At 69.8% G+C, this 47,277-nt stretch carries 46 protein-coding genes, 1 tRNA gene and 1 pseudogene (1 of these 48 cut by a window edge); 21 read left to right on the forward strand and 27 right to left on the reverse strand.

The window, feature by feature from the left end:
- The 3 genes from DFR74_RS18450 to sigJ form a co-directional block, all read left to right on the forward strand.
- Window positions 1-182, forward strand: the 3' portion of a protein-coding gene (locus DFR74_RS18450; protein ID WP_067511357.1) for an SURF1 family cytochrome oxidase biogenesis protein. Its footprint begins 691 nt before the window's first position; only the last 182 of its 873 coding nucleotides appear in the window; its start codon lies beyond the left edge, outside the window; its stop codon occupies window positions 180-182.
- A 221-nt stretch (window positions 183-403) separates the two neighbouring features.
- A complete protein-coding gene (locus tag DFR74_RS18460; protein ID WP_113975172.1) occupies window positions 404-1,360 on the forward strand; it encodes a cobalamin biosynthesis protein in 957 nt (318 codons plus the stop codon).
- 151 nt (window positions 1,361-1,511) lie between these two features.
- A complete protein-coding gene (gene sigJ / locus DFR74_RS18465; protein WP_067514659.1) occupies window positions 1,512-2,462 on the forward strand; it encodes an RNA polymerase sigma factor SigJ in 951 nt (316 codons plus the stop codon).
- Here sigJ and ald read toward each other — a convergent pair.
- On the reverse strand, window positions 2,441-3,556 hold the full coding sequence (gene ald / locus DFR74_RS18470; protein WP_067514663.1) for an alanine dehydrogenase: 1,116 nt from the start codon (window positions 3,554-3,556) through the stop codon (window positions 2,441-2,443). The two genes, sigJ and ald, sit on opposite strands and share 22 nt — an antisense overlap.
- A 196-nt stretch (window positions 3,557-3,752) precedes the next feature.
- Between ald and DFR74_RS18475 the strand changes: the two genes are divergently transcribed.
- From DFR74_RS18475 to DFR74_RS18495, 5 genes are all read left to right on the forward strand, one after another.
- The gene (locus tag DFR74_RS18475) at window positions 3,753-4,268 is read left to right on the forward strand and encodes a gamma carbonic anhydrase family protein (RefSeq protein ID WP_067514657.1); all 516 of its coding nucleotides are present in this window, start codon (window positions 3,753-3,755) and stop codon (window positions 4,266-4,268) included.
- Window positions 4,269-4,399: 131 nt separating this feature from the next.
- Window positions 4,400-4,588 carry a hypothetical protein gene (locus DFR74_RS18480; protein ID WP_067514655.1) on the forward strand — a complete coding sequence of 63 codons (189 nt, stop codon included), beginning with the start codon at window positions 4,400-4,402 and terminating at the stop codon, window positions 4,586-4,588.
- Between the two features lie 40 nt (window positions 4,589-4,628).
- Window positions 4,629-5,513 (forward strand): helix-turn-helix transcriptional regulator, encoded by an 885-nt coding sequence (locus DFR74_RS18485; RefSeq protein ID WP_067514653.1) that lies wholly within the window; start codon window positions 4,629-4,631, stop codon window positions 5,511-5,513.
- A gap of 156 nt (window positions 5,514-5,669) precedes the next feature.
- Window positions 5,670-6,425: a nuclear transport factor 2 family protein gene (locus DFR74_RS18490; RefSeq protein ID WP_067514651.1), complete on the forward strand. Its 756-nt coding sequence runs from the start codon at window positions 5,670-5,672 to the stop codon at window positions 6,423-6,425.
- Between the two features lie 97 nt (window positions 6,426-6,522).
- Window positions 6,523-7,146: a TetR/AcrR family transcriptional regulator gene (locus DFR74_RS18495; RefSeq protein WP_067514649.1), complete on the forward strand. Its 624-nt coding sequence runs from the start codon at window positions 6,523-6,525 to the stop codon at window positions 7,144-7,146.
- Between the two features lie 204 nt (window positions 7,147-7,350).
- Here DFR74_RS18495 and DFR74_RS37205 read toward each other — a convergent pair whose 3' ends face one another.
- From DFR74_RS37205 to DFR74_RS36035, 4 genes are all read right to left on the reverse strand, one after another.
- Window positions 7,351-9,321, reverse strand: coding sequence for an Eco57I restriction-modification methylase domain-containing protein (locus DFR74_RS37205; RefSeq protein WP_232331952.1), 1,971 nt, complete (start codon window positions 9,319-9,321; stop codon window positions 7,351-7,353).
- 17 nt (window positions 9,322-9,338) lie between these two features.
- Complete coding sequence (locus DFR74_RS18510) at window positions 9,339-10,727, reverse strand: acyltransferase family protein (RefSeq protein WP_232331951.1); 1,389 nt, start codon at window positions 10,725-10,727, stop codon at window positions 9,339-9,341.
- A gap of 302 nt (window positions 10,728-11,029) precedes the next feature.
- Window positions 11,030-11,944 (reverse strand): SGNH/GDSL hydrolase family protein, encoded by a 915-nt coding sequence (locus DFR74_RS18515; RefSeq protein ID WP_067514647.1) that lies wholly within the window; start codon window positions 11,942-11,944, stop codon window positions 11,030-11,032.
- Window positions 11,945-11,949: 5 nt separating this feature from the next.
- Window positions 11,950-12,318: a hypothetical protein gene (locus DFR74_RS36035; protein ID WP_170160771.1), complete on the reverse strand. Its 369-nt coding sequence runs from the start codon at window positions 12,316-12,318 to the stop codon at window positions 11,950-11,952.
- 260 nt (window positions 12,319-12,578) lie between these two features.
- On the opposite strand from DFR74_RS36035, the gene DFR74_RS18520 reads away from it, so the two are divergent.
- Entirely contained in the window at window positions 12,579-13,274 is a 696-nt protein-coding gene (locus DFR74_RS18520) for a nitroreductase (RefSeq protein ID WP_067513963.1), read from the forward strand.
- Between the two features lie 418 nt (window positions 13,275-13,692).
- Here the strand turns inward: DFR74_RS18520 and DFR74_RS18525 are convergent, their stop codons facing one another.
- The 8 genes from DFR74_RS18525 to aceE all read right to left on the reverse strand — a co-directional run bounded on the left by DFR74_RS18525 (window position 13,693) and on the right by aceE (window position 23,215).
- Window positions 13,693-14,169, reverse strand: a complete 477-nt coding sequence (locus DFR74_RS18525; RefSeq protein ID WP_067513962.1) for a winged helix-turn-helix transcriptional regulator — start codon at window positions 14,167-14,169, stop codon at window positions 13,693-13,695.
- Between the two features lie 61 nt (window positions 14,170-14,230).
- A complete protein-coding gene (locus DFR74_RS35450) occupies window positions 14,231-14,647 on the reverse strand; it encodes a hypothetical protein (RefSeq protein WP_147265852.1) in 417 nt (138 codons plus the stop codon).
- Between the two features lie 37 nt (window positions 14,648-14,684).
- Window positions 14,685-16,118 carry an acyl-CoA carboxylase subunit beta gene (locus DFR74_RS18535; protein WP_067513968.1) on the reverse strand — a complete coding sequence of 478 codons (1,434 nt, stop codon included), beginning with the start codon at window positions 16,116-16,118 and terminating at the stop codon, window positions 14,685-14,687.
- A gap of 116 nt (window positions 16,119-16,234) precedes the next feature.
- Window positions 16,235-17,485, reverse strand: a complete 1,251-nt coding sequence (locus DFR74_RS18540) for a KasA/KasB family beta-ketoacyl-ACP synthase (RefSeq protein WP_067513961.1) — start codon at window positions 17,483-17,485, stop codon at window positions 16,235-16,237.
- 9 nt (window positions 17,486-17,494) lie between these two features.
- Complete coding sequence (gene acpM, locus DFR74_RS18545) at window positions 17,495-17,794, reverse strand: meromycolate extension acyl carrier protein AcpM (RefSeq protein WP_014982996.1); 300 nt, start codon at window positions 17,792-17,794, stop codon at window positions 17,495-17,497.
- A 125-nt stretch (window positions 17,795-17,919) separates the two neighbouring features.
- Window positions 17,920-18,834 (reverse strand): ACP S-malonyltransferase, encoded by a 915-nt coding sequence (locus DFR74_RS18550; RefSeq protein WP_067513960.1) that lies wholly within the window; start codon window positions 18,832-18,834, stop codon window positions 17,920-17,922.
- A gap of 128 nt (window positions 18,835-18,962) precedes the next feature.
- Window positions 18,963-20,264, reverse strand: a complete 1,302-nt coding sequence (locus tag DFR74_RS18555) for a PucR family transcriptional regulator (RefSeq protein WP_407675257.1) — start codon at window positions 20,262-20,264, stop codon at window positions 18,963-18,965.
- 44 nt (window positions 20,265-20,308) lie between these two features.
- Window positions 20,309-23,215 (reverse strand): pyruvate dehydrogenase (acetyl-transferring), homodimeric type, encoded by a 2,907-nt coding sequence (aceE, locus tag DFR74_RS18560; protein ID WP_067513958.1) that lies wholly within the window; start codon window positions 23,213-23,215, stop codon window positions 20,309-20,311.
- A 251-nt stretch (window positions 23,216-23,466) separates the two neighbouring features.
- Between aceE and DFR74_RS18565 the strand changes: the two genes are divergently transcribed.
- The 9 genes from DFR74_RS18565 to DFR74_RS18605 all read left to right on the forward strand — a co-directional run bounded on the left by DFR74_RS18565 (window position 23,467) and on the right by DFR74_RS18605 (window position 30,229).
- Window positions 23,467-24,051: a hypothetical protein gene (locus DFR74_RS18565; protein ID WP_232331915.1), complete on the forward strand. Its 585-nt coding sequence runs from the start codon at window positions 23,467-23,469 to the stop codon at window positions 24,049-24,051.
- 117 nt (window positions 24,052-24,168) lie between these two features.
- A complete protein-coding gene (locus tag DFR74_RS18570; RefSeq protein ID WP_067513956.1) occupies window positions 24,169-24,591 on the forward strand; it encodes a DUF3052 domain-containing protein in 423 nt (140 codons plus the stop codon).
- A 73-nt stretch (window positions 24,592-24,664) separates the two neighbouring features.
- Window positions 24,665-25,129 (forward strand): peroxiredoxin, encoded by a 465-nt coding sequence (locus tag DFR74_RS18575; protein WP_067513955.1) that lies wholly within the window; start codon window positions 24,665-24,667, stop codon window positions 25,127-25,129.
- A 147-nt stretch (window positions 25,130-25,276) separates the two neighbouring features.
- Complete coding sequence (locus DFR74_RS18580; protein WP_067513954.1) at window positions 25,277-25,594, forward strand: hypothetical protein; 318 nt, start codon at window positions 25,277-25,279, stop codon at window positions 25,592-25,594.
- Window positions 25,595-25,886: 292 nt separating this feature from the next.
- Window positions 25,887-26,771: a phosphate/phosphite/phosphonate ABC transporter substrate-binding protein gene (locus tag DFR74_RS18585; protein ID WP_067513953.1), complete on the forward strand. Its 885-nt coding sequence runs from the start codon at window positions 25,887-25,889 to the stop codon at window positions 26,769-26,771.
- 3 nt (window positions 26,772-26,774) lie between these two features.
- On the forward strand, window positions 26,775-27,572 hold the full coding sequence (locus tag DFR74_RS18590; RefSeq protein WP_232331914.1) for a phosphonate ABC transporter ATP-binding protein: 798 nt from the start codon (window positions 26,775-26,777) through the stop codon (window positions 27,570-27,572).
- On the forward strand, window positions 27,569-28,378 hold the full coding sequence (gene phnE, locus DFR74_RS18595; protein ID WP_067513952.1) for a phosphonate ABC transporter, permease protein PhnE: 810 nt from the start codon (window positions 27,569-27,571) through the stop codon (window positions 28,376-28,378). The genes DFR74_RS18590 and phnE (DFR74_RS18595) overlap by 4 nt, the downstream gene beginning before the upstream one ends.
- On the forward strand, window positions 28,371-29,069 hold the full coding sequence (locus DFR74_RS18600) for a GntR family transcriptional regulator (protein ID WP_067513966.1): 699 nt from the start codon (window positions 28,371-28,373) through the stop codon (window positions 29,067-29,069). Before phnE (DFR74_RS18595) ends, DFR74_RS18600 begins: the two co-directional genes overlap by 8 nt.
- Window positions 29,066-30,229 (forward strand): alpha-D-ribose 1-methylphosphonate 5-triphosphate diphosphatase, encoded by a 1,164-nt coding sequence (locus tag DFR74_RS18605; RefSeq protein ID WP_067513951.1) that lies wholly within the window; start codon window positions 29,066-29,068, stop codon window positions 30,227-30,229. The genes DFR74_RS18600 and DFR74_RS18605 overlap by 4 nt, the downstream gene beginning before the upstream one ends.
- Before the next feature lie 72 nt (window positions 30,230-30,301).
- On the opposite strand, the gene DFR74_RS37210 is transcribed toward DFR74_RS18605, so the two are convergent.
- The 11 genes from DFR74_RS37210 to DFR74_RS18660 all read right to left on the reverse strand — a co-directional run bounded on the left by DFR74_RS37210 (window position 30,302) and on the right by DFR74_RS18660 (window position 41,848).
- The gene (locus DFR74_RS37210) at window positions 30,302-31,681 is read right to left on the reverse strand and encodes an inositol monophosphatase family protein (protein ID WP_113975176.1); all 1,380 of its coding nucleotides are present in this window, start codon (window positions 31,679-31,681) and stop codon (window positions 30,302-30,304) included.
- Window positions 31,678-32,883: an alpha-D-ribose 1-methylphosphonate 5-triphosphate diphosphatase gene (locus DFR74_RS18615; RefSeq protein WP_067513950.1), complete on the reverse strand. Its 1,206-nt coding sequence runs from the start codon at window positions 32,881-32,883 to the stop codon at window positions 31,678-31,680. Before DFR74_RS18615 ends, DFR74_RS37210 begins: the two co-directional genes overlap by 4 nt.
- A complete protein-coding gene (locus DFR74_RS18620) occupies window positions 32,880-33,614 on the reverse strand; it encodes an ATP-binding cassette domain-containing protein (RefSeq protein WP_067513949.1) in 735 nt (244 codons plus the stop codon). Before DFR74_RS18620 ends, DFR74_RS18615 begins: the two co-directional genes overlap by 4 nt.
- Window positions 33,615-33,618: 4 nt before the next feature.
- Complete coding sequence (locus DFR74_RS18625; protein WP_067513965.1) at window positions 33,619-35,430, reverse strand: alpha-D-ribose 1-methylphosphonate 5-phosphate C-P-lyase PhnJ; 1,812 nt, start codon at window positions 35,428-35,430, stop codon at window positions 33,619-33,621.
- On the reverse strand, window positions 35,427-36,533 hold the full coding sequence (locus DFR74_RS18630; RefSeq protein ID WP_067513948.1) for a carbon-phosphorus lyase complex subunit PhnI: 1,107 nt from the start codon (window positions 36,531-36,533) through the stop codon (window positions 35,427-35,429). Before DFR74_RS18630 ends, DFR74_RS18625 begins: the two co-directional genes overlap by 4 nt.
- Window positions 36,533-37,168 (reverse strand): phosphonate C-P lyase system protein PhnH, encoded by a 636-nt coding sequence (phnH, locus tag DFR74_RS18635; RefSeq protein ID WP_067513947.1) that lies wholly within the window; start codon window positions 37,166-37,168, stop codon window positions 36,533-36,535. The genes DFR74_RS18630 and phnH overlap by 1 nt, the downstream gene beginning before the upstream one ends.
- Window positions 37,165-37,590 carry a phosphonate C-P lyase system protein PhnG gene (locus DFR74_RS18640; protein ID WP_067513946.1) on the reverse strand — a complete coding sequence of 142 codons (426 nt, stop codon included), beginning with the start codon at window positions 37,588-37,590 and terminating at the stop codon, window positions 37,165-37,167. Before DFR74_RS18640 ends, phnH begins: the two co-directional genes overlap by 4 nt.
- Complete coding sequence (locus DFR74_RS18645) at window positions 37,577-38,344, reverse strand: GntR family transcriptional regulator (RefSeq protein WP_067513945.1); 768 nt, start codon at window positions 38,342-38,344, stop codon at window positions 37,577-37,579. The genes DFR74_RS18640 and DFR74_RS18645 overlap by 14 nt, the downstream gene beginning before the upstream one ends.
- A 152-nt stretch (window positions 38,345-38,496) precedes the next feature.
- Window positions 38,497-40,128 (reverse strand): phosphonate ABC transporter, permease protein PhnE, encoded by a 1,632-nt coding sequence (phnE, locus tag DFR74_RS18650; RefSeq protein ID WP_067513964.1) that lies wholly within the window; start codon window positions 40,126-40,128, stop codon window positions 38,497-38,499.
- A gap of 2 nt (window positions 40,129-40,130) precedes the next feature.
- Window positions 40,131-40,922 (reverse strand): phosphonate ABC transporter ATP-binding protein, encoded by a 792-nt coding sequence (phnC, locus tag DFR74_RS18655; protein WP_067513944.1) that lies wholly within the window; start codon window positions 40,920-40,922, stop codon window positions 40,131-40,133.
- A 2-nt stretch (window positions 40,923-40,924) separates the two neighbouring features.
- Window positions 40,925-41,848: a phosphate/phosphite/phosphonate ABC transporter substrate-binding protein gene (locus DFR74_RS18660; protein WP_067513943.1), complete on the reverse strand. Its 924-nt coding sequence runs from the start codon at window positions 41,846-41,848 to the stop codon at window positions 40,925-40,927.
- Between the two features lie 300 nt (window positions 41,849-42,148).
- Between DFR74_RS18660 and DFR74_RS18665 the strand changes: the two genes are divergently transcribed.
- Window positions 42,149-42,239, forward strand: a tRNA-Val gene (locus DFR74_RS18665).
- A 1,035-nt stretch (window positions 42,240-43,274) separates the two neighbouring features.
- Here the strand turns inward: DFR74_RS18665 and DFR74_RS35455 are convergent.
- The gene (locus DFR74_RS35455) at window positions 43,275-43,745 is read right to left on the reverse strand and encodes a hypothetical protein (protein ID WP_147265853.1); all 471 of its coding nucleotides are present in this window, start codon (window positions 43,743-43,745) and stop codon (window positions 43,275-43,277) included.
- 242 nt (window positions 43,746-43,987) lie between these two features.
- Here DFR74_RS35455 and DFR74_RS18670 point away from each other — a divergent pair, with 242 nt between their 5' ends.
- Window positions 43,988-44,374 (forward strand): hypothetical protein, encoded by a 387-nt coding sequence (locus DFR74_RS18670; RefSeq protein ID WP_067513942.1) that lies wholly within the window; start codon window positions 43,988-43,990, stop codon window positions 44,372-44,374.
- A 449-nt stretch (window positions 44,375-44,823) separates the two neighbouring features.
- Window positions 44,824-45,738: a hypothetical protein gene (locus tag DFR74_RS18675; protein ID WP_113975177.1), complete on the forward strand. Its 915-nt coding sequence runs from the start codon at window positions 44,824-44,826 to the stop codon at window positions 45,736-45,738.
- A gap of 172 nt (window positions 45,739-45,910) precedes the next feature.
- On the opposite strand, the gene DFR74_RS18680 is transcribed toward DFR74_RS18675, so the two are convergent.
- Window positions 45,911-46,936: an SAVED domain-containing protein gene (locus DFR74_RS18680; protein ID WP_198161908.1), complete on the reverse strand. Its 1,026-nt coding sequence runs from the start codon at window positions 46,934-46,936 to the stop codon at window positions 45,911-45,913.
- 197 nt (window positions 46,937-47,133) lie between these two features.
- A pseudogene (locus tag DFR74_RS18685) lies at window positions 47,134-47,277 on the reverse strand (IS3 family transposase); the annotation flags it as partial.

The raw sequence follows: 47,277 nt of genomic DNA on the forward strand, positions 1-47,277 counted from the left end.
TCGGCATCATGGCACCGCTCGGCCTGGGGTACTTCGTGTATGCCGAGATGCGGGAACGCCGCCGGGAGAAGGCGGGCCGCACCGAGGCGCCTGCCGCACCGAAGGCCACCGCGACCGAACCCGCCGAGCCCGCGCCGCCGACCACCGCATCCCGCCTGGCCGACCGCTACGGCCGCCGCTGAGGTCGAACACGGCTCGGTCTTCCGGGAGCTCCCGGGCATCGACGAGCCGGCCGAGCAGGCGGTGCGCGTCGGCGTCGTGGGCGGCGATGCGGACGGCGAGTTCGCGGTGCGCGTCGCGGTCGACGTACTCCTTGTCGAGGCCGAGGCGTGCGACGGTCTCCCAGCCGATATCGGCGTAGCCGGCGCGCTGGCGCCACCGCCCCGCCCGCTACTCTCGCCGGGTGCACACGGGGATCTCGACCGCCGCCGGTCTGCTGCTCGGATTCGCGCTGGACCGGGCGTTCGGCGATCCGCGCCGATGGCATCCGGTCGCCGGTTTCGGCACGGCGGCGAGCGCGCTGGAGTCGACGACCTACGCCGACCGGCGCGCGGCGGGCGTGCTGCACGAGGTGATCGCGGTCGGCGCGGTCGCCGGGGTGGGCGCGGTGTTGCGGCGCGGCGGCGTGGTGACGACCGCGCTCGCGACCTGGACCGTGCTCGGCGGCACCAGCCTGGCCCGCGTCGGGCGCACCATGGCCGGGCACCTGGAGTCCGGCGAGGTCGAGGCGGCCCGCGCGTTGCTGCCCGCGCTGTGCGGGCGCGACCCCGCCGTCCTCGACGCCGACGGATTGGCCCGCGCCGCACTGGAATCCATCGCCGAGAACACCTCCGACGCGACCGTCGCCCCGCTGCTGTGGGGCGCGGCGGCGGGCGTGCCCGGCCTGCTCGGCTACCGCGCCGTGAACACCCTCGACGCCATGGTCGGCTACCGCAACGACCGGTACCTGCGCTTCGGCTGGGCCGCCGCCCGCACCGACGACGTCGCCAACTTGATCCCGGCCCGCGTCACCGGCGTGCTCACCGCCGTCCTCGCGCCGCTCGCCGGCGGCCGCCCCGCCGCCGCGCTGCGCGCCTGGCGCCGCGACGCCGCGCACCACCCCAGCCCCAACGCCGGCGTGGTCGAGGCCACCATGGCGGGCGCGCTCGGCATCCGCCTGGGCGGGCCCACCCGCTACCGCCACGGCACCGAACTGCGCCCCACCCTCGGCGACGGCCCCGCGCCCACGGTGCCCGACCTGCGCCGCGCGGTCCGCATGTCCGAGGCGGTCCAGGCGGCGTCGGTCGTTCTCGCCGCCGCCGTGGCGTACGCGCTCCCCGTTGTCCTCCGGCGCCTCTCGCGCCGCGGGCGGGTCGGATAGGTCGGCATCGCCGTCGGCGCGTGCACGGAGACCAAGACGGCAGTGCCGCGGACCGGCCCGCCACGACGCCCGCCGGCCACCGAATGTCACACTCGCCGTCCGCGCGTCGTCTACCTCGCGTACCCAGTCGAGATCGGAAACGGTGGTCCCCATGAACTCCGAGAAAGCAGGCCCCCTCGACGCGGCCGAGTTGGCGCGCCGCTTCGAGGAGCACCGCCCCTACCTGCGCAGGCTCGCCTACAGCACGCTGGGCAGCCTGTCCGACGCCGACGACGTGGTGCAGGAGGCGTGGCTGCGGTTGCAGCGACAGCACGAAGCCGGCGCGGTCGAGGGCATCGAGAATCTGCGGGCCTGGCTGAGCACCGTCACGGGGCGGCTCGCGCTGGATCACCTCGGGTCGGCGCGGGCGCGGCGCGAGCAGTACGTCGGGGAGTGGCTGCCGGAGCCGGAGATCACCACCTCCGACGATCCCGCCGATCGCGTCACGCAGGACGAGCGCGTCACCACCGCGCTGCTGGTGGTGCTCGAATCCCTTTCCCCCGCCGAGCGCACCGCGTTCGTGCTCCAGGACGTGTTCGGCATGAGCGGTCCCGAGGTGGCGCAGGTGGTGGGCCGCACGCCGGCCGCCGTGCGCCAACTCGCCTCGCGTGCCCGCAAACGCGTGGAGGACGGCACTCCGCGCTTCCCCGCCTCACCCGCCGAACACGAGCGGGTGGTGTCGGCGTTCTCGCGGGCCTGGCGTTCGGGCGATCTGGACACCCTGCTCGGCGTGCTCGACGAGAACGTCGGCCTCACCGCCGACGGCGGTGGCAAGGTGCCCGCCGTCCGCAAGCCGGTGCACGGCGCGGAGATCGTGGCCAAGCTGCTGCTCGGCTGGTACCACGCGCCGTCGGCGCAGGGCGCGTGGAGCCGCTCGGTGCTGGTCAACGGCGAAGCCGGGTTGGTGGTGTTCGACGGCACCCACGTCGGCGTGTTCTCGTTCACCGTCGACGCGGGCCGCATCGTCGCCATCAACGTGGTGCGCAACCCGGACAAGCTGCGCGACCTGCCCACCGAGGGCGGACAGCCCTGGTTCCTCGATCAGGACGCGCCGGAGGCCTGAGCGGCCACCGGATAGCCGTGGGCGGCGGCGACCTCCCTGGACAGGAGTTCGCCGGCGCCGGCGGTGAGCCCGCGCGCCAGGTCGGGGTGGGTGACGCACGCCGCCTGCCAGCCCTGGTCGGCGATCGCGCGCACGTACGGCAGGGTGGCGTTGGTGAGCGCCACCGTCGCCGTGTGCGGGACGGCGCCCGGCATGTTCGCGACGCAGTAATACAGCGAATCCGCCACGCGGTAGGTCGGATTCGCGTGCGTCGTCGGCCGCGATCCCTCGAAGCATCCGCCCTGATCGATGGCGATGTCGACCAGCACCGAGCCCGGCCGCATCCCGGCCACCATCTCCTCGGTGACCAGTTTCGGCGCCCGCGCGCCGGGCACCAGCACCGATCCGATGACGAGATCCGCGCCGAGCACAGCCTTCTCCACCTCGGCGGCGTTGGACGACACCGTGGTGATCCGGCTGTGGAAGCGGGCGTCGAGTTCCCGCAGCCGCACCGGATTGGTGTCGAGCACCGTCACCCGCGCGCCCATGCCCGACGCCACCGACGCGGCGCTGCTGCCCACGACGCCGCCGCCGATCACCACCACCTCGGCGGGCCGCACCCCCGGCACCCCGCCGAGCAGCACGCCCGACCCGCCGAGCGGCGCCATCAGGTGGTAAGCGCCCACCTGGGGCGCGAGCTTGCCCGCGACCTCGCTCATCGGCGCGAGCAACGGCAGCGATCCGTCGGCGGCGCGCACCGTCTCGTAGGCGATGGCGGTGACTCCCGACGACAGGATGGCGTCGGTGCACTCCTTCGACGCCGCCAAGTGCAGATAGGTGAACAGCACCTGGTCGCGGCGCATCCGCGAATACTCCGGCGCGATGGGCTCTTTCACCTTCAACACCAAATCGGCCGTGCCCCACACCACGTCCGCGTCCGGGGCAAGTTCCGCCCCGGACGCGGCGTAGGCGCCGTCGCCGAAACCCGACCCGACGCCCGCCGCCGACTCGACCACCACTGCGTGGCCGTGGCGCACCAGTTCCCCGGCCCCCGCCGGGGTGAGCGCCACCCGAAACTCCTGCTCTTTGACCTCCCGTGGTACTCCGATCCTCATACCGCCATCGTCGCCCACCCACTCGCGCTTGGCCACGACGGCGCGCGGGCGCCGCACCCCGGGAGCTGCGGCACCCCGGGGCAATCGCTTCCGCGCCACTTCGACTCCGTCGCGCGGCGTACGTGAAACGGCCCCGGCCGTTCGACGCACGCGGGCCGCGCGGTGCCGGTTCGGCTCCGCCGGTTAGGTTGCCCCCATGAGGATTGAGATCAGTGGCTTCGCGCCGGAGGTCGACGAGAGCGCGTGGCTGGCGCCGAACGCCACCGTGATCGGGCGCGTGCGCCTCGCGGGCGAGGTGAGCGTGTGGTACGGCGCCGTGCTGCGCGGCGATCTGGAGCAGATCAGCGTCGGAGCGCGCACCAACATCCAGGACGGATGCGTCCTGCACGCCGACCCCGGCTTCCCCCTCACCGTCGGCAGCGGGGTGTCGGTGGGGCACAACGCGATCCTGCACGGCTGCACCGTCGGCGACGATGTGCTGGTCGGCATGGGCGCCACCGTGCTCAACGGCGCGGTGATCGGCGCGGGCAGCCTGATCGCGGCGAACGCGCTGATCCCGGAGGGCGCGCAGATCCCGCCCGGTTCCCTCGTCGCCGGCGTGCCCGGCAAGGTGCGGCGCGAACTGAGCGAGGCCGAGCGCGACGGCATCCGCCTCAACGGCGCGGTCTACCTGCACAACACGGCGAACCACCGGACCGCCAAGCAGGTGTGATACATCGCACACTGATCAAGTGTCCAACAGGAACGGCTGATAACATTTTGCCTGCATGCCCGCAGTTTCGCGGCCGCCGAAACCGGCCGCGCGACCGCGCGCATGATGCGTGACAGGCAGGAGGTATCACGGTGGCGTACGGGGAGAACAAGGGTATGCACCGGCCGAAGGGGCGGATCAGTGTGGCCGATATCGCGGCCCAACCGGGTGGAATAGAGGCGCTCCAGCGCCGCGTCCACGAATTACGTTCGCGGGGCGTCGATTTCGCCGCCAACGCGATCGAGAAGGAAATGGCGGACCTGGATCTGCCGCAGACGTAGGGAATCCACCGGCCGACGGGCGGTAGCATCACGGGTCGTCATGGCCGACACGCGAAAGGCCCGCCCGCCCGGCGTCATCGACGTCGGTTTCGCCGCGCCGCCGGGACGGCCGCGCGGCGTCGAGGTGATCACCCTGCGCGAGTTGCGCGAACGCGCGCACCCGCGGCAGCTGTCGGCACCGCAGCGCCTGAGCTTTCACCTGCTCGTCGCCGTGTCCGAGGGCGCCGTGGCGCACGTGGTCGACTTCGAGACGCACCGCCTGGTGCCGGGCACCTGGTTGTGGGTGCGTCCCGAACAGGTGCACCAGTGGGGCGACGTGTCCGCCGCCGAGGGTGTCGCGGTGCTGTTCGAACCGGAATTCCCCGACCCGGCAACGGTTTCGGCCGCCGAACTCGACGATCGGTTCGCCGCCGCCCTGTTCCGGCCCGAACCCGCCGAGCACACGCTGCTGCGCACCACGGCGACCCTGCTCGCCTCCTCCGCCGCCGCGCCCGGTCCGCTGCCCGGCGACGCGCACGCCATGGCGTTGCGCGGCCTGCTGGCCGCGTTGCTGCTGCGCCTGCGGTTCGCCGCCCCAACACGGGCCGAGGGGGAACCGAACGACACCTTCCGCCGATTCCGCGACGCCGTCGAAGCCGGCTTCCGGCACTCCCATCGCGTGGCCGACTACGCCCACCGGCTCGGCTATTCGCCGCGCACGCTCAGTCGTGCCACCGCCGCGGCGACGGGCGTCTCGGCGAAGGAATTCATCGACCGGCGCGTGCTCCTGGAAGCCAAGCGCGTGCTCGCCCACACCGACCGCACCAGCGCCCAGGTGGCGACCGCGCTCGGATTCGACAGCCCCACCAACTTCACGAAGTTCTTCCGGCACCGGACGGGCCGCACGCCGATCGCGTTCCGCGCGTCGCTGCGCGAGCCGGCGTGACGGCTGTCCGTTTTTCACCATCGGGCGACCTCGGGACACCTCGCCACCGACGCTCTCGATTCCTAATCTGAACAGGTATATCCGGTTCTTCACGCGATCGGATCGATCCCGGGTAGCGACCTACCCGACACAGAAGAACCCTCGAGAGGAACTCGCATGACCCCCTTGGAAATCGTCGATACCGCGCTGACCGAGTTGTTCGGGGATCGCGATCCCGCGGCCGTGGACCGCTGGGTCGCCCCGGACTACCGCCAGCACAGCAGCCTGGCCGCGGACGGCCCGGATGCCTTGCGCACCCTGGTGGCGGGCCTGCCCGCGGACTTCCGCTACGAACGGGCGCGCATCCTCGCCGACGGCGACCTGGTCGCCGTGCACGGCACCTGGTACGGGTTCGGGCCGGTGCCGCTGGTCGGGTTCGACCTGTTCCGCGTCGCCGACGGCAAGCTCGCCGAGCACTGGGACGCGTTGACGCCCTTGGTGACTCCGACCGTCTCCGGCCGTTCGCAGACCGACGGCCCCACCGAGGTCACCGACCGGGCCGCGACCGAAGCCAATCGCGCGCTGGTCGCCGACTTCGCCGACAAGGTCTTCGTCGGCGCGGACTACAGCGTGCTCACCGACTACATCTCCACCGAACAGTACGACCAGCACAATCCCGAAGCGGCCGACGGGCTCGACGGTTTCGCCGCGGCGACCGCCGGGTGGGCGAGCCAGGGGAAGAACCTCGTCTACAAGCAGGTGCACCGGATCGTGGCCGACGGTGCGTTCGTCCTGGTGCAGTCCGAGGGTGAATTCGGCGTTCCCGCGGCGTATTACGACCTCTTCCGCGTCGCGGACGGCAAGATCGTCGAGCACTGGGACGTGATCGCCCCGATCCCCGGAGACCTCCCGCACGGCAATGGGATGTTCTGAGGACGTGCTGGGGCGCCGGTGAAATAATGAGCGTTCGACACCCGCACCGTCGCGGACGCCCTCCGGCGCGGGCCCCGCGCGAACGACTGGAGACCCGATGCCCACCGTCTCGTCCATGCTCCAGCGCATCCTGGACAAACCGGTCACCGACGGCGAGAAACTCCTGGAAAGCGCCCTGTCGGCCTTCCTGGACTTCGGGATCAAGCGCACCAGCATGGGCGAGATCGCGCGCCGCGCCGGCATCAGCCCGGCTACCCTCTACCGGCGCTACGAATCCAAGAACGACCTGGTGGAGGCCGTGAGCCTGCGGGAGGCGCAGCGGTTCGTCGCCGAGATCGACCTGCGGGTGCGCACCGTCGACGGGGCCGAGGACCAGCTGGTCGAGATCTTCGTCGCGTTCATCACCTCGATGGCCACCAACGCGCTGCTGAGCAGGCTGCTGCGCACCGAACCCGACCTCATCCTGCCCCGGCTCACCACCGAGGGCGGGCCCATCCTCGCCGTCGGCCGCGCCTACCTGGCCGACAAACTGCGCGAGCTGCGGCCCGGCGACACCGACTTCGACCCCGACCTGGTCGCCGAGATCATGGCGCGCTTGGCCCTGTCCCTGGCCTTGACCCCGGACGGGTTGATCCCGCTGGGCGATCCGGAGGCGGGGCGGGAGTTCGCCCGGCGGACATTGCTGCCGATGGTGGGGGTGCGCGCGGGGGTGCAGGCGTAGGAAGTTCGGCCGGCTCGGACGCGCCTCCCGCAGGCTGACGAGCTTGTGCGACCGATCGCCCGCGCCGGTTTCGCACGTGTACGCCGCGGGTGGGATCGAGTCTGATTGCCGCCACCGTACCGGCACCGCCGGCATCTCGCGGAGCGGCAAACCCTCGAGCGGCGCGTGACTTGTCGGCCGAAAAGAATCTGGTCGCGCTGCGCCTCAGTGGACAGGCGCGGGCGGCAGTCCGAAGGCGGCCGAGACCAAGGTGTCGAGATGGGCACGCGTATCGGCGTCCGGGGTGCGGGGGCCGTCGGTGAGTTCGGCTCCGAGAGCGGCGATTTCGGCGCCGAGGGGCGTGGTGGGGTCGGGCAGCGGAAGGCGGGCGACGTACTGGGTGATCCAGCGGCGGCGGCCCGAGTAGAGGCGGTTGCCGCAGACGGTGTCGTAGAAACGCAGGCCGAGTGCGGAATTGGCGACCGCGATCAAGAGGTGGGCGAGGTGGTCGGGATCCGGTGTGGCGAGGGCGAGATCGGCGAAGGAGATCCAGTAGCAGTCGCCGTTGACCACCGCGCCCGAGCGGTCCAGCGCGAACCGTGGGCGGTCGCTGATGTCGGGGAACACGACCTTCGGCACCCGCCACAGGTTGGGGCGCTGGGGAACCCAGATCTCGAACCATTCGCGGCCGCTGCCGGTGAGGTACTCGCGTGCCGCCAAAGTGCTCTCGTTCTTGCGCAGATAGGCTGCGGCCCTCGGGAATTCGCGCAAGTCGATCGGCACCCGCCTGGCCGAGTTGGTGTCGTAGGGGTAGAGCACACGCGTGTCGGTGGCGCGCGTGATCCGCCACGGGGACAGGTCGCGATGGGTCAGCAGTGCGAGCAGCAGCTCCGGTTCCGGTCGCGGCCGCACCCGTGCCCACCCATCGGAGATGAACACGCGATCGGCGGTCGTCTTGATACCCACCCGAATTCGCCCCACCTCCCCGAAGGTTCGCCACGTCGACGCCGCCACCCGCGCCAACCACGCGTCCACACTGGGACTCGACATCCGCCACGATGAATATGCCTCGCCTCCTTGGCTGTTCACGGCATCACCGGCGCGGGCGTCCACACTCGCGATCCGCGAGATCCTGCCCGACGTGGTCGCACCGGCGCGGGCGCCCGCCGAACCGGTCGGCGGCTTCTGCCGACTCGACCGAGCGCCATGCGAGGCTTCGCGGGTGGCATCGAGCGTGTCCGCTGCGCCCGGTACGTTCGGCGAATTCGGCTCGTGTGCCAGAACTTCGGCGCGAACGCGTCCCGGCGATGGTTCGCCGTTCCCCCCGGTCTCCCGCCGCGGCGGCGTTCTCGTGTGCGCCCGTTTTGTGGCGCCCGTCGACAAGGTCCCGACTTCGATCGCGAACGTGCGCCCGTCGTGGCGGACGAGGCGGTCCTCGTCGCCGAGAAGCGCTTCGAAAAGGTCTGATCCGTCGTGCTTCTCGTCAGAGGGGGTTTCGTAGGCCGAGACGTGACGGCAGGGTCCGGCGGCCGGGGCGCGGGTGGCGATGGTGACGGCCGGTAGGACGGCGGCGGTGAAGAGTTTGGTGTCGCCCAAGTCGTAAAGCTCCACCGGCGACAACTCCGTGAGCAGGATCGAGCGGATGTTCGCTCCCGCCTTGGTGGTGAGAAACCGGTTGGCGCACAACAACCCCAGCGCGCCGCCCGGACCGAGCAGCCGGGGCGCGACCGCGACGAACGGGTGCGTGAGATCGATGCGCCCGCGCAACCCGAACCGCTTGCTCAACAGCTGAGCGGTGGCACCGCCCAGCTGCTGGGTCCGCACGTACGGCGGGTTGGTGATGATCACGTCGAACGAACCCGGCGCGAGATCGTCGGCGTCGGTGAGGAAATCCCCTGCGCGCCACTCGGCCTCGACGCCGAGCCGTTCCGCGCGCGCGGCCGCCTCGGCCAGACCGGACTCGTCCAGGTCGTAGCCGACGAGTTCGAGTCGCGCGCCCGGCCGCCGCGCCGCCACCTCCCGGTGCACGGCGAGCAGCAGCTCCCCGTCACCGCAGGCCGGGTCGAGCACCCGCAGCGTCGCGCCGCGCGCGGCGTGGGTGAGCACCCGTTGCGCGAGGAAACGCGCCAGCGCGGGCGGCGTGTAGTGCCGCCCGTGCCGTTTGCGCTCCCGCGCCGTATCGGCCCGCGCACCCATGGGAGGATTCTGCCCCGTCAGTGCACCGCGGACGGGCTGATACGCGTTTGTGGCGCGCGCGTCGCCCGCCGACCGGCGAAGCGGCGCATGAGGGGCGCGTCCACCCAGTGGTAGACCGCCGCTGCGGCCAGCGTCGAGAGCACCAGGCACAGCGCGGCGATCCCGGCCCACCCCAGCGGGCCGAATTGCCTGCCGCCCACCACCAGCCTGGTCACCAGCACCATCACCGGGAACTGCATGAGATAGAAGGCGAACGAGATATTGCCGAACCACACCATGCGCGGCGAGGAGTTGAGCCCGCGCACGCCCGCGAGGTCGCGCGCGGCCAGCGTCGCGATCACCGCCGTCATCGGAGCCAGCAACAGCGCCGACATCTTGTAGTTCACCGGCACCACCCACGTCGCGGCGTAGGCGGCGACCAGCGCCAGCATCGGCGGGGCGAGCCGGGTGTTGCGCCACCGCCCTTCCAGCACCAGCCGCGCCGCCAGCACACCGAGGAAGAATTCGGGCAACCGCGAGAGCGGGAAGATGTAGCTGAGCCAGTACGACGGCGACACCGGGATATCGGGTTGCGCGAACCACGCGGGCGAGGCGTGCAGCGTGAAGAACGGCGAGTCGTCACCCGGAACCAGCCGCGGCGCAAAGGCATTCGCGATGCCCTTGGGTCCGGGCACCCACAGGTAGTAGGCGGTGTGGAGCGCGACAATCGCGAGCAGCAGCACCCCCGTCACGAGCAGCACGCGCTCCGGCCGCACCCGGCGCACGAGCGGCAGCAGCAGCGGAAAGCTCAGGTAGAACAGGATTTCCGCGCCCAGCGACCACGCGGGCACGTTGAGCCCGCCGACCGTCGACCACTTCGGCACCCAGGTGTGCACCAGCGCCAGATTCGGCACCCACACCACCGCCCGCGACAGCGGCACGCTCGCCACAACGATGAACGCGAGCGCCGCGACGAGATGTGTCGGATAGATCTTCAGCACCCGCCGCCAGTAGAACCACCGCACCGAACCGCCCGGCCGGAACGACCAGTAGATGATGAACCCCGACAGCACGAAGAAGAACGTCACCCCGGCCGCCCCGAGCTGCATCGGCATCACCTGGTGCACCTGCCGGAACAGCTCGGACTTCTGGAACGGGTAGACCGGCAGAAACACCAAGGCGTGCAACACGAACACCGCGAACGCCGCCCACCACCGGGCACCCGTGAGCGAGGGCAGCGCGGGCCGGGTGCGGTCGATCTCCTCTTGGGCGGCCATACCCCCGGCCGAATCCGGGAGCACGCCGACCCCGGACGCACCGAGCCCGGGCGGGCCGACCCCGGGGCAGACCTCGGGCGAGCTAGCCCCGGGCGCGCCGACCTCAGCCGCCCCCACCACGGACTCGCCCGCCACGGACGTGCCAGCCACGGACGCGCCCGCTTCAGCCGCGCCGACCACGGGCGGGCATACCTTGGGCGCACCCACCTCGGACGCGCCAACCCAGGATGTGCCGCCCCCGAGCGAGTCCGCCCCGGGCGAGCCCGCCACGGACGCGCCCACCTCACACGGGCCGACCCGAGACACGCCGACCCTGGGCGAACCGACCTCAGGTACGCCGCCCCCGGGCGAGCCGACCTCGGACGCGCCCACCTCAGGCGCGCCGCCCCCGGGCGGGCATACCTTGGGCGAGCCAACCCCGGATACACCGACGCGCACGTCCGGCGAGGTCGTCATCGCCCGAACCGCTCGAACAGGCCGCGGGCGATCACCGCGTCACCGTGCGCCGACGGGTGGAACGGGAGTCCGGCGAAATCCGCGCGCGGGTCGAGGATTCCGTTCAACCACGGCTGGTCCGAGCACAATCCGTGACCGGCCGTGAGCGCCCGGCTGTCGAAGAACTCGATGCCGAGCAGCGCGGCCGCCTCCCGCTGCGCGGCGTCGATGCGGTCCACGTACTCCACCACGGCGCGCCCGCGCGGCTGCACGTACCGGCCGACGCCCAGCACGTTCACGCACGCCTGGTCCTGACCGGACGGGAACAGCTCCGGATAGCCGACGAGCACGATGCGGGCATTCGGCGCGTAGTAGCGCAGGTACTCGACCGCGCCGCTCATCCGCTCGGCGAACCGCGCACCGGACACCCCGCGATAGTCGGTGATGCGCCCCTGCTCGGCGGCCTCGGGCCCGCAGCCCTCGGCGAGGTTGAATACGCACGGCAGCAACGAGGTCCACAGCGTGGTCTGGGTGGCGCCCCACTCGTCGTTGAGGCCGAACTGCAGGGCGATGACGCGGGTTCGGGGACCGAACGCCCCGAGTTCGTCCGCGACCAGCGCCTCGTGTACCAGGGTGTAGCCGGGGCCGGTGTCCAGCGACGCACCGGAGCAGGACGCGTCGACGAAGTCGCCGGTGCCCGCCACGCCCATCAGCTGACTCAACTGCGTGGGCCAGGAGCTGGGTCCGCGCAGGCACTCCTCGTCGTCGGCGTCCCAGCGAAAACCGTTGGCGGTGAACGAATCACCGAGCACCACCAGCGCCTTGCCCGCGGCGGGCGCGGCCGTGGCTGGCGCCGGTCCGCCGACCACGAGGGTCAGCGCGAGCACCGCGGCGCCGAGGACGCGGCGGGAGAACGTTCCGAGCACGGGCACCGCCGTCAGTATCCGGCGCGGGGCTCGAAGCCCGGCGCGGTCAAGGTGGGCGCGGGCTGCTGCGGAGCCGGTTGCTGCGCGGGCGCGGGCTGCGGGGCCTGCTGCACCGGAGCCGGCGCGGGCGCGGCGGGTGCGGGTTCCGCTGCCGGAGCGGGCGCGGGTTGTTCCGGCGCGGGCGCGGGCTCTTCCGGCGACGGCGAGGCGGGCGACGGCTCCGAACTCTCGGTGGCAGCCGGGCTTTCGGCGGTGGGCGCCTCGGTGACCACCGTCGTGGTGGGCGCCTGGTCGCCCCGATCCTCGGATTCGCCCCCGCAGCCGACCGCACCGAACAGGATGACACCGCACGACATCGCGGTGACGAGGCAACGCTTCATAGCTGGTTCCGTTCTCACAATCAGGAGCACACTCGTTTCACTCCAGCCGGAGAGTACAAGTCACGCGGGCGCGAGCACGGCGGATTGACCGAAACTGCCGCCCCACCCACGGCCCCCAATTCCGGCGTCTGGTCAAGAGGCGCGGCACCGCCCCCGAATCCGGGCGATCATGGCCCAATCCCGGTCGACGGTTCCAAAAGGGGACCATCACGGGCTAGCATTCAGTCTCGAAATAGAACCGAATTGAAGGAGGCGGGTTCATGAGCCCGACCGAAGTGCGCACCGACGCGTTCGCCACCCTCGCGCAGACCCTCGACGAGCGCTGGACCTGCCGCCAGTTCCGCCCCGAACCGGTGCCGAGGCAGACCATCGAGGACCTGCTGCGCGTCGCCCAGCGCACGCCCTCGTGGTGCAACACCCAACCGTGGCAGCTCGCGGTCACCGAGGGCGCGGCCACCGAACGCTTCCGGGCGGCACTGCTCGAGCACGTCCGAACTGCCGCTCCCGCAACGGATTTCGCGTTCCCCGCCCGCTACGACGGCATCTACCGGGACCGCAGGCGCGAGTGCGGTTTCCAGCTCTACGACAGCGTCGGCGTCGTCAAAGGCGACCACGAGGGCACCACCCGCCAGGCCCTGCGCAACTTCGAACTCTTCGACGCCCCGCACGTCGCGATCGTCACCACCGAGGCCGATCTCGGCGTCTACGGCGCCGTCGACTGCGGCCTCTACATCGGCACCTTCCTACTGGCCGCCCAGACCCTCGGCCTCGGCGCGGCGCCGCAAGCCGCCCTCGCCTCCTACGCGCCCTTCCTGCGCGAGCACTTCGCCTTCCCCGACAACCGCCGCGTCGTCGCCGCCATCTCCTTCGGCTACCCCGACACCGACCACCCGGTCAACGGATTCCGCACCCGCCGCGCCGACCTGACCGAAGCCGTCACCTGGTTCGGAGAGTGAACTGGGCCGGTGCGCGAGCCGATCGACGCCGCGGTCGCCACGCACACCGGCGTTCGCCCCGAGGTGGACAGCGACGCACAGCATCGGCAACCCGGACTCTCGGCGATCGAGCCGTTGCATGGAATCGCGACCGCGCGCCGCCGACAGCCGATCGGCAAAGGCTCCACACAGCGGGAGACGGCGTGTGCCTGCCCGGACGGCGTGAATTCGGCGCGCGGAGTAGCGGCACTCGAGCGGGAGGGCGCCGGATGCTCGGGTGACTACACAGGTCGCCCAGCTCGATCGGCAATCCGGACCTGACCGGCACGCGATCCCGCGCACGCCGCGTTCGCCCACCATCTCGCACCATAGGCACTGTGCCCCAACCGATTCCACGCTCCGACCACGAAATCTCGCACCGCGTTTCACGTGCCGGACGTCAACCCACGCGACGATCCACCCCGGGCGCGCCCGCCAACCCCGGTCCCGGCTCCGGCGTGACGTCGCGCGCCGTGAGTTCGGTTCCGCATTCGTCGCACTCCAGCCGGACGTGCGCCTCACCGGTGCAGTCGCGGTGGGTGTAGCGCACGGGCGGGCCGTCGGGCGCCATGTAGGTGTCGCCCCAGTCGCGGATGGCGAGGAGGATCGGGTAGATGTCGTGGCCCTTCTGAGTGAGCCGGTACTCCTCGTGGGCGCCCACCGCCGCCTTCTGCTTCACCAGGATGCCGTGCTCGATGAGGCGGTCCAGGCGATCCTGGAGCCGGCCGCGGGAGATGCCGAGCGCGCTCTGGAACGCGTTGAAGCGACGGATGCCGGAGAAGGCGTACTTGAGGATGACCAGGGTCCAGCGGTCCCCGAGGATCACCAGCGGCCGTGTGATCGAACACGGTTCCTCGGCCAGTTCCTCGTAGCGCACTCCCCGATGCTACCCAGCCGGCGGGCGCGCGCCCACGGTCTCGCCGGATCCGGGCGCCCGGTCAGCGCCGGTGGATGTAGTAGTCGAACGAGCCGTCCTCGGGATCGGCGTGCAGCGGCCACTCCTCGGTCTCCACCGCGCGCCGCCACCGCAGGGGCCGTCGCGCATCGCACTCGGCCAGCAACATCGCGTCCGTCAGTGAGACACCGCGGCCGAGCACCTGTTCCTCCACCCCGCAGAACTCGCAGCCGTGCACCTTCTTGACCTCGAACGAAGAGCCAACGCCTTCGGCGTCTTGCTTGGCATCTAGTGCCGTCGCAACAGGTGACGGCCCCTGGTCACCGACGTGCCGACAGCGTTCGTGACTCGCGGAGCCGACGCCTGCGGCGTATTGCTCGGCAGCCGGTGCCGCCGCAACAAGTGACGGCCTCTGGTCGCCGAGGTGACCAGGGTGTTCGTGATCGGCGGAAGCCAACACCGTCGATGTCCCCGGGAGGCAACTCACCGGTCTCACATCACAGCGGGATGTTCTTGTGGTGGCTCTTGCGCGCGGGTGCCGCGGCCAGGGCGGCGGCGATGGTGCTGCGGGTCTTGGCCGGGTCGATGACCTCGTCCACCACCCCGATCGCGAGGGCGCGCTCGACGCCGCCCGCGATCTTCTCGTGCTCGGCGGTGAGCCGTTCGTGCAGCGCTTCGCGCTCCTCCTCGGGGGCGGCCGCGAGGGCCTTCTTGTGGAGGATGCCGACCGCGGCCTTGGCGCCCATCACGGCGACCTCGGAACCGGGCCAGGCGTACACGGCGGTGGCGCCGAGCGCGCGGGCGTTCATCGCGATGTAGGCGCCGCCGTAGATCTTGCGGGTCACCAGCGTGACACGCGGGACGCGGGCCTCGGCGAAGGCGTGCAGCAGCTTCGCGCCGCGGCGCACCACGCCCTCCCACTCCTGGCTGACGCCGGGCAGGTAGCCGGGGACGTCGGTCACCACGATCAGCGGGATGCCGAACGCGTCGCACAGGCGCACGAAACGCGCGGCCTTCTCGGCGCTTTCGGAGTTGAGGCAACCACCCAGGCGCAGCGGGTTGTTCGCCAGCACGCCGACGGTGCGACCGCCGAGGCGGCCCAGACCCACCACCATGCTGCGGGCGTACCCGGCCTGGAGTTCCTCGAAGGACGACTCGCCGTCCACGTTGTCGAGCAGTTCGTGCACCAGCGGCTTCACGTCGTAGGCGCGCCTCGCCGACTCGGGCAGCATGGCCTTGAGGTCGACATCGCCGTGCGCGGCGGCGGCCAGGTCGAATTCGCCCTGTTCGGCGAACATCGAGACCAGGCGGCGGGCACGGTGCAGGGCGTCGGCCTCGTCGTCGGCGACGATGTGGCACACACCGGACTTCTTGCCGTGGGTGTCGGGGCCGCCGAGGGTGGCCATGTCCACCTGCTCGCCGGTCACGCTGCGCACCACGTCGGGGCCGGTGACGAAGACGCGGCCCTCGGGGGCCATGATCACGATGTCGGTCAGCGCCGGACCGTAGGCGGCGCCACCCGCGGCGAAGCCGAGCACCACCGAAATCTGCGGGACCAGGCCGGACGCGCGGACCATGGCCTCGAAGACCAGACCGACCGCGTGCAGGGCCTCGACGCCCTCGGCGAGCCGGGCGCCGCCCGAATGCCAGAGGCCGACGACGGGAATGCCGGAGTCGATGGCGGTGTCGATCGCGTCGACGATGTGCTTGCACCCCTCCACGCCCATCGCGCCGCCCATGACGGTCGCGTCGGAGCAGTAGGCCACGGTGCGCACACCGTCGACCTCGCCGATCGCGGCCAGCACACCGGACTTGTCGCGCGGGTGCAGCGGCAGGACGGTGCCGGGATCGAAGAAGCGCTGGAGCCGGCCGAGCGGATCGCGCGGGTCGGTGGCGGTGTCAGTCTGAAACGCGGGTGCCAGGATCGTCATCGCGTTCACTCCTCAGAAGAGATCTGCGTGCCGCTACTGCGGCTGCGTATGTCGAATCACCGGTGGGGCCGTGTATCCGGCCCCACCGGGAATCCGTTGTGCAGTCAGTCGTGCGGCTATGCGCGACCGAAGGCGAGCGCGACATTGTGCCCACCGAAACCGAAGGAGTTGTTGATCGCGTACTCGATCTCCTGGCGGCGGGCTTCGCCCTTCACCACGTCGAGGTCGATCTCCGGGTCCTGGTTGTCCAGGTTCAGCGTCGGCGGGACAATGCCGTCCCGGATGCTGAGGATCGTCAGCACCGACTCGAGGGCGCCGACGGCGCCGATCGAGTGGCCCAGTGCCGACTTGGGCGCGTAGACCGACGGGTGGTTGCCGACGGCCTTGTTGATCGCGTTCGCCTCCGCGGTATCACCGATCGGGGTGGCGGTGGCGTGCGCGTTGATGTGGGTGATGTCCTGCTTGGACAGCCCGGCGGTCTGCATCGCGCGGGTCATCGCGCGAGCGGCCCCGGTGCCCTCGGGATCCGGCGCCACCAGGTGGAAGCCGTCCGAGGTGATGCCTGCGCCGAGCAGGCGGGCGTGGATGGTGGCACCGCGCGCCTTCGCGTGCTCCTCGGTCTCGATCACCATCAGCGCACCGGCCTCACCGAAGACGAAGCCGTCACGGTCCTTGTCGAACGGACGCGAGGCGCCCTTCGGGTCGTCGTTGCGGGTGCTCATCGCGCGCATCATGGAGAACGCCGCGATCGGCACCGAATCGATGAACCCTTCGACACCACCGGTGACCATGATGTCCGCGTCGCCCATCACGATCATCCGCCACGCGTTCGCGATGGCTTCCGATCCGGACGAGCACGCCGAGACCGGAGTGACCACTCCCGCCCTGGCCTTCAGCTCGAGCCCGACACAGGCCGACGGGCCGTTCGGCATGACCATCTGAACAGCGAGCGGCGAGATCTTGCGGTAGCCGCCGTTCTTCAGCTTGTCGACCGAGTCGATCAGCGCGTCGCCGCCGCCGAGACCGGTGCCGATGGCCACGCCCAGACGGTCGTGGTCGACCTCGGGGCTGCCCGCGTTCTTCCACACCTCGCGACCGAGGACGGTCGCCAGGCGCTCGACGTAGGCCATGCGGCGGATCTCGACCCTGCTGAGCAGGGTATCGGGGTTGACCTTCAGGTGGCCGCCGATGCGGACCGGGAGGTCGTATTCCTCGACGAAGGAATCCTCGAGAACGTCGATGCCGCTCTCGCCGTTGAGGAGTCCCTTCCACGTCGCATCGACGTCGCCGGCGATCGACGTGGTCGCCGCCAGGCTCGTCACGACGACGTTGGGGAAGTTCCCGTTCAAGGTGGAAGGAGTGGTCACTGGTCGGCCCTACTCGGCGTCGAACTTGGCCTTGAGCTCCGCGGCCGCGTCAGCGTTCTCGGCCTCGAGCTTCTGGATGTAGGCGACAGCGTCGCCGACCGTCTTCAAGCTGGCCAGATCCTCGTCGGGGATCTTCACACCGTACTTGTCCTCGGTCTGCACAGCGATCTCGACCATGGACAGCGAGTCGATGTCCAGGTCATCGACGAAGGACTTCTCGATCGTCACCTCGGAGGGCTCGATACCCGTGACCTCTTCGATGATCTTGCCGAGTTCCTCGACGATTTGTTCCTGGGTCAGAGCGGCCACTTGGTGGCTCCCTTCTTGTTCCTTTTGGTAGGGCTCTTCTTGTTTTTCGGGCCGAAGCCGCCGGTAGTTACCGTCGGTTCGGTCACGACCTCGCATTTATCGCGATGCGGGGCCGCGGAGGAAAGCTAGCCGGACGCGGTGAGCTCGGCCAACGCGGGGAGGTCTTCCGGGGTCTTCAGGGCCAGCGTGGGCGTGCCCTTCAGTTCCCTCTTGGCGATACCGACCAGCGTTCCGGCCGGTGGCAGCTCCGCCACCGCCGAGACACCGGCCTGCCGGACGGTCTCCGTGCACAGATCCCACCGCACCGGCCGGGTGACCTGTGCGGCGAGCTTCTCGATCGCGTCGCGGCCCGAGGCGACCGGCTGACCGTCGAAGTTCGACAGCAGCGTGCGCACCGGATCGTTCGGCGTGATCTGGGCGATCGCCTCGGCGACCGCGTCCTGGGCCGGAGCCATGAACGCGGTGTGGAAGGCGCCCGCCACCGGCAGGGCCCGGACCCGCGCCTTCTCGGGCGGGTTCGCGGCCAGTTCGGCCAGCGCGTCCAGCTTGCCCGCGGCCACGATCTGGCCGACCGCGTTGCGGTTGGCCGGGACGAGGTCGAGTTCGGCCAGGCGCGCCAGCACGGCGGCTTCGTCGCCACCGAGCACCGCGGACATACCGGTCGGCTCGAGCGCGCACGCCTTGGCCATCTCCGCACCGCGGATGGCGGCCAGGGTGACCGCCTCGTCGGCGCTGATGACGCCGGCGACGGCGGCGGCGGCGAACTCGCCGACCGAATGTCCGGCGACGATGGTAGCGGCAGGAAGCGCGTCCTGGTCGACTTCCGCGAACGCCAGCAGCGCGGCGGCCACGACGAGCGGCTGGGTCACCGAGGTGTCGACGATCTCCTCCGCCGTCGCGGTCGTGCCGAGGCGGACGAGATCCAGACCGGACGACTTCGACCAGAGCGCGAGCCGGTCGGCGGCGCCGGGGAGGTCGAGCCAAGGCCCGAGCATGCCGGGAGTCTGAGAGCCCTGTCCAGGGGCGAACAACGCGATCACGCCTCTAAGACAACACTGTGAGCCCCGCCGCACGAGATGTCGGCGCGAATGAAGCTTCCGGACCGCTTTTGTGGGGGTCCCACAAAATCCCACGTGGGTTGTCCGGATCGACCGACTCCCCGGATGCGTTACAGCCCTTCTCCGCCGAGTGAAAGGTGAGTTGCCTCTGGGGTGGGTGTTGACGATTCGTTACGTGTTCGTGTCAAACGACCCACTGTGGCTGCGATCCGGAGTACGTAGGCGTCCCGCGGATTCATCGGATCGCGGCCCGTGATCTCGGCGATCCGTTTGAGTCGGTAGCGAACGGTATTTGGATGGACGTACAGCTGACGGGCGCACGTCTCGACCGCTCCGCCGCAATCCAGGTAGGCATCGAGGGTGTCCGCCAGCGCCGATCCCGCCGCGGCCAACGGGAGGACAAGATACTCGTTCAACGCGTCGACCGCAGCTCTATCCCCCAGCAAGGCGCGTTCGGGCAGAAGTTCGGCCGCGTGCACCGGCCGGGGCGCGCCCCGCCAGCCCACCACGGCCTCCATACCGGCCAGCGCCTCCACCGCGCTGGCGTGCGCCGCGCCCAGCGTGCGGGTGGTGGGGCCGATCACGACCGGGCCGTCGGAGAACACCTCCGCCAGCAGATCCGCCATGAACGGCGACACGTGACTCGCCTCGCCCAGGTGACCGCTCACCACCATCACCAACCGCGCGCCCTGCACCACGGCCAGCGCCGCGCGACCGTGCCGCCCGGCGATGGTGTGCACCGCGCCCACCGACGAGACGCCCTGCTCCCCCGGCGGTGTGCCGACGAGCACGGTGGCGGGCGCGGTGGCGTCCCAGTTCAAGGTGGCCGCCCGGGAGAGCATGTCCGGGCCGGTGTCGCCGCGCACCACGGCGTCCACCACCAGGGCTTCCAGGCGGGTGTCCCACGCGCCGCGGGATTCGGCGGCGCTGGCGTACACCGAGGCGGCGGCGAACCCGAGCTCACGCCCGTAGCGCAGCACCGCCTCGGTGAGCGCGACCAGCTGCCGGTCGTTGCGTGCCAGCGCGGGCAGCCACTGTTCGAAGAACTCCATGGCGACGCGCACCATGTCGACGGTCTGGCGCAGCGTCAGCCGCCGCGCCAGATCCTGCGGAATCACTTGGAAGGCGTCCAGGCTGAACCGGATATCGCTGTCGGGGTCCTGGAGCCATTCGAGGAAGTTCACCACCGCGGTCTGCACCAGCATCTGCACGCCCGCGCGCTGCGCGGCGTCCAGATCGGCGAAGAACGGCAACCGGTCCTGCATCGACCCGACCGCCTCGGTGGACAGCCGTCCCGAGAACTGCTTCACACGCTTGAGCAGCGTGTCCGGAAGCGGATCACGGGTCTGCCGATTGGGGGAGAGCGCGCCCGTCGGCAGATACACCTCGTGCTCGGAGGAGCCTTCGGAGATCCGACGCGGCCGCGGCGGTTTACGTTCCACGTTCCAATTTTCCGCTATGCGAGGTCTTCATCCGAACTCACCGCCGCTTTCGGCGCGGCGTCCACATCGGCGATGCGGTACTTCGCCGCCGCCTCGACGGCCTTGGCGGGATCGACCTTACCGGTGCGGGCCAAGCCCTCGAGCGCGGCGACCGCGATCGACTGCGCGTCCACGTTGAACACGCGCCGCGCCGCGGGCCTGGTGTCGGAGAAACCGAAGCCGTCGGCGCCGAGCGTGGTGAAGTCACCGGGCACCCACTTGCGCACCTGGTCGGGCACCGCGCGCATCCAGTCCGTCGCCGCGATGTACGGACCGTCGACCCGCGAGAGCGCCTCGGTGATATAGGGCACACCCACCTCGGTGCCGGGGGCACGCAGCGCCGCGATGTCCTTGAGCAGCGCCTCCTTGCGCAGCTCACCCCACGAGGTCACCGACCACACGTCCGCCTGCACGCCCCAGTCCTCGGCCAGCAGGCGCTGGGCCCGCAGACCGTCGGGCACCGTGACGCCCGAGACGAGGATCTGGGCGCGCACGTCGCCCTCCCCGCCGCGCTGGTACAGGTACAGGCCCTTGAGCAGGCCCTCCACATCCAGGCCCTCGGGCTCCGCCGGCTGCGGGTAGGGCTCGTTGTAGAGGGTGATGTAGTAGAAGATGTCCTCGCCGCCGAAGGTGTCGGAATCGGGACGCTCGATCCGCTCGGTGCCCGGCAGCGCTGCCGGCTGGGCCGGCGGGGTGCCGCCGCCGTACATGCGGCGCAGGCCGTCGCGCACGATGTGGGCGATCTCGAAGGAGAACGCCGGATCGTAGGTCACCACGGCCGGATTGGTGGACGCGAGCAGCAGCGAATGGCCGTCGTTGTGCTGCAGGCCCTCACCGGTCAGCGTAGTTCGCCCGGCGGTTGCTCCGAGGACGAATCCGCGCGCCAACTGGTCCGAGGCCGCCCACAGGCCGTCGCCCGTGCGCTGGAATCCGAACATCGAGTAGAAGATGTAGAGCGGGATCATCGGCTCGCCGTGGGTGGCGTAGGAGGTGCCCGCCGCGGTGAACGACGCCGTTGATCCGGCCTCGTTGATGCCCTCGTGCAGGATCTGCCCGACGGTGCTCTCTTTGTAGGCAAGCATCAACTCGGCGTCGACCGATGTGTACAACTGGCCGTTGCGGTTGTAGATCTTCAACGAAGGGAACCACGAGTCCATACCGAAGGTACGGGCCTCGTCGGGGATGATCGGCACGATCCGCTTGCCGATCTCCTTGTCGCGCAGCAGCTCCTTCATCAGGCGCACGAGCGCCATCGTGGTGGCCACGTTCTGCTTGCCCGAGCCCTTGCGCACCGAGCGGTACGCCTCGTCGCCCGGGAGTTGCAGAGGCTTTGCCGTACTGCGCCGCTCGGGCAGGAATCCGCCGAGCGCCTGGCGGCGATCCAGCATGTACCGGATCTCGCGCGCCTCCATGCCGGGGTGATAGTACGGCGGCAGGTACGGATCGCGCTCGAGTTCGGCGTCGGTGATCGGGATCCGCTGCACGTCGCGGAAGTCCTTGAGGTCCTGCAGCGTGAGCTTCTTCATCTGGTGGGTGGCGTTGCGGCCCTCGAAGTGCTTGCCGAGGGTGTAGCCCTTGATGGTCTTGGCCAGGATCACCGTCGGCTGGCCCTTGTGCGCCATCGCCGCCGCGTACGCCGCGTACACCTTGCGGTAGTCGTGGCCGCCGCGCTTGAGATTCCAGATCTCGCGATCCGACATCTGCTCGACCAGCGCCTTGGTGCGCGGATCGCGCCCGAAGAAGTGGTCGCGCACGTACGCGCCGTCGTTGGCCTTGTAGGTCTGGTAGTCGCCGTCGGGCGTAGTGTTCATCAGGTTCACCAGCGCGCCGTCGCGGTCGGCGCCCAGCAGCGCATCCCACTCGCGGCCCCAGATCACCTTGATGACGTTCCAGCCGGCGCCGCGGAAGAACGACTCCAACTCCTGGATGATCTTGCCGTTGCCGCGCACCGGCCCGTCGAGGCGTTGCAGGTTGCAGTTCACCACGAAGGTCAGGTTGTCCAGCCCCTCCATGGCGGCCACGTGCGCGAGGCCGCGCGACTCCGGCTCGTCCATCTCGCCGTCGCCCAGGAACGCCCAGACGTGCTGGTCGGAGGTGTCCTTGATGCCGCGGTCGTGCAGGTAGTGGTTGAACCTGGCCTGGTAAATGGCGTTCATCGGGCCCAGGCCCATGGACACCGTGGGGAACTCCCAGAAGTTGTTCAGCAGGCGCGGGTGCGGGTAGGAGGGCAGCCCGTGGCCGAGGCCGCCGTGGCTGTACTCCTGGCGGAACCCGTCGAGCTGGTCGGTGGACAGCCGCCCTTCCAAGAACGCGCGGGCGTAGATGCCGGGCGACGCGTGGCCCTGGATGAAGATCTGGTCGCCACCGCCCGAGTGGTTCTTGCCGCGGAAGAAGTGGTTGAAGCCCACCTCGTACAGCGCGGCCGAGGACGCGTAGGTGGAGATGTGGCCGCCCACGCCGATCCCGGGCCGCTGCGCGCGGTGCACCATGATCGCGGCGTTCCAGCGGATCCAGGCGCGGTAGCGCCGCTCCACTTCCTCGTCACCCGGGAACCACGGCTCGTTCTCGGTGGGAATCGTGTTGACATAGTCCGTGGAGGTCAGCGCCGGAATCGCGACGCGCCGCTCACCCGCGCGCTCGAGCAGGCGCAGCATCAGGTAGCGCGCCCGGCCCGGGCCCTCGCGGTCGAGCATCTCGTCGAACGATTCGAGCCACTCGCTGGTCTCCTCCGGATCGATGTCCGGCAAATACGACGCCACCCCTTCGCGGATCACCCGCACGCGCTCGCCCGACGGCGGGTTCGACCCGTTCGGCGCGGCGGTGGGGGCGGCATCGGTCCCGGCGGGTTTCGCCGGAACGGAAGAGTCGATCAGGTCGGTCAAAACTGCTCCTCGTACAGGGGGTGGACAAGCTGATGGCGTCGGTATCCCCGAACGGTCGCGCTGGTGGGCGGACCGCCCGTTACGAATGGTGTGGCGCACCCTCCATCCTTGCCGAGGATGCGTCCCAGGTCATCATGTCAGCCGGAAATCCAGTACCGTTTGCAGAAAACGGGTTACTCCCCAGTTGCCCCGGTGCGCATCGCGAACCGGGCGCGTCGAGCTGCCCGATCGCCTGTGCCGAAGGTCGCCGAATGGACAACGTGAGAGCGGGGAGGACGATGAACGTGCTGAACCCACGCGGGTTCGGACTGGTGTGCGCGACTGTCGCGGTCGTCGCCGGTCTCACCCTCGCCGGGTGCGCGGACCGGGTGGAGGGCGTCGCGGGCCCGAACGAGTCCGAGCTCGCCGCCTACAAGACCGAGGCGGCGGCCTCCTCGGCGGCGGCCACGTCCTCGCGGCGTGCCGCGGCGCAGGCCCAGGCCATCGCCACCAACTGCTCGCAGTTCCCCGTCACCACCGGCGTCGGCGTGACCAGCTACAACGCGTTCGTCGAGGCGCACGACTCGAACGCGCCCGACTACGCCGCCAAACGCGACGCGGCCGCGCAGACGCTGGAGGAGGCCGCCTCGAAGGTCGAGACGGGCGTGAACACGGCCGCGGGCGCGCTGCCGGAGGATCTGGCCGCGAAGTTCACCGAGTACGTGGCCGCGGCCAGGCAGCTGGCCGCCGAGACCCGCGGCATGTCGTACACGGCGCCCGTCGACGCGCTCAACAGCGCGAGCAGACGGGTGAACGACGCGCGCAACGCGGTCCGCGACGCGTGCCCGCCGAGCTGACCCCGGACGCCCGATCGCGCGACATTCGGTGGGCTTTTCGCCCGATCGGCTTGCGCTCGAGGCGATAACCATGTTCGCTTGCAACTACCTGTAGTCGGGATTGAGGAGGACACCACCGTGGTCGCCGCGGCGGACGCGCAGAATTTCGCTCAGAAGCTTGGCATTACTCACGGGATGGTGGTCCAGGAGCTGGGCTGGGACGAGGACACCGACGACGATCTCCGTGCCGACGTGGAGGACACCAGCGGCGGTGAGATGGTCGACGAGGATTCCGACGAGGTCGTCGACGCGGTGCTGCTGTGGTGGCGCGACGGCGACGGCGACCTGGCCGATGAGCTGATGGAGGTCATCAGCCCGCTCGCCGACGACGGGTTCATCTGGGTGCTCACGCCCAAGACCGGTCATCCGGGGCACGTGGATCCCAGCGAGATCGCCGAGGCGGCGCCCACCGCGGGACTCACCCAGACCTCCGCGATCAGTCTCGGCGCGTGGATCGGCAGCAGGCTGGTGCAGCCGAAGGCTCCCTCGAAGCAGCGCTGACCCTTTCGCTAAGGTTTCGCCGGGCGGTGTTACCCGCCGCCCGGCGGAGAACCGACCGATGGAGGATTCACGTATGCCGCTCGAGGTGGGTGCTCTCGCACCGGATTTCACGCTGAAGGATCAGAACAACCAGGAAGTCACGCTGTCGGACTACCGGGGCGCGAAGAACGTGCTGATCGTGTTCTATCCGCTGGCGTTCACCGGCATCTGTCAGGGCGAGCTCTGTCGCGTCCGTGACGAACTGCCCAAGTTCCAGAACGACGACGCCGAGATCCTGGCCATCTCGGTCGGCCCGCCGCCCACCCACAAGATCTGGGCCGCCGAACAGGGCTACACGTTCCCCTTGCTCTCGGATTTCTGGCCGCACGGCGCGGTGGCCCAGGCCTACGGCGTATTCAACGAGAAGTCGGGCTGCCCGAATCGCGGCACCTTCGTGGTGGACCGCGAGGGATACATCCGCTTCGCCGAGATGAACGGTCCCGGTGAGCCGCGGGATCAGGCGGCGTGGGAAAAGGCGCTCGCCGCCTTGGATTCCTGACCCGATTCCCGCTCCCGCGGACCTCGGCGGACGCCGTCGGGAATGCCGCTGCGAGCGATTTCCGACCACTGAATGGCGTGGTGACGCGTAACACAGCGAATTCGTACGCGATGTGATCCGCACAACACCTATTCAGGAGGTTCGGACATGCTCTCTGCGAAGCGACTCGCCGCCGGCGCCGCCGTTGCCACCGCGACCGCGGGCCTCGTCCTCGCCAGTGGTGGCGTGGCCCAGGCCGATGTTCCGGTGTGGCAGGCCAACTGTCATGTCTACAACATCTTCAACACCGGCGGGATGGCCCACTGCGAGTTGCCCGCCTGGCACCAGGTGAAACTCACCTGCGTCGCCTGGCCGGTGCCCTTCACCTACTGGAAGTACGGCCCCATCCACCACGGGCAGAACCAATCCTGGGCCAGCTGCGATTCCCTGGGCGCCCTGGTGCGCGTGGAGGTCATCCAGGCATAGGGTCGCGGCCCACCGGCCCGACCGGCGGCTGCTCTTCTCGGACTGCGACGGAAGATCGCGGCCGCCGGTCACTCCGGCTCATCGGTGATACGAGCAAATCGAAACCACCGCTCCTGCCCCGGGTGAATCCGCTCCTGCCCCCGGGTGAATCGGCGGATGCGGGGTTGTCATGGGAGTGGCGACCTCCGCCACACCGCGTTGCCCTGGCGGTGTGCGGCGGTTGTCGGCCAGTTCAACTCACCTATCTAGACAGGTAGCCGTCACGGCACATGCGATGGATAGGTGGACCGAAATGTGGCCGAATAAAACTCTGGTAGGCGCCGGTATGGCTGCCCTCCTGATCGCCGGATCGAGCGCCTGCGGGAACTCCGAACCCGCCGATTCCGGCACCGTCCGTTTCGCGGTGACCGACCTCCAAGGGCTCGAGGAACTCCAGCGCGAATTCGGCGCCTTCACCGAGGTGCTGGCCCGGGAGACCGGGCTCGATATCGAACTGTTCGCGGTCACCAATCGCACGGCCGCGGCGGCCGCGCTGCAATCGGACCGCGTGGACGTCGTGTTCACCGGGCCCGCCGAGTACGTCGTGATCCACGAGCGCACCGAGGCTCAGCCGATCGTCGCGATCGAACGAGACGGCTACCGATCGTGCGTCTACACGACCGGGAGCAGCGGGGTCGCCTCGCTCACCGATCTGCGCGGGCAGCGCATCGCGATGAGCGATATCGGTTCCACCAGCGGACATCTGGGCCCGTCGCAGATGCTCGTCGACGCGGGGCTACAGCCACGCACCGACGTCGAGGTGCTGACCGTCGGCGACGCGGTGCACGCGGCACTCGAACGCGGCGACGTGGCGGCGGTCGGCGTCGGCTGTCACGACTACGAGGAGTATGTGGCCGAAGACGAGCGCGCGGCTTTCCCGGTGCTCGCGGAGGGTCCCATCCTGCCGCCCGACCTGCTGATGGCCCGTGACGGGCTCGATCCCGAGGTCAGCGACAAGATCCGCCGGGCGTTCCTGGACGACTACGACGTCCTGCTGGCCGCGATCCTGGAGGGCAAGGACAACGCCAAGTTCGCCGGCTCCACGGTCGTCGAAGTCACCGACGCCGATTACGACACGGTGCGCGCGATGTATCGCGCCATCGGTGTCGAGGATTTCACCGAGTTCGTCGGGAACTGACCGATGACCCGAGCGCCCGCTATGGCGATATCGCCCACCGGGGCCGCCACCGCACCCGCGATCGAGCTGCGCGACGTGATCGTTCGCTTCCCCGGCGGCCGCACGGCCGTCGACGGCGTCGGGCTGCGCGTCCGGCGCGGTGAGATCGTCGCGCTCGTCGGCACGAACGGTGCGGGAAAGTCGACGCTGCTGCGGTGTGTGATCGGGCTCCAGCGGCCCAGTGCCGGAGCGGTCGTGGTCGGCGGTACGGATCTCGCGTCCGCGTCCAGGGGCGAACTGCGCGAGGTGCGGCGACGTACCGGATTCGTCTTCCAGCGTTCGCACCTGATCGGGCGGATGGGAGTGTTCGACACGGTGCTGCAGGGGGCGGCCGGCCGACACGGCCTGCGGTGCCTGCTCACCCCGATCAGCCCCGCATCGGTCCGCGCCGAGGCGATGGAGTGTCTGGATCGCGTGGGATTGGCCGACCGGGCCGGGATGCGGCTGGCCGCGCTCAGCGGCGGCCAGCAGCAGCGCGTGGCGATCGCGCGGATGCTGATGCAGCGACCGTCTCTGATCCTGGCGGACGAGCCGATCGCCAGCCTCGATCCGGCCGCTGCCGAGCGGGTGCTGGCGCTGTTGCGCGACTGCGCCGCCGACTCCGGCGCCACCGTCGTGCTCGCCCTCCACCAGAGCGCGCTGGCCCTCGAGTACTGCGACCGCGTCGTCGGTCTCGGGTCGGGCCGGATCGTGCTCGACCGCCCGGCCGCCGACTGCGACGAGACGACCTTCGACGCCGTGTACGGCGGTGCCGTCTCGTGACACCCACGACCACACCGCCCGCACGGCTGCGCAGGCCGAGTACACCCACCATCCTGCTGCTCGTGGTGGTACTCGGCCTGCTGGGACACGGCTGGACCCAAGGCGTCGCGATCCATCCGGAGGCACTGTCCACCGGAGTGTTCCGGCTCGGCGAGTTCCTCTCCGATGCCGTACCACCGGATTTCGGTCGTGCGGGCCCGATCCTGGGCGCCCTGCTGGTGACGGTGCAGATGGCCCTGCTCGGCACCCTCACGGGTGTGCTGCTGAGTCTGCCGCTCGCGGTGTGCGCCGCGGCCAACACCACGCCGGCGAGCGTCCTCTACGTCGCCGCCCGCGCGGTCATCACGGTCTGCCGCACCATTCCCGATCTGGTGTGGGGCCTGATTTTCGTGATCGCTGTCGGGCTCGGCCCCGAAGCGGGCGTGCTGGCGATCGCGGTGGATGTCATGGGCTTCTGCGGCCGGTTCTTCGCCGAGAGTATCGAGGAGGTCGGCGTGGGCACGATCGAAAGCATGCGGGCCGTCGGCGGATCGGGGCCGGCTGTGCTGCTCGGTGCGGTCTTTCCCACCTGTCTGCCCTCGTTCGTCACCACCGCGATGTTCGCACTGGAATCCTCGGCACGCTCGTCGGTGGTGCTCGGCTTGGTCGGGGCGGGCGGTATCGGCATCGAGCTGTCGGTGTCGATGACCCTGCTGCGCTACGACGAAGCGCTCGCCATCATCCTGGCCATCTTCGTCGTCGTACTCGGCATCGAACGGGTCTCGGTGGCCATCCGCCGCCGGATCCTGCGAGGTGACCGTGGCTGAATCGACAGCGGTGAACCGCTACGCCGCGGTCCCTCTCTACCGTCAGATCGGCGAAGAACTCGAACGGCGGCTCGAGCACGAGTTCGCCCCGGGTGACCGGCTGCCGAGCGAAGCCGAGCTCGCCGCGGAGTACGGCGTCAACCGCCTGACGGTGCGCCGGGCGCTGACCGGTCTGCAACAGCGCGGTCGCATCGAAACACGAATGGGCACGGGCTCGTTCGTCGCACCACCCATCGTGCGGTACGACGTGTCGACTGGCCGGGAGGCCAGCTTCACGCTGGCCATGGGCGAATCCGGCCATGACGTGGTGGCTCGCCCGCTGTCGGTGGAAGACGTCGACGACGCGGTGCTCGGCCGCGCGCGCCGGTTTCGCGGCCTGCGGATCGTCGACGGCGTGCCCTGGTCGCTGACCGTCACCGTCCTCGCCGCCGGGCTGGCGGCGGGATGGGACGGCAAGCGGTCGCTGCACCAGATGCTGCGCGAGACCCACGCCGTGCGTATCGTCCGCGCCCACCGCACGTTCGCCGCGGATGTCGCCGACCGCGACGACGCGGCGCTGCTTCGGATCCCCGTCGGGTCGCCACTGCTGTGCGTCGACGGGCTCAATGTCGATCGAGGAGGAAATCCAGTGGCGCTCGTCCAGCACCGATTCCGCGGGGATCGGATCCAGTTCACGGTGGACCTGCGGTGAGCACCTATCACGGGGTCACCATCGTCACGGGACACGGCGCGTCCGTGATCACCGCCGCGGCGGTGGTCATCGATGATGAGCTCGGCGTGGTCACCGAACTCGCCGAGGGTGCGCCGGGCGACTACTTCTTGGTGCCGGCCGGGGTGGACCTGCATCTGGACAATCTCGTCGAACGCAGGCGACCACGCGCGACGGTCACCCTCGACCACGACACCGTCCTTTCCGTGCTCGACGCCGAATGCGCCGCGGCGGGCATGGGCGTGGTGTGCATCGCGGCGCGCTGCGAGGACTCGCCGCGCAAGGGCATCGCCATCGAGGACGCCGGGCGTTTGGCCGAGTCGCTCGAACGACTCGGGCCGGATCTGGCGTGTGACTGGCGTATCCACGCCAGGGTGGAGCTCACCGACGACCGCGCGGTCGGCGCCCTGGAGTCCCTGTTCGATGTATCGAGCCGGATCGCTGTGGTCTCGATGATCGAAACCACCCTGCGCCGCAGCCGATTCGCGACGCTCGACGAGCTACGCGACTTCTATTCCGCGGATTGGGGTGTCAGTCCCGCGGAGGTCGAAGAGGTCTTCCGGGTGAGCCCCGCTCGCGAGCGCGCCGTCGGTCACCGCCGCGAGCAGGTGTCGGCGCTGGCGCGCGAGCACGGTGTCGTGCTGGCGACGCATGACGATCGCAGTCCCGAACACATCGAGGAAGGGCGGGCGGCCGGCGCCACCATCGCGGAATTCCCCCTCACCATGGACGCCGCCCGCCGGGCCGGTGAGCTGGGGATGACCGTCGTGCTCGGCGCACCGAACGCGGTGCGCGGCCGCTCGACCTCGTCGGCGAATCTGCTGGTGGCCGACGCGGTGCGCGCCGGGGTGTGCGATGTGCTGTGCTCGGACTATCTGCCTTCGGCGCTGCACACCGCCACCCAGGTGCTGGCGGCCGGTGACGGCGACCTGGCGCGCGCGGTGCGCATGGTGTCGGCCCGGCCCGCCGAGGTGCTCGGCATCGCGCATCCGGGCATCGCCGTCGGGCGGCCCTTGACCGCGACTCTGTATCGGCGCCACGGCACGGCGCTCGTCGGCGTCGGTTTGTGGCGAGATGGTCGCCGGGTCTTCGCGAGGCCGGGCGCCCAGGCTCGGCTCGCGTCACGCGCCGTAGGGGCTTGAACGACGATCGGGCCCGGCGGCAGCTCGGTGCGAGCGGCCGCCGGGCCCGATCAGACCGGGAGCCGAACCCGTTCAGCGCGGCCCGGTTCCGCCGTCCGCGCGGATTCGCGCGTACGCGGCGAGCACGTCGGCGAGCGGCAGCGCTGGGGCCGTGGGGTCCTTGGCCGCGTCGTCCCATCGGCGCAACAGCGCGGCGGTGCCTGCGTCGGGATGCGCGGCGAACTCGGCCACCTCGCGGTCGTCCATCGGGCCGCCCTGCGCACGCAGCGAGGCGATCGAGGCCGGGCTCAGCGTCGACGCGTAGCCCGGATCCGTGGCCACCAGATAGCGCTTGGCCGGAACATGCTGGCCGACAAGCCATCCGGCGCGGGCACCGATGTGGCGTTCGACGAACCGGGCTCCTGACACCTCATGAGGCAAGCCGGGGAACTCGGCCCGGACCGATGCCGCGCGACCGATGTCGTGCAACGCGGCGGCGAGGACCACTTCGTCGGTCGCCCCGGAACGCGCGGCGTGCCATGCGGTCTGCAGGGCGTGGGTGCGCTGGTCGACGGCTTCGCCGCCGTAGGGCAGCCCCGCGAGTCCATCGATCAGCGCCGCCAGCTCCGCGCCGGTGAGCGCGGGCGTGGTGGCCGCGATCTCGGCGCACAACTGGTCGGCCAATCGCTCGGACGCGGCCACCACGCCCGACCAGCGACGGGTCAGATCCGGGTCGAAGTCGATCGGCCTACCGAACGCGTCCCGGACCGCGCCCCCCGCGGCGGGCACGAGCACCAGCGCGGCGACCAGGTCCATCAGCCGGTGTGTGTCCGAGCCGGTGTCGGCGAACGCGTCGACGGAGCCCTCGGCCACCAGCGCCGCTTCCAAGCAGCTGGTCGACAGGATGCGCACCCGCTCGGCCCGGCGCGTCACCCGCCACCAGGCGTCGGCGTTGCGTGCGTGCGGACGCAAGAGGCTCACGGCGGCGCCGTCGAGCTCGCGCCGTCCGGTCGTTCGATAGGGCGCCGGGCGCCCGGCCACGGCGTGCCAGCAGCGTCCGGTATCCAACCAGCACGTCAGTGCTTCGACCGCGATTCCGTCGTGCACGATCGCGGCGGAGAACGCCGACAGTGGCACGCCGGCGGCGGCATTGGCGGTGCCGTCCACCGGGTCGACCACCAGGGTGCGCGCCGACCCCAGGTCGACCGCGCCGATCTCCTCACTCAGCAGATTCACCCCGTTGGCGTTCGCGACGTCCACGATCCGGCCGTCCACGAGCACATCCAGCCGCATGGTCGGAGTGCCGTCGGCGCCCATCTCCACCTTCTCGGCGAGCTCGGCTCGGGTGAATCGCGCACGCGCGTCCCGGAATCCGGCGGCCGCCGCCCGTGCGGCCGCCGCGAGCACGGAGTCCGTCTCCGCCGGCAGCTCGGGTTCGGGCACCGGCCATCGGATCACCTCACTGCCGGTCATCGCCGTTCCCCTGCCTCGACGCCGAGCACGGCCCGCACCGCGGGCCAGCTCGGGCCCGCGTCCACGAGCACCAGATCGGGCCGCGCCCCCTCGGTCAGCGACCCGCGATCGGTCAGGCCCGCCACCGCGGCCGGGCCCGCGGTGACCAAGCCGATGGCGTCGGGCAGCGTCGTCAATCCCTCGCGCGCCAGCAGGAGGGCCGACGTGAGCAGGCCCGAGGGCAGGTAATCCGAGGCCAGCGCGGTGACCAGGCCACGTCCGGCCAGCTCGCGGGCGGACGCGTTGCCGTTGTGGGAGGCGCCGCGCAACACGTTGGGCGCGCCCATGACGACCGGCAATCCCAGCTCCCGCGCCGCCGTCGCGGCCGCGACGGTGGTCGGGAACTCGGCGACCGATCCGCCACGCCGGTGCAGGTCCGCGATCTCCTGCGCGTCGGCGGGATCGTGCCCGAGCAACCGGACACGACCGGAGACGGCCTGGGCGCCGAGCCAGCCCAGCGCCCGGTCCCGGTCCGCGAGCCTGCCGTCGCGCTCGGCGATCAGCCGATCGACGGCGTCTCGCGCCTGGTCCTCGGTGAGGCCTTGGGTTCCGGAGATGTAGCGCTCGAAGTAGCCGCGGTCGGCGTACTGGCCCTGTCCCGGCGTGTGGTCCTCATGGGACACGAGCTGGCGTTCCGATCCCGGGAGTGCGTCGAGCCGCGCGCGCAGCGCCGCCAGTCCGCGCGGGCACCGCACATCCAGCCGGTACAGGATGCGATGGTCCACCGAACCGCCCGAGTACTCGTCGACGGCCGCGCACAGCTGCAGGGCGGCGTCCACCGAACGCCGCAGGCCCGCGCTGCCACGCTCCTCGAATCCGGCGCCGTGAAACACCGTGGTGATCCCCGCGGCGCGCAACTTGCCCTCGAACGACCGCAGTGCGAACTCCATCGGCAGTTCGGCCCCGGGCCGCGGCGCGCGCTCCCGCTCGAGGCCGTCGCTGTGGACGTCGATCAGTCCGGGCACACACAACAGTCCGGCGCCGTCCAGATCGGCACGAACTCCGGCGCGATGTGTCTGGACCGCGGCGATACGACCGTCGCGCACCACGATCAACGCGTCATCGAGGACACGGTCCGGCAGCACCGCGCGCACATGGCCGAGGGTATAGCTGGCCGGCGCGGCCGCCGGAGTCCAACCGCGGTGGCGCGTCGGGGCGGTCATGCGAACACCCCCGCCAGCACGTCGCCGGGCGCACCGGATCGGGTGATCCGGCCGCCGTCCAGTACCAGGACCCGCGTGGCGAGCCGCCGCATCGCGTCGAGATCGTGGAACACCGCGAGCACCGCGACACCCGCGCCGGACAGCGATTCGATCAGGTCGAGCGCCGCGGCGCGGTTGGCCGGGTCCAGCGCGGACACCGGCTCGTCGAGCAACAGCAGCCGCGGTGGTGCGACGGTGCCCGCCGCGAGGTTGACGCGCTGGCGCTCGCCGCCCGACAGTACGCGGCAGTCGACGTCCCACAGCGCCTCGTCCAGGTTGAGCCGTCGCAACGCGTCGACGGCCGCCGCCTGCGCGGCGTCGGGTGCCAGGCCCCGCCTGCGCGCCGCCGCGGCGACGACGCGCAACGGCCCGGTCCGCGGCGGTGCGGCGAGAAACTGCGCCACGTAACCGAACTCGCGGCCGCGCAACCGGGCCATGGCGCGATCGTCGAGATCGGTCAGCTCGACCGCTCCCGCCGCGGTCGTCAACGTGACCGACCCCGTGTCGGGGAGGTACGTGCGGTGGACACAGCGCAGCAGCGACGACTTGCCCGCGCCGCTGGGACCGGCCAGCGCCACGTGCTCACCGGCGTCGATGTCGAGATCGACGCCGGACAGCGACGTCACGGTGCGCCCGTCGATGGTGTGCAGGGTGAAGGTTTTGTGCAGATTCCGGACGCTGAGCACAGGCACGGCGTCACCTCCTGGCCGCAGCGACCAACCGCTGCGTGTAGTGATGGTGGGGATCGTTGACGAGCTGATCGGTGAGCCCGGTCTCGACCACCCGGCCCAGTTGCATGACGACACAGCGATCGGTGAGTGCCTCGATGACCGCGAAATCGTGGCTGACCACCACCGCCGCGACGTCGCGCTCCGCGAGGAGTTCCCGCAGCAGGTCGAGCACACCGGCCGCGACCGACGCGTCGAGTCCGGTGGTCGGTTCGTCGAGCAGCAGCACCGGCGGTTCGGTGGCGAGAGCTTTGGCGATCTGCACCCGCTGGCGCATGCCGCCGGAGAAGGTGCCGACCGGATCGTCCATCCGGCGCAGCGGAACTTCGACGCGGTCGAGCAGTTCGGCGGCCCGCTGCCGGATCGCGTGGTAGCCGCGCCAGCCCGCGGCGGTCAGGCGCTCTGCGATATTGCCGCCCGCGCTGATCCGCAGGTCCAGTCCGGCGGCCGGGTCTTGATGCACCACGGCCATCTGGTCCACGCGCAGCGCCCGCCGCCCACTCATCGACAAGGTCGACAGATCCGTTCGCCCGTCGTCCACCGCCCGCAGATAGACCTCACCGGCGGTCGCGGCCTGATCGCCGATCACGCAGCTGAGTACAGTCGATTTCCCCGATCCGGACTCGCCGATGACGCCGAGAGCTTCACCGGGCGCGACGTCGAACGACACGTCCCAGGCGGCGACGATGGCGCCGGTGCCCGGACTGATCGAGGTGCCGTAGCCGGGTCCGGTGCCCGCTACGGCGTCGGCGCCACCGAGGCCGTGCACCTTGCCCAGCGACCGCACGCGCAGGGCCCACTCGGTCCCCGGCGTGGCGCGCCGGCGCGCGGGAGCCGCGGACGCGCGCGTCTCGGGGACTGCCAGTCGCCGCTGAGGGTCGGGCAGCATCGACAGCGGCGCGCGACGACGGTGGGCCTCGACGTCGGCGTCCCCGTCGCGCACACGGCTGCACCACTCGATATCGCTGCACGCGTACCCACCGTCGGGGCCCGCCTCGACCAGGAACGCGTCGTCGCGGCCGCAGCGCCCGCACACCGCGCCCGGCGCGTGTTCGACCTCGAAAGGTACGTCGTCGAAACTGAGCGGCCGCACATCGGTGTACGCGGGCACGGCGTAGATCTTCTTCTCCCGGCCCGCGCCGAACAACGTCAGGTGCCGCGCCTGATGCAGCCTGGGCACATCCCAGCGCGGGATGGGCGTGGTGGCCATGACGTACCGGCCGCCGACCAGCACGGGATATCCGGTGGACTGCGTGATGAGCCCGTTGCGGACCAGATCCTCGTACAAGCTCACCCAGATCATCGCGTAGTCCCCTTCGGCGTGCATCCGCCCGCACTCCGAGACCGACTTCTGCACTCCTCGCAACGGTTCGGGAACAGGAACCTGCAGGACGAGCAGGTGCTCGGGGCCCAAGTCCTCCTCGGGCACCCGATGCCGCGACTGGATGACGGTCGCCTCCCTGGTGTCGGCGGTCGAGGCGCATCCGGTGCTGCTCGCGATCAAACGGCGCAGATTCGTGGCGTTCACGCCGGCGTCGTCGCCCTGATCGATGACTTTCACGGTGTCATCAGCGCCGATCACCCCCAGCGTGACCTGCAGACCTCCCGAACCCCAGCCGCGCGCCACCGGCATCTCCCGGGAACCGAACGGCACCTGAAACCCGGGTACGCACACCGCGGTCAGCACCGCGCGACGAATCTCCCGTTTGGCGCCCTCGTCGAGCAGTCCGGGGACCGCCGCCGCGGCGTCGAGGGTTTCCATGATGTCGAGGACAGTCATCGGCAGGTCCTTCCCCACGATTCGGCACGGCGCCGATCGGCGTCCGCGTCGGCGCGCATCGCCTGCTTGCGTTCGACCATCGATCGGAAGGTCACGTAGTGCGGCAGCTTGAGGTGCTCCAGAAAGCCCGCGGAGTCCAGCCCATCGGTGGTCATCAGGAGCAGTTGTTCCAATGGGCCGGTGCGTCCGAAGCGCCGATTGGCGATGTCGAGATTCGCCATCGCGATCGCCTTGCGCTCGTTGTGGCCCAGGCACAATCCGTATCCGACGTCGAAGCGAGCGCGATCCTCCTCCGCGCCGTCCAGATCCTCGATCGCCTCGGCCTCGGTGGCGCGGAACCTGCCGATGGTCACGGGATTGCCGGTGTGCGGATGGCGCACCCGCAGCGGCAGCCAGCCGTGCCTGACCTCTCCCAGCGTCACCTCGTGGATGTCTCCGTCGGGGCCGAGGATCGACCGATACCACAGCCCCACCAGGCCGCCGGTCTCGGCGCGGGCCATGGCCGAAAGCACCGCGGAGCGCGGCGCGGGCGGACGAGCGGGGGTGCGAGCGATGTCGTGGGGCTCGGGATCGCCGTTCTCCCCCCGGTGTTCCACCACCAGGTCCATCTTGCGGAGCTGGTCCAGGAACCGCCGGGGCTGTCGTACGCCGGGCGTCGCGGCTCTGGGCGCGGCGCCCGGCGCCCGCTGGGCGACGGACTCGCGAGCCTCGCCGGTGTCGAGCATGCGTGCGGTGTAATCCGTTGTCCGGCCGAGCAACTGCGGCCCGTCGGGTTCCCGGAACGCGGGCACGATACGGCGCAGCACCGTCATCTCGTCCGGATCGATCGGCTCGCTCGTCGCCAGCCGCGGCAGCCGCGACCGGTGCGCGCGCACCAGATGGGTGGCTTCCATCGTGTCGCCTTCGGCCTGGCGGAACGCCGCACCCGCGGTCGCCTCGTGGTAGAGGCCGGCCTCCCCCATCACACGATCGACACCGAGCCGGAAGGTCGCGGCGACCGTACCGGCCGGCATCTCCCTGGCGGCAACCTCGCGCTTGTCCTCGACCAGCCGCTCGGCGGCCAGAATCGCGGCGAGCCCGCCGCGTGCGCCCGAGTATCCCATCAATCCTCCTGTGCTCGCGCGGGAAATCCGCGTCCATCCACGGCGGCGTCGGCATGCGGACCGGGCGCCGACAGCACCGTCGTCCGTGGCAACCCGGCCATCCGGCCGTCGGCGGTGACCAGCAGCAAGTCCACGCCCGCCGGGAAACCCGCGACAGCCTCGGCACGCGCGGCGAGGAAGTCCCCTGGCAATCCGAGCGGCGCGAGCTCTGCCACGCCGTCGATCCCGGGCCCGCTCAGCCGCAGCGGCACCCCGCCGTCCAACGCGGCGACGGGCACAGCGGCCAGCGCGCCTCGCTCGGGCGCCGCCGCCGACCCGCGCGACAGCGTCGTCAGTTCCGCCCCCGACAACGGACGCAACGCACCGACGAGGCGCGCCGTCCCGAGCGCGGCTTCGGGCGCCCCCGTGGTGACCCGGAGTGCGTCGGTCCACGCCGCCGCATCCGCACCGAGAATGTGTATCCCGGCGCCGTGGTCGGCGAGCGCGCTCACGGCGAGCAGCGGCGCGGGGAGCGCGGCCTCGGGCAGCTCGACGACCGTTCCCGGCCGGGCCAGCGCGTCGAGCACGGTACGAAAGACCGTGTGGGCCGTGTCGGGGCTCAGGGCCGCCGCGGCGATCCGCGTGGCGGTCGTCATGTCAGCTCCTCGAATTCCACGACGGTGGGGGCGAGTTCGGCCCACTCCCGCTCCTCGGCGCGCAGGCGCCGCTCCCGCACGCGATCGCAGAGCTCATCCACGGCGGCCGCCTGCGCGCGGCCGGCGAGCGCCTCGGCGTCCAGCACGGCGGCGGCCAGCACCGCGGCGCGCTCGTCACCCAGTCGCATCGCCCACCCCCGGTGCCCGTCCAGTTCCACCTCGGCCCGGCAGGCCAGGATGTCCCCGAGCAGAAACCGGTCGGCCGCGACCGGATCGGCGACCTGCGCGGCCACCGACCCCACCTCGGGCGGGGAGAGCACCTGGAACGGCGCGCCGTCGGCCAGGCACGCGTCGGCGAGGGCGATCAGCGCCTCGGCGTCGGCTTCGGCCAGGAGCTCGGCGCGCTCCTCACGGCTGAGCATGGTCTTGCCACCTTCCTCTCGTCGGGCACCCGCAGTCGGATGCCCGGTTGTCCATCTCGACCACGACACGCACCGCGTCGAGGCGAGTCCACGTGCGGCTGAACATGATCGGCGGGCCCGCTTCCCCATCGCAGCTCAGGCTCTCGACCCGCCAGGCGGGCTGGCAGCTCTCCATGCGCAACCCCGTGACGACGTCGGCGGGTGGCAGATCCACACCCACCCGGCACCAGGCGCGTGTCGGTGCGACCATGCCCATCTGACGCAGCACCGCGTCCAGCGAATCCACCACGTGCAGTGCGGTTTCCAGCTCCGGCACCGAGGCGACGGGGACCCATTCGGTGACCCAGGACGCCAGCAGGTCATCGATGTAGAACTCCCGGGTTATCCGGTGCATCGGAGCGCCGCGGCGCAGGCCCGACTGGGCGGCCACGTCCGGAGGCAGCGGCGTCCGGTCGATCGCTTTGACCATCGCGCGGGGCCGCGCGCCCGCCGCCGACACCGTGGCGTGCCAGGACGGGGGTCTGCTGCCGGAGATGACGTAGTCGATACGCCGGTTGACGAAGGTGCCGGCACCTTGGATGCGGCGCACCACCAGCCTGCGCTCGAGTTCCTGCAATGCCGATCGCGACGCGGCCCGGCCGACACCGAACCGCGCGGCGATCTCGTTCTCGCTCGGCACCCGGCTCCCGGGGGCCATCGATTCCAGTTCCCGCGCGAGTTCTTCGGCGATCGCGAGATACCTGCTCGATGTCATGCCGACAGACTGCGCCGCGCGCTTGTCCGGACAACCGCGCTCATCGGAACGGCGCCGACGCGGGAGGTGAACAACTGAGCAAGTTGTTTCCCGGTCGGCACCGTGCCGAGTGCGGCCTTCGGCCGATCGCGGGCCCGGATGGGTCCGCGTCGCTACCGCACCACCCGCCGCAACCACACCGCGAGCAGCTCCACCGCCATCACGGTGGCGAACACCATCAGCATCACCGTGGTGACCACGCCGAACTCGAGCACACGGGTCGCGTTGAGCAGATGGAAGCCGATGCCACCCGCACCGACGATGCCCAGCAGGGTCGCCGATCTGATGTTCACGTCGAGCTGGTAGAGCAGGTTGCCGACGAAGGCGGGCGCCGCCTGCGGCAGTGTCGCCCCGAAATACACCTGCCAGGGACCGGCTCCGGTCGCACGGACCGCGTGCTCGATGTCGGGATCGACCTCCTCGAGCGAGTCGGCGGTGAGTTTGCCGAGCAACCCGATCGTGCCGATGGCCAACGCGAGCGCGCCCGCCACCGGTCCCAGGCCGGTGATCACGACGAACACGATGGCCAGTACCAGTTCCGGCAGCCCGCGCACGCCGACGATGATATTGCGGAACAGTTGCGCGATCGCCGGTGTCGGGGCGACATTGCGGGCCGCCAGCGACCCGATGACGAAGGCCAGCACCGCACCGATCAGCGTCGCCGCCAGCGCGATCTTGATGGTGATCAGCAAGTCCGCGAGCAGCGCGTCGAAGATCCCGCCCGTCTCCGGCGGCCAGAACAGGCCGACGGTCTGCCCCAGATCGCCGAGCGAACCGAAGAACTGTCCCGGTGACAGGTCCGCTCCCCAGATCGCGGCGAGCACGACGAACGCCGTGACACCCGCGTACACGGTCCGGCGAATCCGCCGCGCCGTCCACGGCGGGGTGACCTGGCCCGGTCGCGGCGTGGCACCGCCGGCCGTGCCCTCGGCGGACAGCACGGCCCGCCTGATCACGCCGCTGAGCACCTCCACCAGGACGCACACCAGCAACACGACCAGCGCCAGCGCCATGCCACGCTGGTAGTCCAGGCGGCGGAACGCCGTCGCCATGGCCAGTCCGATGCCGTCGACACCGACGAACCCCAGCAGCACCGAGATTCGCAGGTTGATGTCGAATCGGTGCAGACCTGTCGCCACGAAGGCGGGGATCACCTGCGGCAGCACCCCGGAGACCAGTTCCTGCCACCGGCTCGCGCCCGTGGCGCGCACCGCCGAGCGCGGACCCTCGTCGATCTGCTCGATCGCATCGGCGTAGAGCTTGCCGACCATGCCCACCGAATGGATGCCCATGGCCAGCACACCGGCCAGCGCGCCGAAACCGAACACCCGGAAGAAGATGATCGCCAGCACGACATCGGGGACGGCCCTGGCGGCGACGATCAGCGCCCGGGCCCCGAATCGAGAGGACCGCGACAGGCTCGTGTTTCCGGCGGCCAGCACCGCGACCGGAATGCTCAACAGTACCGACAGCAGCGTGGCGCACAGCACGATCGCCAGCGTCTGCCCGGTCAGGGTCGCCAGTTCACCGAGGCCGGGGAAGTCCAGCGGAAGCATCCGGCTGCTGAAATCGACGGCGTTGTGCACGCTGTCGACGAAGGTGGACGGCTCGATGCCGAGATCGGCCACCGACCAGATCCCCGCTCCCAGCACGCCGAGCGCGACCATCAGCGCGACCGTCGACCCGGGACCAGGTCGCTTCAGCGTCGCCGCGGACGGGGTCCGCGACGACGACTCCACGCGCATGGTCATCCTGTCTTGGCCAGCACCGGCCCGGGCACCGCGACCTTGGCGTACACCGCCATTGCCGCGTCCCTGCTGAGGCCACCGGTCGGCGTATCCAGCACCACTCGGCCCGACCGCAGTCCGATCACCCGGTCGCCCCAGGTGAGCGCGAGCTCGACCTGGTGCAGGCTGCACAGCACCGTCAGGTTGTCCTCGGCGCTGATGCGGGCGATCAGGCGCATCACCTGATCGGCCGACTCGGGGTCCAAGGAGGCGACCGGTTCGTCGGCGAGCAGGATCTCCGGCTGCTGCATCAGCGCCCGCGCCACCGCGCCGCGTTGCTGCTGTCCGCCCGAGAGCGTGTCGGCCCGCTGGAACGCCTGGTCGGCGAGGCCGACCCGGTCGAGATTCTCGAGTGCTCGCAGCCGCACCGACCTCGGGTAGGTGATCAGGCCGAAGCGCGGTCCGCGCAAGGACGCCAGCGCGCCCGTGCACACGTTCTCCAACAGGGTCAGGCTTGCGACCAGGTGGAACTGCTGGAATACGAAACCCACTCGCGTGCGCAGCGCGCGCAGTTCACGCCCGCGTGCCGTGCCGACATCGACACCCAAGGTGGTGACCGTACCCTCGCTCGGCGCGACCAGACCGTCGACGTGACGCAGCAGCGTCGACTTGCCTGATCCGGACAGCCCGAGCAGAACGACTACTTCGCCGGCGCGCACAGTGCACGACACCCGGTCCAGCGCCGGGGCCTGCTGCCCGAATCGCTTGGTCACACCGTCGAATTCGACGACGACGCCCGGTTCGACAGCCATGGCTACTCGCACTTCTCGTCTTTGGTGGTCTCGCACACCTTGCGGACACCGTCATAGAGGGCGTCGTCGACCGGCGTGTAACCCCAGCCGTTCTCCTCACCGATGTCGCACGGGTCGGTGCAGAAGCCGTTGGCCATCAAGTAGTCGACGTTGCCCTTCTCGTGAACCGCCTTGGTGATGGTCTCGAGCAGATCGGCATCGAGCTGGGAACTGATCGCCAACGGAGAGCCGGGGATCACCTCCGACTTCCACACGACCTTCACATCGCCCTCCGCGAGCTGACCCTTCTCGATCAGCACGCTGTCCACCATCGTGTCGTAGGCGAAGCCGACCTCGCACTGCCCGCTCATCACGGCGAGCACGGACGCGTCGTGCCCGCCCGCCATCACCGGATTCACATCATTCTTCGGGTCGATGCCCTCCGCGAGCAGACCCGCGGAGGGGTACAGATAGCCCGAGGTGGAAGCCGGATCGACAAAACACACGCTCTTACCGCGGAAGTCGGCCAGCGAGTTCACCGGCGAGTCCGACTTGGTGATCGCGTAGGACTGGTACCCGGGCTTGCCGCCCGGCTCGTCCACGAACGCGCCGATCGGCGTGGTTTCGACGCCGGAGTTCTTCGCGAGCACGTAGGAGAACGGTCCGTACTGCGCGAAATGGATCTTGCCCGCCCGCTGGCCTTCGATGACCGCCGCGTAGTCGGTGGCGTTCTGGAAGATGATCTCGCGTCCGGTCTCTTGCTCCAGCATCGCGATGATGGGGGCGTACCCCTGCTCCAAGCTCGTCGACTCCTCGGACGGAACCGCGGCGAAGACCAGTGGCTGTGCCTGATCGGACTCGTCGCCCGATCCGCACGCGGAGACGACTAGTGCGGCGACGGCCGCTACGGTGACGACGCCGAAACGCCTGGCTGAGATTCGAGACATGCCTCTGGTCCACTTCCTCCGCCGTTCGGCGGACTTCTCGGTGACCAGGTCAGGCTGCGGTCATTGTCTGCCGTACAGGCATCCACCGGATGAAGTCCCCGATAACGCGCGCGGTCGGATTACAGCGACTGACCGGGGAACCGGGCGTCCGGTATGTCCGCGTTCGCGGCCAGCCCGTCCGCCGCGGTGCCCCTCCGGCTGTTCCCGGCGCGCCGGGACGGCCCTGACCTGGCGGTTTGAGGACGATTGCCTGGTCACGGTACATTCATGGCCGATTGTCGTCGGCCCACCGGCGGCCCGGACGTATAGCTCAGCGGTAGAGCACTGGTTTTACACACCAGCGGGTCCGAGGCCGACCTTCGAACGCAATTCGCCGGGAAGGCCCTGGTCAGAGGATATTTCTGCTGGGGGAATGCGCCGCGCGCCTCGGTCCATGCGCGTCCGGTGTGCCAAGAGTGTGCCACACCGGATTCGCCGACGGGTGAGCAACCGCGGTGATGCCCTCGGTCGGCCCGCTCGAAGGATGCGCCGAGGTCATCCAAACTCCGGTTGCCGAACATTTGCTCGGTCGCGTCGCGCGCGGCTCGGCTACTCGGCCTGGGCCGCAGAGGCGAGGCATGAGGTCAGCGTGACGGATCGGCTGGTGTATCGAACCGCGGTGCGCGCCCGGGGTAGTTCGGGGCATGCCGGCTGGCGAGCCGCACACCCCTCCGGGCCAATTCGTCGTGGTCTCGGGCATCTAGACCAGCCGCGCGGCACCGGCGGCGTCGCCTCGATCGGCCGCATCGACCAGCCGCCCCCGCGTGATCGAGATGAGAATTTGGTCGCAGACCGGAGCACGCACTCGCCTGGCGTCGCTCGATTCGCCTTTCCGCGCCGAGTTCGTTGTCGTGCGAGCGGGGAACTCGTAGGTTGAAGCGGCCGACACGCCTCGCTTTAGGACTTCCGATGTCCCTGGCTGGCCGTGCGCGCCACACGGGAGCGGCATCGTGAACCACGCGAATAGCTGGGCTGCATCGGAATGGTCCCGGTCAGCGGCCTCCCGTTACCGAACTCGTCGGCGAGCTGCCATTCATCTGTTGAGACGAACGCGTGACCCAGTTATTGCTCCGTCGAGCGGGCGGAGCCGTACTGCGAATGAGGTGAATCGAGCACGCACAATCCTCACAGATCGAGCCACAGCCCATGTCGGCGCCTACCCAGCCAACCAGACCAACGACGCGTCATTCTGCGGCAAGGTGCCCGCGCCGATCCCTGTCAGCGGGCCGGTACCCAGCATCAAGTGTTCGAGCGCCTGTCAAATGCAACGCACTCCTCGAGGCACCTGTCACAATCGCGACGATCGAATTGTGTCGGCGGTCCACGCTCACTGCCGATGGTTCGATCACCGCGGGCGCCTGAACTGCTGACACGTCGTTCACTGTCGTCATGACGATCGCCCACGATTGTTGGGGGCCATCGCGGGGCCGGGTTCGGTCGGCGTCGTTGACGGCTTGGTCCGTGCTTTCAGCTCTCTGTCGACGCGTGCCAGAAGCTGTCTCATGGCTTTCAGCGGCGTCTCCAGCAACTCGACCACCGCGTCATCGTCTGGCTCCAGTTCCCGAATAGTCCGAACTGCCGCTGCTTGTGTCTCGAGAAGATGGAAGATCTCCCCGGCTGCCGTCGCTCGCTGCTCTTCGATCTGGCGCTCTAATCGGGCTATCGCGGCATCACGGCGATGCTCGATCGCGCTGATGGCGTCCCCAGCGGCGAAGTACTTCTTTGCTTCGACTGTGATGGACTTCTCACGGTCGCGTGACCGTCTGATCCGGGAACGCGACACTTCGCGCAGTCGGTTGGCTCTGTCGATGGCTTCGTGGCTAGCTTCGCCGCGTCGATCATGGCGGGGCTTGGACATGTCTCAACCTGATCCGCAGCGCTGACCCCTCGTCCTTCTCCGTATCCTACGGCCGAACGTGGGCGCCCCGCACTGCGCCGCAGATGTGGGACGTCGCACTCGGTGCCCGCCGACAGCCCATCGAGCACGACGAAAGCTGCCGTTATCAGCAACGCCACCGCACTCGCCCGCACGAATGCGGTGCCGAGCGTTCCCAGACCCCGATCACCGATCCTCTGCCCGGAAATACCCAGGAGCCGACAATGTGGACCAACAGCACAGTTCAGTTCGCGCGCCTCATCGCCGAACTCGACGCAGCCGGTGCATTCACCCCGAGTGTCATGGAATCGCTGACCGCCTCCATGAACCTCAAGCTCAAGGATGTGATCGAGCTGAAATCACGGGCTAACCAGTTGTGGGACGAGACGCTGTCGCACTCCAACCCGGCCGCCTGGATCGAAGAAATGGTGGGCTCCGGAGCACTGGAATCGGTTCCGCCGTGGCAACTGATCACGAAGTCACAAGCTGAGGCCTGGGCAGGCAAACCGCTGACGGCCGAGCAGATGGACCGGTTGGACGCCGCGATTCCGCACTCAGGTATTCCGGACGCGATCAGCGCGATCGTGCACAGCTTCAACGCCACTGAGTGAACCAGCCAGCCACATGCCCGTCCGGGAGAACAGCCAGAGTCCAAGCCCTGCTCTGCCCGGTGTCCACAACGCCAGTTGACCAGCGCGGCCAAATCATGCCTGCCGGGAACTGGACCGCGTTCCTGCCCTGGACGATGGACGCTCTACACCCGTATCCGTTCGTACGGATAGGAATACGATCAGCCTCGCTTACGTCTACCGTGCCCGTACGCCGGTTGATCTGGCACCTCGTGAGCTACCCGGCTCCGGCGATGCGCGGCAGTTGGGCGCCTTGTGAGGGTGCATGACCCTGTACGCGGCGCGGGTCCGGGCGCGGCGAAGTCTTTGCTCAGGCCGAAGTGCATGATCACCCGCACGGACAAGAACCCACGCCGATCACGTCGTCGCGATAGCCGCGATCGTTCTAGTCTGCCGGTTGATGGCGGTCGTCTAAACATGGAGGTGGTCACGTGACTGATTCGTCGTTCATGATCTCCGGGCTCACTCCTATGACTGTGCGCGTGCTGGACGAGCATCGGTGCGCGCTTCCCTGCCTCGTCGACCTCGGCGAGGAGACGGCCACGTTCGCCGGGTCGCCCGACAGCGTGGCCGAAGCGCTGAGGCAGCTACGCGAGCGAGTTCGGGAAGTCGAGCGGCAGCAGGGTCGCAGCGTCAGCTATCACCGGTTCCGGCAACTGATCCTCAAGGTCGAGTCGCTGGGCAGTCCGGTTCGGCCGGCCCCGCCGCCTAGGCCCCTATACAAGGTGCCCGAGTGGTTGGTGCCCGGCGCTGTTGTCGAGGTCCAGTACGTGGATGAGCGAGGCCATCTGGCGAAGCTGGAGCGCACCACTGTCGTGGCGATCGGGCGTCGGGATATCCGGCTGGCGACTGACGGCCGACGCGTTCGGTTCACGCGCAGGATGTATCGAGCGGACAAGGATTGCTTCGTCGACGGCCGTTATTCGACGGCCAGAATCTTGCGGGTCGCTGCCCCGTCGAACAATGCGAATCCGCTGCCCGAGTTCGTCGGTGAACCAGATGGGCGAGGTCCCTCGCTAGACGCCGAGCTGGCCGATATCGAGACGCGAGTCCTGCTCGATGACCTGCCTGACGATCTCCGGGCGTCCTTCGCGCGCCTGATGGAACAGCGCACCGCAGCGAAGGCGGAATGGGTCCACCTGGGCAGCGGCTCCCTCTCGGTCTTGACGATCCGTCGGTTCCGAGCGTCGGTCATGTTTCGGCGCAGAGGTGATGCGGAGATTCCCGCCGGGTGGACGTGGCAGCTCGAACGCGATGGCGCGATTGTCGATCTCGGGCACGGCGTATCGACCGAGGACGTGGCGCGTCGTAGGGCCGAAGAATCGATGCTCGACCAGCTGATGTAGAGACCTGATGCACCGCGCGGCCCACGGACGAGCCTCCGCGCGCCGGCAGGCGCCAGTGCCGCCGCCCGTGAGCGTTCCTTCACGGAGGGACAGGGAATTGGCTATGGCCTTGTCCGCGTACGCCTCGCCCCAGCCATAGTTCGATCTGCGACGACCGCGCGGAAGCTGCGCCCTACGACGGGAATGACTCGTATGTGCTGGTCACCGTGTTGTAGGACAGCGCTGTCCACCGGTTTCGGTCTGCGGCGGCCAAGCGCGCACCGAGGGCGACCGATACTGCTACCGGACCGCTCAGGTAGATCGCGTGTTGCGAGGTCCGTGCGCCTGCCGGCAGCGTGGAGTCCCGCCAGACCTGACAGATCTGGTCGGTGACGGCGGTGAATGCTTTCTTCGTCTCTGGAAGGGTCGGGTTCCTGTGGCTGAGCAGCAGGAGGGTTCCGATGCCGCGGTTGCGACAGTCGTTGAGAACCTGGTCGTGGAAGCTGGTGCCGCGTCCCTGTAAATCCAGCGCCAATGCGACACGTGAAGGGTCGCCGCCGGGCACTGTTTCGAGGGGAGCGACGGTGAGAATACGTTTGCGGTTTCGGCTGGCACGTAGGCCGGTAGCGTGGAAGTAGGCGGGGTTGCCGTTGCCTTGGCGAACGGAGTAGACCGCGATTTCGCGGGAGTGGGTGTGGCCCAAGCAGGCGCCGTACCAGAACGCGATCTGTAATCGCATAGTGGGAATGAGGTTGATGCGGGCAGCATCTGGCGTCAGACGCTGGGCGGTGATGATCGCCTGGAGGGTCTCCTCTACCAATGCTTCCATCAATGTCAGTCGTTGTGTCTGATCAGTTGGGAGGTCGACGGCGGCTTTGAGGGTCAGTACGCATTCCTGGCTGCTGAATGCTTCGGCCTGCTGCTCTCGCTGCCGTGCGGTCGCGAGGTTATCGGCCGCGGTAATGATGATCCCGACCTGTGATCGGCGACGGCGCCACGCCCTCTGCCAGAACCCGGCGACGACGACCATGGTGCCCGCCGCCAATGCGAGGACGAACCAGACGCGGCCCTTGGGCTCGTCCGTCATCAACGACTTGGCGGCTTCGACGGCGAACCCGCCAGCGACCAGCCCGCCGATGCTGATCAACGCCGAGCCATCAGCGAACAGCGCCCCTAAACCGCCACCACCCAGGGACGAACCAGCAGCGGAGACCGTCATCCGCGGCATCTCGTGATTCGGAACTGACACTTCTCAACTCATCCCATCGCAAGACCACAATCGCCGACAACCGGCGCCACGCTACTGGACAGCGTCCCACCTTTCTCGCGAGTTTCCGAACAGGCCCTGTCGCAGCCCACCCCAACCCACCTGCGACGTCAGGAGTCGGGGGCTGCTGCAGGATCGGGTGACAGCGGTTATGCAGCCTGTCGGGCTGCTGGAGCCATGATGGTTTCGAATTCGATTGGGGTCAACCGGCCGAGCCTGGCTTGTCGACGACGCCGGTGGTAGGTGCGTTCGATCCAGGTGACGATCGCGATCCGGAGCTGCTCGCGGGTGTC

Origin of the sequence: Nocardia puris, assembly GCF_003315035.1 — a bacterium.
GTDB lineage: Bacteria > Actinomycetota > Actinomycetes > Mycobacteriales > Mycobacteriaceae > Nocardia > Nocardia puris.

What these genes read in the sequence shown, in the direction of transcription:
- DFR74_RS18580 (WP_067513954.1), top strand. Translation starts at nt 25,277, where the DNA reads ATGCTCTCTGCGAAGCGACTCGCCGCCGGCGCCGCCGTTGCCACCGCG.
- DFR74_RS18585 (WP_067513953.1), top strand. Translation starts at nt 25,887, where the DNA reads ATGTGGCCGAATAAAACTCTGGTAGGCGCCGGTATGGCTGCCCTCCTG.
- DFR74_RS37205 (WP_232331952.1), bottom strand. Translation starts at nt 9,321, where the DNA reads ATGGGTGCGCGGGCCGATACGGCGCGGGAGCGCAAACGGCACGGGCGG.
- DFR74_RS18630 (WP_067513948.1), bottom strand. Translation starts at nt 36,533, where the DNA reads ATGGGATACTCGGGCGCACGCGGCGGGCTCGCCGCGATTCTGGCCGCC.
- DFR74_RS36035 (WP_170160771.1), bottom strand. Translation starts at nt 12,318, where the DNA reads ATGAAGCGTTGCCTCGTCACCGCGATGTCGTGCGGTGTCATCCTGTTC.
- DFR74_RS18485 (WP_067514653.1), top strand. Translation starts at nt 4,629, where the DNA reads ATGGCCGACACGCGAAAGGCCCGCCCGCCCGGCGTCATCGACGTCGGT.
- DFR74_RS18565 (WP_232331915.1), top strand. Translation starts at nt 23,467, where the DNA reads ATGGACAACGTGAGAGCGGGGAGGACGATGAACGTGCTGAACCCACGC.
- DFR74_RS18680 (WP_198161908.1), bottom strand. Translation starts at nt 46,936, where the DNA reads ATGACGGTCTCCGCTGCTGGTTCGTCCCTGGGTGGTGGCGGTTTAGGG.
- DFR74_RS18490 (WP_067514651.1), top strand. Translation starts at nt 5,670, where the DNA reads ATGACCCCCTTGGAAATCGTCGATACCGCGCTGACCGAGTTGTTCGGG.
- ald (WP_067514663.1), bottom strand. Translation starts at nt 3,556, where the DNA reads ATGAGGATCGGAGTACCACGGGAGGTCAAAGAGCAGGAGTTTCGGGTG.
- DFR74_RS18475 (WP_067514657.1), top strand. Translation starts at nt 3,753, where the DNA reads ATGAGGATTGAGATCAGTGGCTTCGCGCCGGAGGTCGACGAGAGCGCG.
- DFR74_RS18615 (WP_067513950.1), bottom strand. Translation starts at nt 32,883, where the DNA reads ATGACCGCCCCGACGCGCCACCGCGGTTGGACTCCGGCGGCCGCGCCG.
- DFR74_RS18520 (WP_067513963.1), top strand. Translation starts at nt 12,579, where the DNA reads ATGAGCCCGACCGAAGTGCGCACCGACGCGTTCGCCACCCTCGCGCAG.
- DFR74_RS18645 (WP_067513945.1), bottom strand. Translation starts at nt 38,344, where the DNA reads ATGACATCGAGCAGGTATCTCGCGATCGCCGAAGAACTCGCGCGGGAA.
- DFR74_RS35455 (WP_147265853.1), bottom strand. Translation starts at nt 43,745, where the DNA reads ATGTCCAAGCCCCGCCATGATCGACGCGGCGAAGCTAGCCACGAAGCC.
- DFR74_RS18625 (WP_067513965.1), bottom strand. Translation starts at nt 35,430, where the DNA reads ATGACTGTCCTCGACATCATGGAAACCCTCGACGCCGCGGCGGCGGTC.
- sigJ (WP_067514659.1), top strand. Translation starts at nt 1,512, where the DNA reads ATGAACTCCGAGAAAGCAGGCCCCCTCGACGCGGCCGAGTTGGCGCGC.
- DFR74_RS18670 (WP_067513942.1), top strand. Translation starts at nt 43,988, where the DNA reads ATGTGGACCAACAGCACAGTTCAGTTCGCGCGCCTCATCGCCGAACTC.
- phnH (WP_067513947.1), bottom strand. Translation starts at nt 37,168, where the DNA reads ATGACGACCGCCACGCGGATCGCCGCGGCGGCCCTGAGCCCCGACACG.
- DFR74_RS18535 (WP_067513968.1), bottom strand. Translation starts at nt 16,118, where the DNA reads ATGACGATCCTGGCACCCGCGTTTCAGACTGACACCGCCACCGACCCG.
- DFR74_RS18640 (WP_067513946.1), bottom strand. Translation starts at nt 37,590, where the DNA reads ATGCTCAGCCGTGAGGAGCGCGCCGAGCTCCTGGCCGAAGCCGACGCC.
- DFR74_RS18590 (WP_232331914.1), top strand. Translation starts at nt 26,775, where the DNA reads ATGACCCGAGCGCCCGCTATGGCGATATCGCCCACCGGGGCCGCCACC.
- DFR74_RS18575 (WP_067513955.1), top strand. Translation starts at nt 24,665, where the DNA reads ATGCCGCTCGAGGTGGGTGCTCTCGCACCGGATTTCACGCTGAAGGAT.
- DFR74_RS18495 (WP_067514649.1), top strand. Translation starts at nt 6,523, where the DNA reads ATGCCCACCGTCTCGTCCATGCTCCAGCGCATCCTGGACAAACCGGTC.
- DFR74_RS18660 (WP_067513943.1), bottom strand. Translation starts at nt 41,848, where the DNA reads ATGTCTCGAATCTCAGCCAGGCGTTTCGGCGTCGTCACCGTAGCGGCC.
- phnE (WP_067513964.1), bottom strand. Translation starts at nt 40,128, where the DNA reads ATGCGCGTGGAGTCGTCGTCGCGGACCCCGTCCGCGGCGACGCTGAAG.
- phnC (WP_067513944.1), bottom strand. Translation starts at nt 40,922, where the DNA reads ATGGCTGTCGAACCGGGCGTCGTCGTCGAATTCGACGGTGTGACCAAG.
- DFR74_RS37210 (WP_113975176.1), bottom strand. Translation starts at nt 31,681, where the DNA reads ATGACCGGCAGTGAGGTGATCCGATGGCCGGTGCCCGAACCCGAGCTG.